This window comes from Marinomonas sp. NPDC078689 (assembly GCF_044542435.1).
Taxonomy (GTDB): domain Bacteria; phylum Pseudomonadota; class Gammaproteobacteria; order Pseudomonadales; family Marinomonadaceae; genus Marinomonas; species Marinomonas arenicola.
On the sequence record NZ_JBITUJ010000007.1, the window covers coordinates 1 to 57671 of the forward strand.

Here is a 57671-nt window from a genome sequence, read left to right on the forward strand (position 1 = left end):
CGATAAAGCGTCCCTTTGTTTCTTTTGTCATCATGGATATATTGATAAATCCATTCATGACTAACAGGAACGCCACAGTTTTTGAGTACGTTGGATATTTGCTCAGGACTCCAGTCGATTTCAACTAAAATACGAATAAAATCAATCGTCTTTGAAGGTATGTGATATTTGGTGGATGTCTTTCGCCTTATCAAACAAGCCTTTTGAGCTTTGTCAGGGCAATATGTTACTACTTTTTTATTCCGTTTCAACTCACGATAAATCGTCGCTCTATGACAATTCAGTGTTCGTGCAATATTTGCCACTGATATTTCTTGCCCTAAAAGAGCGGAAATCTGGTATCTTTTGCCTTCGGTCAACTGCTGATAATTCATGTTGGTACTGCTTGTTTTTGTGGTGAAAAGAATCATACCAACTTCAGCAGTTGGCTTCTTCTACACCTGATTAGCAGTGTCGCACTTATTATCTGAATTTAAGAGTAATGTACATCCCCATAAAAAACTATTAACAAAGAGCTCTATCTGATAGCTACACTTCAAGTTCAGGGGTTATTTGACGCTGATCTTTTATAATCCATTTAGAATCACACTCGACCATTTCAACTATGCATTTATCAGACGGATGATTATTTGGGTCATTTGGAGCGTAATTTAGCCCCATCAATGTCAGAACGCCTTCATTGTAACCCACTACTTTTTTGACACACCGCATACCTGTCCGAAATTGGTGATTTGACGTCCTCACGAATGGATACCCAAAATGACTTTCAGCCACTTCACACATAGCAGTTCCCCAGCTACCGGAACCATGATTAAAGCCTACATCAGCATCCCAAAGGACGATATATCTCTTTTCATAAAATTCATCTGCATCAATACTGACTATATGAAAATCCCATGCCGTCCCTATCGATAATGCATAAGAAGAAGCAACTTCAAGAACTTTTTTTCTAGCGGGATCATTCTCATTTGAAATCAAATTTTGATAATCTTCTAGAATATGTGTTTCAGTCTCGAGCCACTTAATTTTCCCTGTGTCTAACAGGCGATTGTACTCTTCAGTTTTGAGTAAATAATTAAGATAAATCCCAAGTGTCTCAATCTTAGTACTACCACGACTGAGGTGTTTTTTAACTCGCTCAACAAAGGCCTTGTATTCATCTTCACTAGCATCATATTGACTAGTATCTGTTAGATATTTCGTTGCAAATTTAGGCACACTCCAGCCAAGTTCTTTCAAAATATCTCGAATCAATTTTTGAACTTTTTTATTTTTCTCTACCATATAATCTAAATGTCCCTATTTGTCCCTATAAGCCTAGTTACTATGCAAATGCACCGAGTGCAAAATCATTTAACTAACTTAAGGATTTCATTATGTCTAAGAAAACATCACCTCAAAACAACAGTTCTAACCAACAGAATTCTAACAAAGGTTCTAATGGTACAAATACAGCTTACGATAAAGCTCAGGGCAATCGTGGAACCCAACTTAACCCTAATAAGAAAAATTAATTATTATTGATACAATGGCTATAGTGTCCATCCTCTATAGCCATTCAGGCTATAGTCAAAAAAGTCCAGCTTACTTAGAGGTTGACTAGATCATTTTTATAACTTAAAAATTATTAATCTTGAATAAACTTTTCTAATTTTTTCTTTATACGCTCCTTCCAATCATTTAAGTATTCAGATTCACTAAATTTATTACCTTCTTTATCTTTGGAGCGATGAGGCATACGCTCAAAATAGTTCGTATTTGAGGCAATTTTTGCTGTATTCCAGCTTGCACCACCATTCGAAAATGACTGGACTATTTTAAACAAACTCTTCTCTGGCTCTTCATCAAACCCCAAAATAAGCGTGCTTGCTTTTCTGTTCTTTGTTGAGCTGTCTGTATCTACTTCAATCAAGACAATGTTGGCTTTTTTAAAAGAGAACTTAGCAATGAAAAAACGAAGACGCAGGCCATCTTTGGTTTCATTAATTGCTTCACTTTTATTCGTAGGTGCCGGAAACAGACAACATCTCAATTCATCTAATGAATAGTGCTCTTCTCTAGACAACTCATTCATCAACTGGCGAAACACTAGGAATTTTTGGGTCTCAGGAACATCTTCAAGCTCATAGCTTTCATCTTGATTGATAATAGGATCAAACTCTTGGGCAGTTCCCTCAGATTCAGGCAAGCCTACACCAGACATCCCATTCTCTGGTGCTTCATCTTTACTAGGTTTTACTGATTTTTTAGGCTTCTTTTTAGTGTCTTTCTTGAGAATAGTCGTTCCAATATTATCAACATTAAAAGAAAAGCCTTTTTGACGCTTTTTGTCTATTCGCCCACCCATACTTGGAATTTCACCCATATCAAATTCCGGATCGATATCAACAGGAGGCATTTCACCATTCGCCTGTTTAATAGGCTTCTTGTCACTGGGGGCCTTTTCTTTAAATTTAGGGTGATCAAACTCAACATTTCCAACTCTATTTTTTAGATGTGTCCTCACACTATCAATTTCATAAACGTCAAAAACGCCATCATCACCAAGGCGCCCAAGGAGCTTCAAGTGCCAACCTGTTATGTCTGGCGCATCAAACATAAAACCAAGCTCTCTATTTTTATGAGCTTCAATAAAATAGGTATAAATACTAAAGAAACTTTTTCTTGCGGCTTGATCAATAAAAATCCAGGCTAAATGCTTACGCGACGCTAAAGAGCTCAGGTTGCTAACAGGGTATTTTGTGTTCAGAGGAAAAAGTAAAATATGCTGTTGATGGCTACCTTCTACATAAGCTATTTCACCAAGTCCATTAGCTCTAAAGGCTGCTCGAGTTAGATGTTGGTTATGAAAAAAGAAGGTACGCGCCAACTCAAAATCTTGAATTCTGATAAGACCATGATTGGTTGAAAAAATATGTCGACCAGCAGAGTGATTAGACTCATGCTTCATTAAGCTACCTACTGTGCAAGTCAGTTCTTCTAATGTATCGTCACTGAATGGATCTTTACCGTCATAGCGGCGACCTCGTGCGATTAAATTTGCAACCTCAATAGGAACAGATGACTGCTTTCCATTATCCCACTCAATCGCAATATGACCCTTTTTCCTCAACTTAACTCTATTAGATTTTGCGACCCCATGAATATTTAGGATCTTTGAGTTTTTCTCGAAAAATCGTTCTGGTGGAAAGAATTGAGACATAATCTCGGATAATGATACGCGCAGGTTCCCGTATGCGCGCTTTACTGAGTCCAGCAAGGCGTTCGATTTCATATGTTTTTGGTATAGGCTCATTACAGTTGATGACATCAACGATAATAGCGAGAACACGCCTAATTTGGTACTCCTCGATAGTTTCACTATATTTCGAAAAGAAACTATAACAAAGAGGTAATTTGCCTAAGTGTTTTTGGATTCCCCAAGATTCCCCAGTCTGATTTACGAACCAACCAGTCGATTTTCTCGGTAAATATAAATCACCTTCAACCCGATGCATTATTTCCAAAAGCAATTTGACAAGGCGACGATCTCGCTTAGGCCAGTCAACTAAACTACTAATACGGTTTTGAAATCGCTTTGGAAGATTTTTCGATAACCATGCGTTATCAAATCGATATAACCATGAGTAAACTCTAGCCCCCTCTTTGGTCGATCGAATTTCTTTAAGGGCAGTGAATTGAAGACATAACCCATTCCAAATTGATCGATACTCTTCTGCTCGCTTTTCAGAGTTCGAGGAAAAGTACTGCTTACGATTAAAGTTCACCCTAACATTTGATGCTTGGATTATAGCTTCTTTAAGTGAGTAGTTCGGAAACAGTGCTTGTAGACAAACCAGATGATGTAGGTAGGAAAAGTGTTTTCGCTGTTTCCTAAAAAAAGAATGCAACCAAGAGGTATCACCGACAATATTTAATCCAAATCTGCCTAGCTGTTCCTTACCCCAGAATTGTTCAATACGATATTTAATCTCACTGTGCTGAACGCCTCTAGACTCTTTAAGGCCTACCTCAACCAATAACCTTCCATAGAACATGCTCCATTGATTCGGCGTTATATAAGCCATATTACTATTAAGCAAACCCGTTATTGATTTTGAAAGCTGAATCAAAGGTTTACTTTCACTGACTACAACCACAGAGGAACTACCAAACAACACTGAATCTGAGGCGTTAATAAACATATGACGACGTGAAGGCTTTAGCTCAAAAGGAGACTCAATTAGCAAGCAACAGTGTTTAGGACAGACTAAGACACCTGGTAGCTGAAAATGACGCCTCCAATAAGAATAGGCATATTTCTGGAAGTCTTCTCGCAGACACACAGGACAATAACGATAGTATCTATTGAATACTAAGCTTGAGGCATTTATTCCAACTCGCAACATCGAATGGCTTTTCACGCTATCAGCAAGCTCTGCATGCACCTTCTGATATCGCTCAGGCTCAATAAACGACTGATATACGGGTAAGATGGTATGCTGTGAAATCACGTCTTCACTAGAAATGGACCATAAATGGCCGACTCGTTCTAATAATAGGTTGATGTGTCCCTGTAGAAGAGTTGATGGGACAATATTTCGAGAGCCAAAAAGAATGTCTAAGGCAACTTTATCATCACGTAAACCGTGCCTATCAACAAACCTAGCAAGCACACTACCTAGCAATTCGTTTTCATGAGCAACAGGGAAGTCCATTATCATGTAGCACCTCACTAGGAAGTGAAGATGAATTCACTGTGATTAATGGCGCTACCTTTTTAGCTTTTTCAATTCCAAAATTAGATACTGTTTGGATTCATCATCCAACTTGGACACAAGACACGCCAACTCAGCACTCAAATCATCTTCACAGAAAAAATAGTTCAACGGGACATTGAGCTCCTCTGCAATCTTGCGAAGCGTATCCACATCAGGTACATGTCTGCCTTTCTCATAGTGATTCATACGGCCACTAGCAGAACTCGCGTCCATACCTATTTTAATCCCAAGTTCTTTCTGGGAAATGCCGATCTTATTGCGAGCTTGTTTGAGCCGCAGGGGTATTGGGTTCTCTGACAAAGTGGTTTCATCTTTAAAGTCTCACATACTTAGATTGTCTAAGTTTTACTTATTTCTGTATACTTAGCAATCCTAAGTTTTTAGTTTTTTGAGACCTAAACATGACAACAAAGCAATTTTCTTTGAATAAAAGCTTCAAAGAACTCTTACAACTAGTGGAAGATTCCAGTATCAAGAGAAGGGACCTCATTCAGTTAGCAGTAGATACAACGGAATTAAATACTCTCCAATCAACTAGGTTTGTTGCCAGACATGTCAATGTACTTACATCTCATAACCTAATAACAGCTAGCGGGAAACGTAACGCTAGAATGTATCATTTCACTGACTCATTACTCACTTTGCTTAATCATGAAACTAAAGATTTGAAACTCACAAATAGCCATTTCGAGACTAGAACTCCTAACTACGAAACGCTACTGAAAAGAGAAGAAGCAAAAACAAGTGCCGAATTAAAAATGACGCTTGGGGAAATCGAGGCATATAGAGACTTAATGACTCAATATCCAACCAATCGTCAGGTAATTGAAGAACTATTATGTGAGGCGAAAGATCAGTCTACTCAACTTTATGGCCGTTTAAATGCTCTTAGAAAAGTAATAAAAGCAACGAATCAAGAGAGTAGACAGGCATGCTGAGAGAATGGCAAAAACGCTGTGTTTCAGAAGTGTTAAAAAAATATCAATCTATGCCAGACGCATTGGTGCTCGCAACACCAGGAGCAGGCAAAACAATCATGGCCAGTTATGTTGCCAAGTATCTGTTAGATAAAAGAAAGATTGATTACATTGTCTGCTTCTCACCCTCAAAGGTCGTAAGCCAAAGCATCAGAGTAACGTTTGAACAAATTCTTGAGCGCCCTTTCAATGGTCAGTTGGGTGCTCTAGGAACCTCGCGAACTTATCACTCTATGACCAACATAAATGAGCTAATCAATAACTTGAGCATGAGCCGAGTACTCGTTATTTTTGACGAAATCCATCATTGTGCCGGTGACGGAAGCTCTCTATCAAACACATGGGGCTTTCAGCTGCTCTCTACAATACAAAAACTAGCCACGTACACTTTGTCACTAACTGGAACACCATGGCGTACAGACACGCTCCCAATCCCTCTCGCTCGTTATTCTGACCCTGAAGGCAATATACAATGTGATTTCACTTATGATCTCATAGAAGCCATTAAAGACAAGGTATGCCGCGCTCCGCTTATTACCGCTGTAGATACAGATCAAGTGATGGTACGAAAAGGTAACGAAAGCAATACATATCGAAGCATTACAGAATTACTGGAAAGTGGATATGTCAGCTATCGTATGATTTTGAAACAACCGGAAATTATCATTCACATGCTTTCATTAAGCATTCAAAAGCTAGATGAACTTAGAAAAGCTGATGTTAATGCTGGCGGACTAATTGTCTCAGCATCTTACGAGCACGCATTGCAAATACAGGCGATTTTGACTGGTCATTTTAATACAAATGCAACCATCGTCTCCTATAGACTGGAAGACTCACCAGAACTAATCAATCGCTTTCGGGAAAACTCTAGCGAATGGATTATTAGTATCGCCATGATCAGTGAAGGAACGGATATTCCAAGACTTCAGGTTTGTTGCAACCTTACAGACATCACTACTGAACTTTATTTCCGGCAGATCCTTGGCCGTATCCTTCGAATGACAACGAGTCAAACTTCTATTGGGTATATGTTTGTCCTCGCAGAACCCGATTTGATTGAGTATGCAGAAAGGCTGAATCAAGCTATTCCTGGATCTTATCACTACGAAAAAGCAGAGGAACTGATTGATAGCGTTAATGTTGCGGATATCACAGAAGGCGACCAAGGCTCACAGAATGATCACCATTCTTACCTACCAGATAACAACATTGACGATATCTCGTTACTTGAAGATCAGGAGATCATAGACCATGTACCTTTGGCAAAATTCACCATGAGTTCATTTAAATCGAGGATTATTGCTTACTATTCATAAAGCCAACGTTTAGAGCTATTGTTTTGACTGATATCGCCACTTCGTAACCACATCACCAATTTGTTCGATTGTCATCGCCTGTTTCTGCCAACCTTTGTCAAAGTCGACATCATTTGAGCGAGGTAGTTGTTCATCTGATAAGTTGCGAATCATCACTCTGGTAGGAAGTGTTGCTGCTTGCCCAACAAAGATAGCCTCTTGACGCCTTAAGCCAGAAAGCATCTTGGTTAACCCTGACATAGAATCAGGTAATACACTACGAACATGCTCGCGGTCGGCATCATTGGTTATTCGAAGTACAATCCATGAATTGCATTGCGACAACACTGTTGCTTCAACTTCACTCGGTCTTTGCGAAACTAATAACAGACCAACGCCATATTTTCGGCCTTCCTTCGCAATTCGACGAATTGCAGATTGAGCTGCCTCATACTGTGCTTCACCACGATTCGGTACATATCGGTGTGCCTCTTCACACACCAAAAGCACAGGACTATTTTGCCGTTCCGCTTCGGTTTGCCAGACTTTAAGCTGAAATACGATTCTCGCGATGGCAGCACTGGCAACCCCAGCTACTTCATTAGGCACACCAGACAAGTCAACAATCTGCACTGTGGTTTGCTGCGTTAAGAACTGATTGACGATTGTAGGTAACGGATCTTTGTCACCATCCCAACTTTCCATCATGAATTTGAGTCGACCATCTTTTAGCAATGAATCTATCTTTCGAATAACTCGACTAAAATCCTCATGCTGCTTTTTATCTTTGTTTTCTGGTCGCTGCGCGTTGATGGCACCGATTAATCCTTCTTCGTAGCGTGTTCCATCTTTGAATCCAAAATGATCTAAGCCTTCTGCACTTCCAATAATGTAAGGGATCGGCGAGTCAACTGTTAATTGGTTCTTATTAAGCCCAAGCTGTCCAGCTGCTTCCTCACGAACCGCTATTAGGGCATTTTTAACAATATTTGATTGTGATGTTGCTGCAAACTCGGTCTTGCCGATAAACAAGCTCAGTGACTCTTCTAAATCGAGTAACCAATACGGTAGTTTTAGTAAACCTTCATCGGTCGATAAACGTTGGTGTGCAGGGAACGCTTTGCCGTATTCATTATGAGGGTCGAGGATAATAATTTGTGGGTGCCAGTGCTCATGATTAGCTATCTGTCCGCGCTCGAGAATACTGTGAATAACTGCCGCAACAGTGCCTGATTTACCGGCACCGGTAGAGCCTAGGATGGCAGTGTGCTTACCTAGTAATTCATTTAATTCAGCGTAACAAGGTGCACCGCCTGAGCCAACATGCTCACCAAGTTCAATAACCGCACCTTTGGCGTCACCGTAAATAAACCTAAGTTCTGATTTGGGTGTCAGATAAATAGTTTGTTGTGGTAGTGGATAAGTAGCAACACCGCGTTCAAACTCAAGGGCAAACTCATTTTCATCTTTCCTGCGCCACTCCCCTTCACCGAACAAATCAGCTTCAATTATTCGCTCATCTGCGGACGCGACAGGCAAGCCTTTTTCTAGCTGGTAGTCAGCCTTCATACGTAATCGACTGACTAACCCATAAATAGATCGGCGACCAAAATGAACTTTGATGATTGAGCCAAACTGTCCAATCGGATAGTTTTCACCAGCAAATACGCGGGACAAGTCTGAAATCGTAGGGTCAAGTTCGGCGATAATCCGCGAGCCATCGACCTCAATAATTTTACCGATAGAGAGATTCTCAATGGGTTTTATGTATTTGTTGTCCATATCAAATACCTCCTTCAAGGATCTGGGTTAGGTTTTCAAACTTCCACCATTCAATGCTATTTTCTGAGGTTGCCTTGTGATCGGCGTGATAAAAACCTTTATCGGCAAAAATAAGTACTTGTTCGTTGATTGAGCTGTCTTCATGCCAAGTTTGCAGCGCGCCACTAGGTACAGGGTCGCTCGTGAACGCAATCACGGTTAAATTGCCATTTGAAGCCCTTAAACCACGTTCGATTTCTAGGTTGATATGTGCATCGCCAAAACTATAACCTGCAATCAATAAAACTCGTTGGCTACCACCTAGCGGGTTTAAAACAGCTCTTGCTCTGTGCATTAAATTTGCGTAGGGGTCGAGCTGAGTTTCACGGTATTTAGTCGATGCAGGCCAAATCATAATCTTCGCAGCTTGATCTTGGCTGCGCTTCAAATGTGGAGCAATACGCAATGGTGTTGATGAAGAAGTATGTTCAGCCCAATTGATGGAGCCATGTAGCTTAAATACTCTGGCATCAAGATTGTTCTGTTCAAACGTCGAAGGGTTCCACCATCCTGATACACCGCCTTCTAAACCATCGGCATATCTCAATTGTGATAGTGCGAGTGAGTCTTCAATTAACGTATCGTAGTTCATCACTAGATAATCGATGGTGCTAGAAAGGTTGTCTTTGCCTGGTCGCATTGGTCGATGCAGAGCCTGAACAAAACGCTCATGCACAGCAGAATCTACTTCAACATTAATCACGTCAAAAATAGCGAGTTTTATCTCGTTTATCGCTTGCAATAGCTGCTCGTTACTATATTCAGTACCACCAATAGATACACTACTAGCCGTTACATTGCGATTTGTTCGGCGAGCAGTGATAGCAAGCCAATCTACGAGTTCGCTTAAGTAGTCTTCTATATGCGAAGCTGGATTTGCGCCAGCAAAAGAGTTTTGTATGGCAGTCAATATTTCCTTTGAATCAGCGGAGAGTTTGTCACTGTCTAGTGCTCTTGCTGTTAGCTGGTTTGTTAATGGAAGCCCAGCACAAAAACTCGCCCCAGCACCTAACAAAACCGCTTTTGAATGTGAGAGCAACTCTTCGAGTTTGTTAATTGCCTCTCTGAACTCTTTTTGTTCAAAAACTGTGGTATCGAATGCCATACTCCCTCCTTATAGCTCGCCTTTAAAAGCAGAATCGAGAATTGATGCTTTTAGTTGCTGCATCATTGTTATTTTTTCAGAAATTTCAGCTTTGCTCTTTCTTGCTTTGGATATCAAAGCATTGCAATCAGCAACCGCTTTAGCAATGGCCTTATCATTAGCCGGTAAAGGAAGCGCGAGGTTCTTAAGGTCTGTTATTGATAAATTCGGCTGATTCAGGGACTTAGATTTTTCCAGTACATAATTTTTAGTGCGGGATGACTGTAAGTAAAGATAAATGAAATCTAATACGTGTTTGTTTTTTGAAGTTATTGCAGCGACACGCTGATTCACTAGCGCGCCACTATAACTTTCTGGTACTCGGCAAACTTTAAGTCCACCATTAATTATCGGACGAGTTAATGCGATTACGATATCGTTCGTCTTTGCTGCAAATCTCTGATATTCACTTTCATAGCTAGCTGGCAGAAACTCTTCTGCATTTTCAGAAAACTCATTAACACCAACGTTGGTTATTTTAATCGGCTTAATTCCGGATTCCGATGTGAAGTCACCGCTTTTGAATGCATAACCAGATATAAAATCAGCTAACTTTGACAAGGTTAACTCGGGGTTTGTTTCTGTGAGTTCAGCAAAATATACATCAAGCCCATTCTGAGATAGCGCATCAGCCAATGCGACACTTTCCTGCAAATGCTCAATGGCGGTGTCGATGCGGTTGAGTAGTGCATCGAGTTTTTCGACGATACGTTTTTGTTCTTCGATTGGTGCAACAGCAATTTTTATAGAGTTAAGTTTTTTTTGGCTTAACTTCGGCTGGGCTGATCCCGTAATAAATGAAGACAAATCTAGAACAGCGAAGAAATATGATAAATACTTATTGGATGTTTTGTCTTTGTAGGCATCTACAACATGAGCATGGTTATTTACCCAATATTTTCCATCAGCAAGAAAAGCTATGGGGTACTTTCTAGCAACTAGGTTTGCGCCATCTTCGCTAATTAATAGCTTTTCTCCCTTATAAATATAGTCATCAACGTAATCAATGATTCCGGTTGCACCATAATAAGGATAGATCGCATTATCCTTAGAGCGCTCTGAAGTTTTTATGGGAATCCTTTTCCCATCCAAATTTTCAACAAGGCTATCAAAGCTGAGCCACTCCCAGCCATCCGGTAGCTTATACAAAACCTGCTCCATGCTTATTTCTCCGCCAATAGTTCTTCGATTTCATCCAAGAGGCCAGAAACTAACTTTTCTTTGGTACGGATCTGCTTAAGGATATCGCTAGGTGCTAAATGCTCGGCATCTTTCTGTTTGGCTGGGTTTTTGGCGGATAAGTCATAGACTTCTGCCAGCTTGCTGACTGATACCTTCCAAGAACGGTCAGTGGTTTCGCGGCTGCTATATAGCTCAACAAACTCTTTTAAATGGTCATCGGTGATCGGTTTGTTTTTGGTGAGTTTTTGCTCGGGCTCACATTCGTAGTACCACACATCGCTGGTGCCACCGCTACGCTCGAAAAACAGCACGTTGGTCTTAACGCCTGAGTACGGTAGAAACACACCAGCTGGCAGACTTAAAATGGTGTGTAAGTTAAAGTTTTCCAGCAATTCTTGTTTTACTTGTTTAAAAGCGCTGTTGGTTTGAAATAGCACGCCTTCAGGTATAACAATTGCAGCTTTACCGCCCGATTTAAGCGTTTTCATAAAGTGCTGCATAAACAGCAATTCGGTAGCATTCGCTTTAATTGGAAAGTTTAGTTGGATCTGATCTTTCTCTTTACCACCAAAAGGCGGGTTAGCAAGGATGATGTCATAACGGTCTTTCTCTTGGATGTCGCGGATATTTTGCGTCAAGGTATTACCACGGTACAGGTTAGGCGACTCTATACCGTGTAGGATCATGTTCATCATACCCATCACGTATGCCAACGAGGTTTTTTCAAAGCCGTAGAAGGTATCGCGCTGGATAAAGTCCCACTGTTCCGTAGAAAGTTCGTTCTTTTTAGTTTTCAGATGATCAAAAGCTTCAACTAAAAAACCACAGGAGCCAGCCGCAGCGTCATAAATGGTTTGGCCTGGCTGTGGATCAATGGCTTTAATCATAGCGCGAACGACCGGACGTGGAGTGTAGAACTCGCCAGCATATCCACCAGCATCACCCATATTCTGCAATAAGCCTTCGTAAACCAATGACAATTCAAACATCTCATCACTGGATTGGAAGTTGAGCGTATCCACAATATCCAACACTTCCCGCAAGGTATGACCGGAAGCCACCTTGTTATCCAAGTATTGGAATGTAGCACCAACTTTATAAGCAAATGACTTAGGATCTGCACCGCCAGTCACAATGCTATTTGCAAAGCTCTTCAGATAAGGAAAAAGTTCTTCATTGACGTATTTGATTAGGTCATCACCTGAATCGGCTTTCAGGTTTTTAGTTCCATCCGCGTTTTTCGGACAGGCCCAAGTCGACCAGCGGTGCTCGTCATCCAATACGGGTTGATAGTCTTTACCAGATAGTACCGCTTCGTCTTCTTTTTCAGACTCGTAATCATCCAAAAACTTTAAAAATAGCACCCACGAGGTTTGCTCTGTGTAGTGCATGGCACCGCTGATGCCATCGTCGCGGCGCAATATGTCGGTAATTCGGTCAATCTTTTGTTGTAATGACATGGCTTATAGTTTTCCGATAATAAAATTGTACATATTGGTGATATCTTCGCTGATTTCGTCTGGCGGGATCAGGTCGATATAGGCTTGGAGCTTGTCAGTATCCAGCCCTATACCCTCGGTATTGATCAGAGGGTCAATGACATTTTTGGCATTCAATCGCCGGATATCGTTGTTATCACCTGGGTTGTTTGGTTGTAAATGATTTCGCTGCGCAATATCAGGGTTGTTGATTGCAGCAAGTACGTTGTGATGCGACAGTGCTGTATGTGAAAGCAAGTAATTTTTGATTTCACGGCGTTTCCAAGCCAATAGATATGGCGAAACGTTGGTGCCACGCGGCCATTGAATGGCATTTAGCAACTCACGGTACACTTGCCCGTTCACTTGAACGCCATTGGCAGCATTCCAGTCCAATGCCGCCTCGTCTCGATCACAAATTAGGAAAATCTGTGTTGTGACAAGTGGTGATTCAATCTTGCTCAAGCCATGTAACCAATCTATTTTGCCCTTGCCAAAGGTTTCGTTAGCAGAAGCGTAGCTGGACGACTTTTTCATGGCATGCACAGTGGCTAATCGATTTACGTCTAACCCTGCACGTGAGGCGAGTTTGGTAAAGATAATCCAGTCGTTGTAGTCATCTAATAAGGCGATGTTAGGCAGTTTGCCACACACTTCAAATTCAACGGATTTGGCACGAGAAAGTACACTGAGTCGGCTGATTAGTTGCTTGATTTTGTTGTCTTCATTGATTCGGCCGTGTTCCACAACTTTCAAGTGTTCTATGCGGTTTTCTTTTGCAGAAATAGAGTCCAACAGGTGTGTCGTAGTAATCGCATGGCCTTGAATGCCGTGTAATAGAGACCATAGTTTCTCTACGTTTTTGTAGTGCAGGTGCGAATCTGCTTCATCAAACAGGAATAGCGTATTCGGCGCATCAAAAAGGTCTATCAACGCGTATAGAAAGAGCAGTTGGTATTCGCCATCACTGAGTTGGTCAAGCTCTAAACCATTATGAAAATAAAGCTTACATTTATTCTTATCGATGAAGTAGTCATTATCCGCCGCTTGAGTAAAAAAGCTTATTTCTGGCCTAAATGAATTTCGTGAAAAATTACTTCGTCCAAAATTGGCATGATTAGAACCAAACCCAAAAGCAGGAGCAGACTCAAAAGAAACATCAATAAGATCATTAGCGTTTATTTCAATATCTTTCTTTCTTAATGGTGTACTAAAATCAAAGTCATCGCTAACTATTTGACTCACAAAGCTGTCTAGTGTTCTAAAGTATGGCGTATTTCGAAGAGTATCTGTTTCTCCAATTTCTTCTTTTCTCAATGCTTCCTGAACTCGTTGAATATAACTTCTATCTATTTTAAACCCACATTTTAAGATAGTACTCAAATCATCTTGGTCACCAGACTCTTGAACATAATTTTGTTCTTTTAGGAAAGATCGAACCTTGCCAGTGCGTTTAGTTGCTGTTGCTAAAAATATTAATATCTTTGACCAAGACTTATCAAAGTATAGACACCCTAGACTTAGTCCCTTACCAGCTTGGCGTTCGCGCTTTAGGTAAATACTAAACTTCTCAGAGTAATTTTCATTTTGTCCTGAAGAAAAACACACAACATTTAGGTTTTGATGTGCGCGTTTGTTTAATCGATCTTCAAATACTGATTGCAAGATGCTGGATTTGCCACTGCCATTTTCACCAATTAAAGTAGCAACTTTATTGATATTTAAGATTTGTGGCTGGTCGTGCAACGGGTTAGGTGCGAGTGTTAATTCCATTTCAATTCACGTGATATAGATGTTGTTGTAATTGTTTAAAAGCCGCCAGCAAATAGGCAGGCTTCCCACCGAATGCTGTTGAGGCGTCTTTCACTGTACCCAAGCCTGATAGCTCGATAAGAGCAGGCAAACGCTCGCGTGATAGCTCGGTGCTGCCGGTTTGCTCATAACGGTTAAGTACAAAGTGCAAAAACTGCTGTGCCTTTTCTTGTTGGTACTGATTAAAGAAGGCGCTGTTAGTACGAACGTGATCTGCGCGAGCTTTACGGGTTGCCATGGGCTGTTCAAAGGCTAAAAAAGCCAGCAGATCGAAGATATCGCACTCTTCTGCTTCAAACATGCGCCGCAGTGTGGACAATTGTTCTTTATCAAAGCCTGCTTGTACAAGTTTACAGAGTAAGGTTTCGCGCTCGTCTGGGTCTGACCATATCTGCCGCAATTCCTCAACCGATCTAAACACCCCTGGTAATTGGGTGATTAAACGCTCAACAAATTCTTGCACCGTGAGAGGTTTGCCGTTTTCATCGATATAACGAGTTTCAACGTCAATAACTTTCAGTTCACGGTGTTTGCCTAACTTTACTTTCAACCTAGGTTTTGGCTCACCCGGTTCAGGCTCTGGGCCATCTGTTTCTCCTTCTGGTTCTGGAGTGTAAGGTGGTGTTGGCTCACCAGTGCTACCTGGCTCTGGCGCTTCAGGTTCGCCATCCCAATCTTTGTCATAAAATTTATTGGTTGCACCGCGAAAATCAACAATGGTGAAATAGTCTTTGCCATCAAACACACGGGTTCCGCGGCCGACAATTTGTTTAAACTCCACCATTGAGCCGACAGTTCTGTCCAGCACTACGTTACGCACATTACGGGCATCTACACCCGTGGTTAACATTTGCGATGAGGTAATGATGGCGGGGATGTCTTTGTCATTATCTTGGAATTTTTCCAGTAGCTCGCGGCCAACTTTACCTTCGTCACTGGTTACACGTACACAGTAATGGGGATCTTTCAGCTCTTTGTGTTTATTGATCATGTCACGCATGGTCAGTGCATGATTTTGGTTTTCGCAAAAGACGATGGTTTTTTCTAATGGATTGATATTGTCCAAAATGGCTTTTGCGACCAGTTCGGTACGTTCATCTACGACGATTTTTTTGTCGTAATCTTCTACCTGATAGACGTCTTGCCCTGATTCACCTTCAACCACTTGGTCATTTTTCGTTAGCACCAGTTCGTCTAAGTTAGTGCGCACCCGTTTGACACGATATGGTGTTAAGAAACCATCGTTGATGCCATCTTTTAATGAGTATTCAAAAGCAGGGGAACCAAAGTAGTCGTAGGTATCCACGTTAGCTTCACGTTTTGGTGTAGCTGTTAGGCCGACATGCACCGCACTGCCAAAATGATCGAGTATGGCTCGCCAAGAGCCTGTCTCATTAGCACTGCCACGGTGACACTCGTCAATCATTACAAGGTCAAAGAAATCTCTTGGGTACGCTTTGTAATGGCCTTCAATGTTTTCACGCTCAGCAATAGCTTGGTAGATAGCAAAAAAGATGTGTGCATTGGTTGGCACAACTCCCCCACGTTTGCGTACCTCTTCGCCGTTTATTTTGATGAGATCTTTTTCGTATGGATTGAAGGTGTTAATGGCTTGATCGGCCAATATATTGCGATCTGCTAAAAACAAAATTCTAGGCCTACGTGCCCCCGTCGACTCTTTGTTCCAACGGGACTGAAAGAGTTTATGGACGATTTGAAAGGCAATAAAGGTTTTACCTGTACCAGTCGCCAGCGTTAACAGCACTCGTGGCTTACCTTTGCCAATAGCATCTGTCGCCGCATGGACCGCTAATTCTTGGTAATAACGCGGCTGCATTGCGCCTTCTAAATGAAAGGGCACATTACGAAGCTGCTGGCCTAGATCTGAATTAACACCCGCGTAGCGGTTTTCAAGCTCTTGTGGTGTTGGGTAAAACTCGATGTAGTCGCCTTTACCAGTTTCTAAGTCGAACTCATAGGTTTGTTTGCCGTTACTTGAATAGACAAAGCGAACGAGTAGTTTCTTGGCATAGTCGATGGCTTGTTGAAGGCCTTTGGTTGGGTGCTCGGACTCTTTTTTTGCTTCAACAACTGCAAGGTAACGATTGTCTTTGTGGAGCAGGTAATCGACGAAACAACGGCGACCACGGACACCGCCAGCAAGCTTACGGCCATCGGTAAAGTAATGTTCCCGAATAATGTTGCCCGGTTGCCAATGCGCGGCTTTTAATGCTGGGTCTATGTAGTTTGCCCTGGTATCTGCTTCAGATGCCATATTTAAGTCCTTTTATAATCGCATAAACGCTTACAAATAATCAGTTAAATGCAGTATAACCCCTTCAGTCTTCATAGTCTTGTAGCTGCCACCTTTACTGTTAACCATTAACCGCAGGTCATTTTCCACATATTTTGGCGTTAACTTAACAACTTTTGATTTTTTCTTTTCTCGTATTAAAGGCTCTTTTTCTTCTAAATGTCGAATATGTGCAACCAAATCAAATAAAGTACCATTAGGAAGCTCTTCAACCGCTTGTTCTGCGACTGTTGGCGCAATATCAGAACCCACCCCCATTTGTTCTAGCATATTCACTAGTTGATCAAACTTAGAGCCTTCTCGACTTATTGTTGGTTGAGATTCAAGTTTTTCAACTGAAGAGCTTTTTACTATGGAGTTTTGAATAAGATTCGACCTAGGAATTTCTAAATCTGCATATTTTTGAATTTCTTCTTCTCGACCACTTTGAAGCGCTCTAATCATTGGCTTGATCATATGAAGCTCTTCGTTAAAAACGATATCCACTAATTTTTTGTCGATGATTTCGCGCCCAATTGTTACAGCTCTCGTCTGACAAAGATAAAAAAGAGTTACTGCTACATGCGCAATGCCCTGTGAATAGTCCCAAAAAAGACTGCGGATATTTCCTGTCATTGGCTGAGGTGACTTGAACCACTGAAGTGACCAGAGCTGGTCAAAAAAACGATCCCACTCGCTATTTTTTCCTGCTCTGGACGCGGTATTGAAACGACTCCAATTAATACTTCCAAACTGGGATGCACGCCTTGCTGAACGCATGCTTGGAGAGAATAACTCATACGCTTTTGGCGTACCCACAAAGAGTATTGGAAGTTTTATGGTATTTGTTAGTTGAACGAAAAATCGTAGAATTTTTTCAGACACTCCAGACTTAGAGCGATCTAAATGTTGAATTTCATCTATTACCAACAAACCTATAGAGTGCAGCGCAGCTACTCTTGCAAAGTCACCTAACAACATATCGACATTAGAACGCGACCTTACGTATTGTTTTTCGTATTCTCCATCATTATCTAAGGCAACATCCAACGCACGGAAGAAATTAATACAAAGACTTTTTACTGATGCATCATGAGGACTTTCAACTTTTAACCAAACAAGCTGAACATGTTGGTATTCGGGGTGAATAATAGTTTGCGGATAACCTGCCAAAATAGCTTCCACCGCGGTTGTTTTTCCTGCACCAGAGCAACCAATAACAGAACTGACAAGCGCCTCATTCCCTGCGTTTCTAGCGATTGTTTGCAAAGGCATATTGCGCGTTCGATTTAGTGTCTCTTGATAACCTTTATTAGCGATATTACGACTTAAATAACCTTGGCGTATCATGGAAGAGATTGTTTGTTCAAGTTGCAAGTGAGCTTTCGTAGGGTATAAAAAACCATCCATTATTCTCAGCATTGCATGTCGCCTAATATGTGCTGGCAGGGCTACTTCTTCCGCTCTAATCTCTGGCTTACGTCTTAAAAGCTTTGCTGTTTGTTCTGGTGAATTAATAGGTGGCAATGCATTAATGAGTGGATGACCTTCATAATCACTGAGCTCAGCGGGCAAATAAACGGCTTTTATGTGTTCCATTTAGTCACGCTCCATTAAAAGTCATCTAAATCAGGAAAGTCAAAATTGGGCTCAACTTCTATTTTCTCATGAATCGCAGTCACTGTGGCTTTTTCTGCAGAGTTTGATGCCTTTCTATTTCTTACTCTTTCTTTCTGGCGCTCTGCCTCTTTTTCTTTCTGTCGATTACCCCCAATCCCACTGAGCCTTTTACTTGTAATAGATAAATCGGTGTTCTTCTTACGCTTAGCAGCTTGAAAGGCAATTTCTTCAACTTCGTTCTGTTGATCAGGCGCTCTATAATCAGCTTCTTGCTGGCTTGCCGCTATAGTTGTTCTGCTTTCCCTCAGGATGCTTACCGCCTCAGTAAAGCTCATATCTTTATATCTTCGACTACGCGGTTCTAATGAGCACTTCCATACACTATCAAATTGGTTATTCGGTCTAACATAAATAGAATTGGTATCAAGTGGATCGTATGCTATCTCCACACTCTTTGGTCTAGGCGCTACTTTATTTTTATGTAACCAGCCTAAACTCACTGCTTCCGAGCATGTGTAATAGAGCCCTTTAAAACAGATACCACAAGCCGAAACAGTCGCCTTTTCATGTGGCAAAAAATTAATAAAAGTTAACGTTTTATCAACTTCACGCAGAACACCGGTGCGGTTGCGAACTCCCCAATTCCATAATTCTACAGGAACAGGAGCAAGATCTGTGGGCATATCTGACTCAAAATCATAACCGCTTAACACTCTTGTTGTATTTCGGTTAATCTCAGAGATGATCACCATTCTTGTAAAATCATAGAGAGTTAAATCCGCAGATAACTCATTACGTTTACCAGCTTTTTTTTTGCCATTAATTGGTTCTACTTTCCCTTGAACATAGGGCAATATATCTGCATGCATCGTCTTAAACGATCGCTCAACGACTCCCTTATCATTCCCACGATACGCTCTAGTATTGGACAGCGTTACTCCAAAACGATTAACCAAAATATCGCCATGCTTACCCAATAGTTCACCACGATCAGCAGTAACTGTTGCCGGCGTGCCTACGCTTGGCCAGTCAGCATAAGAAATTTCAATTCCAAAACGACGGCAATATTCAACTTTGTCGCCGAAAGCATTGGCTAAAGCGATTGATGCTGTAGCCCATGAAGGATTTTCTAACCCAACATACAACCCTACCGTCATTCGACTAAACACATCCTTTACTTTATAGATAATAGGACGACCAATAATTCGATCCGGATCTAAGGCAGAGATTAAATACACATCAGCAATAGTGGCATCAATCTCATATCTAGCTCCTGGGCCAAAGTTGTTTGTAACCGAGGTACCTTTTAAGGGTGCTATATCTTTTTCATATTCAATATTTGAAACTCTTGCCCTAACAACATCAGGTTTACTGTAGTGTCTTTCAAAAAAGTAACGAAACTGCATGTCTGTGGGCAAATCGCTTTTGTGTATTTTGGGATATTTTGACTTTATATAACCAATCGCCTTTGCTCGAGCCTTAGGAAGATCGACGTCCTCTCTTAAAAGATAAAAGGCTTCTATAGATAGACGAAAAAAACCAGCAATCTCTTCCGTGACAATCATCCCTTCTCCAGGTGTAACTGAACGTTTTCGGCCTAATTTGCTAGTAACTCCTCTTCGTACTTCACCTGGTGCTCCACATCTAGAGTAATCGAGAGCTAAGGCATCAGGAGTCATCCCTCGTTGCCAATACCGTCTTAGCTGACGCGTAATGTAGAGTCTTTTCTCATCCGTATTTTCAAGTAATGCTTTGATATGTTTATTGCGTAGTGTTTTATCAAATAATTCGACATTGTGCTCAAGTAAAGGAGCAATAGCGCTATATGCGCGATCCCTAGCTTTCTCAGATTTTGATCCTGGCTCAAGTACTGTTAACTTAATAGGATCAGGTATTAACTCCAACTCTAGTGAGTCAATTTCAGATGTTCCTATACGAAAAGGCCATGCTTTGTCATCATTGATATCGATTAACATCAAGAAATTGACTTGTTCAAGAACCACACGTAGTTGCGAAGCTGGAGTGGAATGAGGATCTGAATAGACTCGATTAAGATACATCTAAAGCATATCCTTCAATCAGAATGAGACTTTGTGTAAGAGAAAGGTCTGAACAAGACCACTGCCTGAATACCTTGTGTAGAGGTACATCAATTAGGTTGGCAGCAATTGCCTTTCGAGTTACTCCAATATGAAAACCTGGTTCACAAGAGTACTCATCATCCAACGTAGAACAAACCGTCGACAGTCTCTTTTTAGCACCTGAAAACCTCTGATAAACCAATTGGATATCAGTAACAGATAGTTCAGTATAAAGGTCGTTTGAATTTTGATTGGCGGCATGAAGCCATTCTAAGTTTTCTTTAATAGCTGCACTAATTTCTTGTTCAGTAAAAAGTTTCCATTCGTAACCTTGTTGCTCCCAAAATACCTTCTCAATCTGGAGTTTTTCAACCGTTCGCATGTCATTCAGGTCTTCTGCATACTTAACAGCAACAGCTAAACCTTTTTTGTTCTTTAGTTCTATTACTAAATCCGTTGTAACGACTTTTAACTTCCCTGATATTTGAGGGTGCTTAATACCCAATCGTTCACAAATACTGAGGGTATCTACTATAGGAAGTGGGTATTGCTCCTTAATATCGACGGTAAGGTTATAACGATCAAAAATAAGGAAGGCAGATAATTCTAAACGAGATAGGAGATGATGGGGGCGTGATGAGTTTCGGCCAAAGATTCGATAGCTTTCACCTTTACTACTAATTTCATGGACTTTGATGAAAGGTTCATACTTACGTCCAGATCCAATACCTCTGGTTTTTAGTCGTTTTTCATCTTTTGGATCTAGTGATCTTTCCGAATCATACATAAATTTCCCCCCTGTCTATCTGAGGATAGCAGGGGGGCAAAAAATATTAAACTATATTATAAAACATCAAACTATATTATAAATTATCAAACTTTATTATAGTCGTATATTAATAGTGATCGAGCTATACCAGAAAAAAGAAGAATAAGAAAAGTGCTTATTCGACCGTTACGGACTTCGCTAAATTGCGTGGTTGGTCCACGTCGGTGCCTTTTACAACTGCTACGTGGTACGACAAGAGTTGCAGCGGAATAGTGTGAACGATAGGTTCCAGTATTTCTTCCACTTTGGGTACTTCTGTGAAGATGATGTTCTCTTCGTTATGCAACGCCGTTGTACGGTCTGCAAACACATACAATTCACCGCCGCGCGCGGCCACTTCTTGCATGTTCGATTTCAATTTATCCAGCATGCCATTGTGCGGCACCATGGTAATGATAGGCATATTTTCATCCACGAGTGCCAATGGGCCGTGTTTCAATTCTCCGGCAGGGTAGGCTTCGGCGTGAATGTAAGAGATTTCTTTCAGTTTTAACGCACCTTCAAGGGCAATCGGATACATGGCACCACGACCTAAAAATAAAGCGTTTTGCTTGTTTGCAAAACGATCCGATACTTTTTTAATGTGCTCATCCTGCAACAAGGCAGCATTAACATAAGCCGGTAGTGAGCGCATGGCATTTACTAGGGCTTGTTCCTTTTCTGCTGACAGACCATTTTCGACCGCTATCGCGACACTGGTAATTAACAATGCCGTTAACTGTGTGGTAAAAGCTTTCGTCGATGCTACGCCAATTTCGACGCCTGCATTGGTCAATAGTGTCAGTGCAGATTCTCGAACTAGGGTACTCGATGGCACGTTACAAATGGCCAAAGTCGTAAGATAGCCTTGCTCTTTGGCTTTGCGTAATGCCGCTAGGGTATCCGCCGTTTCACCAGACTGAGACAGCGTCAGAAACAAGGTGTTTTTTGGCACGGCAACCTTACGGTAGCGATACTCACTGGCCACTTCCACAGAGCAAGGTAAGCCTGCCAAATCTTCTATCCAGTATTTGGCAACAAGGCCAGCATGGTAGCTGGTACCACAGGCAACAATATGAACATTCTCTACTTCTTTTAAAAAGCCTGAGTCAGCGCCAAAGCAGCTTGTTAGTACTTTGCTTTCGCTAATTCGACCCTCTAAACACGCAGCGATCACTTTAGGCTGCTCGTAGATTTCTTTCATCATATAGTGACGAAATTCACCTTTATCGGTGGCGTCTATGTTGTGATTAAAGACGCTCACAGGGCGCTCTTGTTGCTCCCCGTTTTGGTCATAGATGACAACCTCATCACGCGTCACTTCCACTAAGTCACCTTCTTCTAAAAAGATGAACTTATCAGTGACATGCAAGAGCGCGAGCTGATCTGAGGCCACAAAGTTTTCTTCTATGCCAACGCCCACAACCAATGGGCTGCCTTTACGAGCGGCGATAAAGCGCTCATTTTCAGTGTTATTTACCACGGCAATGGCAAATGCGCCTTCCAATTGAGCCAATGTGGCTTGCACAGCCTTTAATAAATCTGGTTGTGTTTTCAGTTCGTTATGAATCAGATGAACGATTACTTCGGTGTCTGTTTCTGATTTGAACTCATAGCCTTTTGCTTTTAGCTGACGGCGTAATACTTCATGGTTTTCAATAATGCCGTTATGCACAAGCGCAAGGTCGTCGCCAGAAAAATGCGGGTGAGCATTGGCTTCTGTTGGCTTACCATGTGTGGCCCAACGGGTATGTGCTATCCCCATGGTGCCGTCTAGCGGCTCTGCGGCGAACTTGTCTTTTAACGCCTGCACCTTGCCTACAGCACGATGAGAGAAAACCCCTTGTTCGTTATTGATTGCCACGCCTGACGAGTCATAGCCTCGATATTCAAGACGGCTTAATCCTTCAATCAGGATTTTTGATACATTACGGCGAGCAATGGCGCCTACGATTCCACACATGTGTTTTGTCCTTTCAATCTGTTTATTAAAAAGGGCTTATCGCCTTTTTAATGCTTGGTCTATGCCATTATTTTTTGGTTGGTTTCGGCCAATTGTCTTTGCTTGTCTGACGCGCTCGCCCAAGAGCTAACTGGTTTGACGCGACATTCTTAGTAATGGTTGAACCCGCTGCGACTGTGGCCCCGGCGGCAATGCTGACGGGTGCTACTAACGCAGAATTTGATCCGATAAATACATTATCGGCCACTTGCGTCAGATATTTATTCACCCCATCGTAGTTACAAGTAATGGTGCCGGCACCTACGTTCACGCCAGCGCCCATTTGCGTATCCCCAATGTAGCTAAGATGATTGACCTTGCTGCCTTCGCCTATGATGGCTTTTTTAGTTTCTACAAAATTGCCAATCTTAGCTTTATTGGCCAATGATGTTCCTGGACGAAGTCGCGCAAAGGGACCTATATCACAGGCTTCACCCACTTGGCTGTCATCAATCAAGGTGTTGCTTTTAATCACGGTGCCATTGCCAATGGTGCAATTTTTTAAGTGGCAATTTGGGCCTATTTCAACATCGTCACCGATTACTACCTTGCCTTCAAAAAGACAGTTAATGTCGATCACAACATCTTGACCTGTGATCAGTTCACCACGCACATCAATACGTGAAGGATCGAGTAAGGTCGCGCCGTTTCTCATCAGTTCATCGGCTTGTTGGCGTTGTAGCACTCTTTCTAAGGTGGCCAATTGCAAGCGATCGTTCACGCCAGACACTTCTGCTTCAGTCGCAGGTTGCACGGTAACAATCTCCACACCATCGTGTGCTGCCATTGCAATAATATCGGTCAGATAGTATTCCTGCTGGGCGTTGTTGTTAGTAAGCGCTGCCAGCCATGTTTGTAAATGCGCATTGGGAGCCAGCAAAATTCCCGTGTTCACTTCTTGGATCTTAAGCTCATCCGCGTTGGCGTCTTTTTGCTCGACAATGGCTGTCACCTTGTTGGCGGCATCACGCACAATACGCCCGTACCCTGTTGGGTTATCAAGCGTTACGGTTAACAGCACCAAGGTGTTTGGTGTCGACAAGGCCGTCATTTTTTCTAACGTACTCGCCTGGATAAGCGGAACATCGCCATACAGAGTTAACGTTGAGCCATTCTCTTGTAAATGCGGAGCAACACGTTTTAGCGCATCGCCGGTTCCTTGAGGGTCATTTTGCCAAACAATATTGGCCGAAAAATCCTGACATTTTTCTGCGACTTGTTCGCCTTGGTGTCCAACAATAAGGTGTAAGGCGGCATTAGGCAGGCTACTGGCTACGGTTAATACTCTACGCACCATAGACACACCGCCAATTGCGTGCAGTACCTTAGGAAGCTTAGATTTCATGCGGCTGCCTTTACCGGCAGCGAGGATAACAATATCCTGAGTCATTAGATCGTCCTTGTGTGTTGGCGTCTATAAAATGGAATATAAGTGATACTAACTATTAGACCTTGAGTACCGTTTCAGCTCAACCACAATTGTCAAAAATAAAATGACAATTAAAAATAAAAGTTGGGATTGGAATCGACACTACAGCTTATTATGGGTGGCCTTTCGTCTAATAACTGGAGATTCGATGTCTCAACCGAGGGTTAAAGTCGAAATGATAGTAATGGTTTGTGATTGTTGCATCACTTTAGTCGCAGGTGTCAGGCACTTTGTCTCAGGTCTTGTAGGTTAGTCTTTAGGCTAATAACTGGAGATTCGATGTTTCAAACGAGGGTTAAAGTCGAAATAGCCGATGATGTTGTGTTAGTTAAAAACAGTCATGTTAATCACAGGTGTCTCGTCTGTTTGGCTTTATTGGTACAGTGGTCATCAGCCGCTCTTTTTTCAAGGTAAGCAGACCTACAAGTGACAGTTCAAGTGCAAGTGCGAGTGCAAGTTGGTTGAGTCATGTTAATCGCAAGTGTCTCGTCTGTTTGGCTTTATTGGCACTGCGGTCATCAGCCGCTCTTTTTCAAGGTAAGCAGATCTACAAATGACAGTTCAAGTGCAAGTGCTAGTTGGTTGAGTCACGTTAATTCTAAGTCTCTTTTACTTGGGCAGCGGTTGCATTCTTTTTGCAGTAGTTCAACCAGTAGTCTGGCGGCGGGGCCGGTGCGTTCGCCTTTGCCGAAAATGGCGTACATGTAGAAGGTTCGCTCGCCGCCAGAAACAAGGTTTAGCGCTTTTAATTTTCCGCTTTCTAATGCCTCGTGTAAGTCGGCTTTTGGCAGCCAAGCGAAGCCTATGCCGCTGGTGACAATTTCTAGCGAGGATTGAACACTGGATACAGTCCAGCGGCGATCCGCTCCCAGCCAACCAGAATCCATGGATGTTTCTACCGCAGAGTCACGGATCACCAATTGGAGCTCTCGGCTCAAGCGTTCATTATTAATCGGTAACGTTTCTTGCTGCAATGGATGGTCTGCCGCGGCAACAGCGATCATTTCCACTTCAACAATAGGGTCGGCTAAATAGCCTTTTGGCACTATGCTGCTGAGCACTAGGTCTGGCCGTCCTTGCTTCAATGCTTCTACGCCACCACTCAGAACCACTTCTTTTAGTTGCACTTGAGTGCCTTGGCTTTGGGGCTCAAAGCCTTTTAATGCACGCAATAACGCCGGTGTCGGAAAGGCTTGATCGACCACGACTTCAAGTTCAGGCTCCCAACCTTGCCCTAAGGTGCTGGCAAGCTCTTCAAGATCCACCGCTTCTTTAATTAAATGGCGAGAACGTCGCAGCAAAACCTCACCACGCTCGGTTAATTTCGCTTTGCGCCCTTCAATAATCAACAGCGGATAGCCTAGTTGCTCCTGCAACTTAGCCACCGTGTAGCTCACAGAAGATTGGCTTTTATGCAAGGCTTCGGCGGCTTGGGCAAAGCCACCTTTATCAACAACGGCTTGTAACACGCGCCATTGCTCTAATGTTACTCGGGGTGCTTTCACTAGCGATGTCCATTCTGAAGTTTTGATTCATTGAATTTATCGTATTTTTAGATATATATCTGCTAAATAATGCGCTTTTTTATCGAATAATCTGGTTCTATTATCACTCCATTCCGTCACACCGCTGATCAATTCAGCTTAAAAACAATTTTGGAGAATGATACATGACGACTTTATTACGCATTGATTCTAGTGCCTCTGGCGAAAACTCTAAATCTCGCCAACTGGCCGATGAATTCGTTGAGCAATGGTTAGCGAAAAACCCAAACGGCACTGTGGTGGTTCGTGATGTTAATGCAAACCCGCTACCGCACTTTACGAGCGAGACATTGGGCGCACTGTTTACCCCTGCTGAAGATCGCAGCCCAGCACAACAAGCTATTGTTGCGCTTGGTGACGAGCTCATCGAAGAGCTAGAAGCCGCTGATGTTCTTGCCATCTCAGCCCCTATCTATAATTTCAGCATTCCTTCTACCTTAAAGTCTTACTTTGATTATATTTCTCGTGCTGGTCGTACCTTTAAATACACGGAGACAGGTCCTGTTGGTCTGCTTAGCAAAGACGCGTATTTATTCTCTGCCAGCGGCAGCTTCCTAACGGATTCTCCAATGGATCACCAACTGCCTTACTTAAAAACCTTCTTGTCCTTCCTTGGTTTAACGGTGAAAGACAGTTTTGTTGCTGGCGGCCAATCGATGGGTGAGCCTGGTGTTGAAGCCTTTAATAAAGCAAAAGCAGAGATTGCTGCGGCGCTATAAAACGAGCTCATAGGGTTTTCCCTTATAAATCCTATAAGCACAAAAAAACCGATTGTGGCGCCTCAAACGCCCAATCGGTTTTTTGTTTTCTGTTTTTAGGTATCTGTTTTTTGTTTTCTGCTTTTGGCTATCTGCTTTTGGCTATCTGCTTTTGGCTATCTGTTTTTAGGTATCTGTTTTAAGTTATCTGCCAATTACTCTCTGTCGCTGTGCTAGCTATTTAAAGCCCTGTGGCTTTCAAGCTGATTCTCTTCCGCTTTTCATCCACTTCTAACACAGTGACCTTGATCACTTGGCCCACTCGAACAAGATCCCTTGGGTCTTTGACGAAACGATCTGCCAATTGAGAAATGTGGATCAAACCATCCTGATGCACACCGATATCCACAAAGGCACCAAAGGCGGCCACATTGGTCACCACGCCTTCCAGCGACATGCCTTCCACTAAGTCGGACATAGACTGTACGCTTTGATCAAACTCGGCATAACGAAACTCAGGTCGAGGATCACGACCAGGCTTAGCCAACTCTTTCAGGGTGTCATCAAAGGTATAACGGTCGACCCCCGAAAAATCGGCAAACTTAAGCTGCAACTGATTAATAGCAGCCCCATTGTCTAACAACTTATCTACCTGAGTACTCATCGCTTGAGCCATCGAGCGTACCAAAGAATACGATTCAGGGTGCACACCAGAACTGTCTAATACCTCACGCCCATTCAACACTCTTAAAAAGCCCGCGCACTGCTCAAACGCCTTCGCACCAATGCCTTTTACTTTTAACAGCTCTTCTCGACTCTCTATTCGCCCTTTCTGACGACGATACTCCACGATATTTTGCGCCATGCGTTTCGTTAACCCTGCCACATAAGACAACAAGGAAGCCGACGCCAAGTTCACATCCACGCCCACTTTATTCACACAGTCCTCTACCACATTCGTGAGCGAACTCGCTAATTGCGCAGGCTTCACATCATGCTGATACTGACCTACCCCTATCGCTTGAGGGTCGATTTTTACCAGCTCTGCCAATGGATCTTGAAAACGACGAGCAATAGAAATGGCGCCGCGAATAGTGACGTCTAAATCAGGAAATTCGTTTATCGCCACGTCCGACGCCGAATACACAGACGCCCCAGCCTCACTGATGACCACGGTACGGCAAGATAAGTTTTCCTGCTGAATCAATTGATTGATCAATTGTTCGGATTCTCGTGAAGCCGTGCCATTGCCAATCGCAAGCCATGCCACCTTATGCTGCTTGATGAGATCCAGTAACCTGGCCATCGCTTTGTCTTTCTGTGACTCAGAAGTAAATGGGTAAATAACCCCATGATCAATCACGTCACCCAACTCATTAATAACCGCCAGTTTCACCCCATTACGAAACCCAGGGTCAACACCAATCACCCGATGGGCTCCCGCCGGAGCAGACATTAATAAATCGTTTAAATTATTCGCGAAGACATTAATCGCCCCCTCTTCCGCTTGCTCTTTTAAAATAGAAAAAATATCGCTTTCTAATTTAGAATGGATCTTTTTATCCCAAGCGAGTAGTAAATACTCTTTCCGCTTTACATTTAACTTACAAAAAGCGACATTTTTCTCATTTTTTTGAGCGTCAAAAAGGCCTAGCAAATGAGAAAGGTTCAATCTGGACAGCTCACTTTCTTCATTCAAAAGCAGTATGCTAAGCTTTAAAATGCTTTCTTTCTTTCCTCGAAATAATGCCAATACTCGATGTGAAGGCATCTTTCTAACGGCTTCGCTATATTCAAAATAGTCTCGATATTTTTCACCGATCTCTTTCTTACCACGTACCAATTTACTCTGCATTTGCCCTTTCGATAACAAGAGTTCTCGACCTTGTTTCAAAAGATCTGCATCGAGAGACAGGGTTTCTATAATGATTTCTCGCGCCCCCTCTAAAGCCTCTTTGGCCCCTAACGACACATTAGACGACGCCAACCACTCAGAGATGTCTTTCGACCGCTCTGACAGCACACCAGCCCACAGGGCTTCTGCTAAAGGCGTTAGCCCTAACTCCGCCGCTTCAGTCGCTTTGCTCTTACGCGTACTCTTGAATGGGGCGAAGAGATCTTCTAGCTCTGATTTTGTCGTGGCTCGTTTTATCTTAAGCATGACGCTTTCTGGGCAACTGGGGTGCTTTTCGAGTGTGGCTAGAATTGAATCTCGACGTTTTTCTAGCTCCACTAGATATTGCCAGCGCTCATGAAAACGCCTTAAATCCACATCCAGCATTCCGCCACTACTTTCTTTTCGGTAGCGAGCGATAAAGGGCACAGTCGCACCATCTTCAAACAAAGCTAATATATTCTTGGCGTATTTTTCCGCTATAGAAAACTCTCTACTTAAACTATTCGCAAGACATCTCATTATTTGCCCTATTTTTTACACTTTACAGAAGTCATAACAGATTATTATGTTCGCATGTTTTGTTTTTTTTCATTAGAATTCACGGGTAAAACTTGAATTAGTATGAATATTGTCCAAACTGTATTGATAATATCTCACACACGGATGATCGATTATCTTTCTTATGATTAAGATAACAATACAACATTTACTTTCATCCTAATATGCGAAAAAAGAAGAAAGCTAAACCGCTTTTTAATACTAGAGAAAGAACGAGGTGATTTTCCACTATCCGCTTGCGACAGAAAAGCAGATACAGATAACTCACTCCCACCGCCTCTGGTCGTTCAAACAAGTAGTACCGTTTCGACACTTATTGAGTGTAAGGATGAATCTCTTTTTCGGTGTAGTACACACAACAACCCGTTTTTAACAGATACATTAGAGGATACTTATGAGTTTATTACTTGAACTAGCAAGCAATAAAGCAAAAGCACGCGCAGCAGCAAAAGAGCTAACCGTTGCTCAACTAGAAAACCTAATTGCTGGTTTTACTAACGCACTAGACAAAGTAAAAGAAGAAGAAAGCGCTCGACTAGCCGAAGAAGCTGAAAAAGCGGCTCGTGCAGAAGAGATCGCACTTCTAATCGCAAAAAGCGGCTTAACAATGGAAGAAGTTGCCCTACTAAGCACGCCAAAAAACAGTGCCAACAAAGGCAAAACTGTTGAGCCTAAATACCGTTTAGAAGTAAATGGTGACGTTCACGAGTGGACTGGCCGTGGCCGCACACCAAAAGTATTCCAAGAATACTTTGATGCGGGTAACAGCCGTGAGAGTGTTGAGATCAAATAATCTCACTTTCTCATATTGCATAAAAAAGCGGCCTAGGCCGCTTTTTTATTGTTCTCTACCTACTACTGTTTTACCAGATTCTGGTAAGCACTGAACTCATAGTGATTTTTTATAAATCAAATCCCAGACACCGTGACCAAGACGCTCACCGCGTTGTTCGAATTTGGTTAGCGGACGCCATTCTGGGCGAGGGTGATAGTTCCCTTTGCCTGCGGCATTGCTGTAATTTTCCTGGGCTTCCATTACTTCTAGCATGTGCTCTGCATAAGGTTCCCAATCGGTCGCCATATGAAAGTAGCCATCTTCTTTCAGTACATTGGCTACTTGCTGAGCAAACAAAGGCTGCACAATGCGACGTTTGTTGTGCTTTTTCTTGTGCCAAGGATCAGGAAAGAACAACTGAAAGGCACTCGCGGCTTGCTCAGGCAAACAAGAAGCCATGACTTCAATGGCGTCGTCACAATATACTCGCAGGTTTTTAAGCCCTTCTTCTTGTGCCAGCATCATCAGTTTTGCAACCCCAGGCGGGTGAACTTCGATACCAATAAAGTCTTTTTCTGGCGCTTTTTTGGCCATTTCAACCAAAGATGCGCCCATACCAAAGCCCACTTCAATGACAACGTCTGACTGACGTCCAAAGGTAGTTTGGTAATCAATTCGTCCATCGGTTAGCTCAAGACCATAAAACGCCCAGTTAGCGTCGTAGTTCTTCTGTTGGCCTTCGGTCATACGACCGCCACGCACCACAAAACTGCGAATCGTGCGCTTTTTGATAGGCTCTGGATTCTCTTGTGCTTGCGCTTCTGGAGTTTGGTTTTCTTGCTCTTGGCTTTCTAGCTCTTGGTTTTCTAACATAGGATTGTCAGTCATTGGATCTTGCATGATTTTGATTCGTGCCACTTTAGCGGAAACAGACTATCGAACATTTTTTGATCGACCGTGAATTTTGGCGGCTATCCTACCGGAATTTAATCTTGATGTCCTGCTTTGCGCTTTACTTAGTCTCAGGCTCTTGTTTATTAGTTTGCCATTGCCACAGGGATTTTGTCAGGAAAAACCAGCCTAGCAAATAACATGTGCCGCCAATCGGCGTAATGGCACCTAACCACAAGACACCTGTCAGCGCCATAATATAGAGACTACCAGAAAAGATGGTATTGCCTACCACAAACAGAATAATGATTTTTTTCGCGGCAGGAAGATAACTTGCCAGCGCAGCCGCCAATAAGCCTGCTAACGCATGGTACATCAAATATTGACTCGCGGTATGCCACCAGCTTAATGCGTTTGCGTCGAGAAGATGACTTAAAGCGTGGGCACCAAACGCACCAGCAGCGACCGAAAGAAGGCCTTGCAAGGCCGCCAACGATGCCCATTTTGCGGGGAAAGAAAACATGAGCTATTTGTTCCAGTAGATTCGTGATTTAAAAAAATCGTTATTCCAATACATTAAGGTAGCCATTACTGCCAATCGCGTAATAACGTCCGTCTTTACCATAGGATAACGCCAACACACTTGACCCTGTTGGGCGTAACGCCTCTTTAAGATACAAGTCCCATTCTTGCAGCACTTCGCCACTGCTGATGTCTCGTAAGGATACACGACGGTTAATGCCACCGAGTAACAGTTTTCTATCATCCGCTGAAAAGACCGCTTGGCTAATGGTGTTTTGGCGCTTATCTAGACTGCCTGTGTCTATTAAGGCGACTTCTCTGCCGGTAAGCGTCGACCAGACTTTGGCATTACCCAGTTGTGCGGCGCCAAATGCGTATTTTCCATCTGCTGATAAAGCCACTGTCGAGATACGATTGCTCAACAACCAACTGAATTTTTTCTCACCCGTCTGGGTATCCCATAGGATGACTTGGCGATTATCGTCTCCGGTTAGCCCCAATCGTCCATCAGGGGAAACGTCCACAGATCGCACAATCGCGCCGGTTCGAAAGGTTTGTTTAATGCCGCCATTTTTCACATCAAAATAACGTGCAGTTTGATCATCTAACCCTAACAAGGCGTAATCACCATTATTGGTTAGCTTTAGAGATTTGATGTCACCTGGGGTATTCCAGAAACCAGCCGACTGGCCGCTGCTGGTATTCCATAACACTAGGGTGCGAGCTGATCCGGTCGCGGCGAACGCATTGGTCGGATCAATATCGACACTAATTAAAGAGGTGTATTCGCCTTTCGCATGATTCCAATTGAAACGACGGTCGTTTAACGCCGTGGTCCAATAACTACCCCCATGCTGTATAGAGCCAACGAGGGCCGCGCTGCCATCATTACTAAGTGCAGCAGAGTAAAGGCCTTGAACCGCATACTCAGCGGTTCGTTCCGGCGATTTAGCAGAACACGACAGCAGCATTGCGGCCGTGCCGATAACAGCACCTAGCTTAAGTGCTTTGTTCGCTATGAGCTTCATGGAGTTCCTTGATCAGTCTATCTTCGTATTCAAAACGTTCTGCCATAATGACACTTAACGCCTGCAACGAAAATAAAAGCGCTTCTAATTGTCCATTACAATGCTCTTTCGTGTCGTATTTATCATTGAACTCAAGCGCCAGCTGAGTAGTACCATCAATTTCAGGTAACAACTCTTTTAGCAGCGTTAAAGCATGATCATCACGAAAGTCTTTTGCTTCCAGTGCAAGTTGTTCGTATACATTAAAATGCCCCACCGATACATAATCCACAAGCAGCTCACAAAAGGCTTGGATTTTAGGGGTGTCTGTTGGTGTGTACTCGCCACGCTCACGCAGCTGCATACCCGCTTCAATTAGTTGACGACGCTGTGCTAGCCAACGGTCAATGATCTCATGAACTCCACCCCATCGTTCTTGTGCTGTCTTACATCGCTCTAACATAATAATGGCTCCATTCTTGCGATAACGAGTTTTCAATACACTTCTCGCTAATGGTCAGTAACATAATGCCCTAATAAAGCTTTGTCTCAAGCATATTCCGAACGTTTACCCCCTGCAAGCAACTCAATTAAAGGATTTGTAACGTTTCGAAGCCCTGTTATTCGCCCTTATTAATGCGGCGAAAGACGATAAATAGATTCACAATCGCCATGCCAATAAACGCGATTAATGTCCAACCAGGAATGCTCAAACCTAAGAAGGTCCATACCACCTCGCCACAATCTCCGGTTCCCATGATCATTGCTTTGGCAATATCTTGCCAAGGAAAAGCATCGACCATGTAACTTAATCCGGGCAAGCACGCCGGCAGTTCATCAATGGGTAAATTTTGCAGATACAAATGGCGAATGGCCAGCGCCGCACCCAACACAGACAATACGACAACGGTCCCAGCGAGCCACTTTCGCACTCGTTCGCTCGATACCGCCGCAGAAACCAATGAAAAAACACCAATACATAAGAAAGCAATACGCTGGAGCATGCATAACGGGCACGGTTCCAAGTCCATTTGATATTCCATGTAAAACGCTGCGCCTAGCAAAGCAAAAGCCGCCACCCCAATAACACCATGAAAACGACGTGCTGAAAAAATAGAAAACATATAAATCCCAGACATTCCAGTATATTGAATTTGAAAAAAAGCATGGACAATGACAATGTGGAAAAGTTCGTCTTGCTACTGTCGCAATGCGTTAATGCCAGTTAGTATACTGACAATCAAAACGAGTACGAGACCAGATAATGTCACTGATAACGCCTTTAAAACAATTTTTCGCACTGAGCTTAATTATGACCTCTCTGCTCAGCACCTTTGCTCTGGCCGCCGACGAGGAAAACACCGCTCAACCTGCTTACGTAGAGCTTACCCCAGACTTTATTGTCAATTACACAACCGCCAGTAACCGACTAAAATACATTAAGAGCAGCATAACGTTGCAAACAGATGTCTCCCATGAAGCCATTATTCAAGACAATATGCCACTAATACGCGATGCTTTAGTGATGTTTTTAAGCTCGCGCACAGACGAGCAAGTCTCTGGCGCCCAAGCAAGAGAAAAAACCCGCGAAGAAGCCGCGGTCGCCGTTAATGCTGCGATGAAAGCCGAAACCAACCAAGAACCGGTGAAAAGCGTACTGTTTGCCAGTTTTTTAACCCAATAAACCTTCTTTCTCGCTCTTTCAGCCGTAAAAAAGCCGATTCAGATTTCTCCGAATCGGCTTTTTATTCGCTGTCATACACGCTGCAGTTTACAGCTCGACAATATCATCTGGGCTAACGTAGCCTGTCACCTTGTCGGTCGGCTCATTGTTTAAGAATTTCTCCATCTGCTCCATCACGTACTTACGCGATTCAGGCAACATCAGATTCAACTGCTTTTCATTAATCATCATGGTTTGCAGCAACTGCCACTCTTGCCATGCTTGCTTAGAAACCGTTTGTAAAATCTCTTGCCCTTTGGCGCCAGGTAATGGTGCGCGATCTAACGCCTCCATGTCTTTTTGGAACTTTTTGCAAAAAACAGTATTCGACATAAGGATAACTCGCCATAAAAAAAGGATAGTTTCAATAATGGCGCTTAAGCATCAGAAATCAAGGCATAACCCAGAAGTTATGCCTTGAAGCGATAGCCAAACCGCCCTATTTGATCAACAGGATGTATTCTCTAGGCCTGTTAAAATAGTCCGCACTGGTGCGGGTAAGCCTAGATCAAACGCTTCGTGCAACGAAAACCACTGATATTTCCCTGCTTCAAAAACCGCATCAATAGAACCAATACGTACCTGACTCGGTTCTATATCCAAATGGTAATGGCTAAAGGTATGACGAAATGCGCTTAAAGGGGCGATGTTGTGAATATGGGTTTGAAAACGCTGCTCCACATGCAAGACCACACTTTCTTCGCTCGCCAGCTCAGGCAAACTCCAGAGCCCTCCCCAGATACCAGATTGAGGACGTTTTTCCATAAACACTTGGTTGTCTTCGTTTACTAAAACCAACAACTGTATACTTCTTTCTGGCTTCGCTGCTTTCTTAGGTTTACGGATGGGGTATTGAGTTGGGTCTTCTGTGCGGCGCCCTAAACAATCTTTTTCGAGTGGGCAAATAAGGCATTGAGGCTTAGAGCGTGTGCATAACGTCGCCCCAAGATCCATCATAGCTTGAGTGTAATCGCCGCAGCGCTGCGCTGGCATATACTGTTCAGCCAACGCCCACATCGCATTTTCCGTTTTCTTCTCGCCAGGCCAAGTAGGCACCGCATGGAAACGCGCCAGCACTCGCTTTACATTGCCATCCAAAATGGCCGCTTGAACCCCACGAGAAATAGACAAGATAGCCGATGCCGTTGAGCGACCAATACCGGGAAGCTCACAGACGCCTTCGACACTTTGTGGAAACTCGCTATCCAGCTCATCGACCAACATTTTGGCCGCTTTGTGCATATTACGAGCGCGGGCGTAATAGCCTAACCCACTCCAATGGGCGAGCACTTCGTCCTGCTCGGCGGCCGCCAGTGCTTCAACCGTTGGAAAGGAGGCCATAAATTTATGGTAATACGGGATCACAGTCGTCACCTGGGTCTGCTGTAACATGATCTCTGAGATCCAGACCCGATACGGTGTTTTCTCTTGCTGCCACGGTAGGTTTTTACGCCCAAACTCATCGAACCACGCGAGTACGCGTGGTGCGAAGTTTTCTACTGCTTGCATTCATTTCTCACACTATTATCTTGCGTTCTAAGCTTAAAAGACCAGCGTCGCGGTTAGAATAAGTTCTTCAATTTATCTTTTAGCTTTTCTTGCAATTTTTCTTTTGCTTCGTCGATTTTAGCGTCTTTTTTCTCTTTCAATCGTGCTTTTTCGGCATCAAGTTTGTCTTTTAATTCCGCCTTCGCCAGCTCCGCAAAAATATTCCCAAACCCTTTTATGTCTGGACGACACAAGCTTGCAGGGTCATCACTGAACTGCCCCTTACAAACGACAGGAAAAGCCAGTTTCGTCAGTTTCTCATTCACTCGACAAGCATGGTCTAGCTCACTGCCAGCCACAGCGACATTTACTTGATAATCGAGCGATTTATTTGGCAAAGAAACAATCCCATCACCGGTGACGGATAAGCCAACAGACGTCATGGTTAAGCCAGGAGTCGACACCTTACCGTTGACGATATGAATCGGAAAATCCATGGTTTCAAACGGCGTATTGGCACTGAAATCACTGCTCTTCAATGACTCTTTTCGTACCGCAGCAACCCCCTGACAAACACTCTTAGTCAAATTCACACCCACTAAGGCGCCATTGTTAATCTCGGCTAAGAAGTCTCCGTTTAGATTCGCCATCAAGGTATCCACTTGATTGCCTTTGCTGCTTAATTCTCCCGTTAACGAGGTGGTGCCTGACAACTTATCAAGGTCCATAAAGTCTTTTAGAAGAGGCTGAATTTCAATGCCTTTGACGCGCGACGATACCGACAATTTGGGCGTGTTCGTGCGCGCATCATAGGTCGCTTTTAACGTTGCACTGCCTTGATACAGGCTCACCGCGGCAGGGGACACATGAACCATGCCATTGGCCATAGTGGCATCAAGGTCAACATTATCGAGCTGCAGTTTTTTCACGGTTAGATTGGTAAATGCCAAACCAACATGACCGTATAAGGAACGCACAAGATCCAACGGCACCAGTTCTTCATTCGCACCACTGGTTGTGCTTCCTGCTTTGCTGGCCGTGGTGTCCTTCGTGGCCTGTTTCTCACCTTGCTTACTTTCTGAGTCCGTCGCTTCGGGTGGTAAATAGCGGTCCAAATTCAGGTTGTTGCCTTTGACGTTCACATCCCAGCGCAATGGAGACAGTTCAGTCACAACATGAACTTGCAGATTGGTATCGTCTAAAGCAAGAGTCATAGGCTGAACCACCAGTTCATTACGACTGCCTTCTATTTTCACATCACCACTGGCTTTGGTCAGTGCGCTATCGTCGGCCATGTCAGGCAGAGTAATGTTCAGTTGCTGCAGCACTTTGCGTGGGTTGAATTCACCGATAGAAAGAGACGCTGTGTATTGCGGGTTACTCAACACTTGATACAGCTGAACTTTGGCGCTTGCGCTCACTCCCAACGCATCCACCGAGACACCATCCATAAAGAGGTTCTCTTGGGGCACGTCCATATCCAATTGTTTGATCGCCAAGGTGGCTTTTAATGGGCTAGCCGGCAAGGCATCGCCTTGTAACTCTGTCGACAAGGACGCATTCGCTAACGAGAAAACTTCTCGGTTTGGGAACACCGTCAGGTCACCGGTCAACTTGCTGGATACCGTCAGGGTGTTTTTTCCCGCTAGGTCGCTTTGCTTGACCACGGCGTCCATCACCATTGGCCACGCTTTATCCCACTGCACATTGCTTAAATTGACATTAAAGGTCGCATCGATTTTTTGCTGTGTTTTTTCATCGATGTAAGTCACTTGCGCATTATCGATTTCCAAGCTGTCTAGCTGGATATTAGGAATGCTGGATGCATCGCCCCCTGATGAGGCGGCCTGATAACTGCTGGACGCCGATGCATTGTTGCTTGCCGCCGGGGCTGCGTCAGGCGTACTCGTCGCGTCAGCTTCTGGGAAACGTTGCCAGTTGCCACGTCCAGATTTATCGACATTTAAGCTGGCTTTTAGGTTAACCAAACGCACACGATCGACTTGAATCGTATGTTTTAACAAAGGCAAGATGGCGAGACCGAACTCGGCACGATCAAATTGCAGAATTTCTGGGTCTTTCCCTATAGCGACGCCAATATCGTCTAACTCTAGGCCAAGCCAAGGGAAGAAAGACCACTGAATATCACCATCAATGCGAAGATGTATGTCTGCTTTTTCGAGGGCCACTTCCTGTAATTCTGTTTTGAATGAATCAGAATTAACAAAAAACATGACGTAAGCCAGTATTGCCATTAGCAACACCAACAGAACACCCATTGCCACACCGAGCCTTTTTAGCCATTTCATAGACTTGAATCCTTAGACTTAGTTTGCTGAATTAGTAACATAATAGCACTCGATCCCTTGGTTTATCGATCCAATAGCAACAACTCATCAAAAACGATGCGTAAAGCATAGAAGCCAGAGACCCCTCGTTCTATAATGACGGCAACTGTGATTTTCAATGACAATCTATAACGGCTTTCTGAATTGACGGCCTAAACCGTGATGCCAGTGCGTCACGACTCAACGTGGAGAACCCAATCAATGTCCGACCGCATTGCTAGTGTCGAGCGAAATACGCTTGAAACTCAAATCAAGGTATCGATCAACCTAGATGGTACAGGTAAATTCAATTGCTTCACCGGCGTCCCTTTTCTCGACCATATGCTTGAGCAAGTCGCACGCCATGGCTTGATCGACTTAGATATCCATGCGGTTGGTGACCTTCATATTGACGCTCATCACACGGTTGAAGATTTAGGCATCACCCTAGGCCAAGCCTTTGATATTGCCGTGGGCGACAAAAAAGGCATCAAACGTTACGGCCATGCCTACGTACCATTAGACGAAGCATTGTCACGCGTGGTTATCGATTTCTCTGGTCGTCCAGGCTTAGAGATGCACGTGCCTTTCACTCGCGGTTCTGTGGGCGGTTTTGACGTGGATTTGTTCTCCGAGTTCTTCCACGGCTTTATCAACCACGCCAAAGTCACACTGCATTTGGACAATCTTCGTGGTAAGAACACCCACCACCAAGCAGAAACCATTTTTAAAGCATTTGGTCGAGCCTTGCGCATGGCGCTAGAAGTGGACGAACGTATGGCAGGTCAAATGCCATCGACAAAAGGCTGTTTGTAGGATTTTCGCATGAACGAAGTTAAAAAATCGGTTGTTGCTGTCATTGATTATGGCATGGGCAACCTGCACTCGGTGGCCAAAGCATTAGAATTCGTCGCTGATGAAAACACCCAAGTGGTCGTCACCAGTGATCCGGCGGTTATCGATGCAGCCGATCGCGTGCTATTACCTGGCGTTGGCGCGATTCGAGATTGCATCGGCGAGATGTACAACACAGGTTTAGTACCTAGTATTCGCAAAGCCATGGCTGAAAAGCCCTTTTTGGCGATTTGTGTTGGCATTCAGTCTTTGATGTCCCACAGCGAAGAAAACGGCGGCATGGATTGTTTAGATCATTTCAAAGGCAACGCCCTTTTCTTTGGTGAGCAACACACAGATCATGACGGCAGCAAACTAAAAGTGCCGCACATGGGCTGGAACCAAGTAAAACAGACCATTAATCACCCCTTGTGGGAAGGCATTCCAGACAACGCGCGTTTTTATTTTGTACACAGCTTTTATGTTGTGCCAGAAAACAAAAACGAAGTGGCTGGCACCTGTGATTACGGCTTAGAGTTTTGCGTCGCCTTGTCCCGCAACAATGTCTTTGCGGTGCAATTCCACCCGGAAAAAAGCCACGAAGACGGCCTTCAACTGTACAAAAACTTTATTCACTGGGATGGCAAACCATCCTTGGCCAACAAAGATTAGGAGCCTGTTATGGGATTAGCAAAACGTATTATTCCTTGTCTTGATGTGGACAATGGCCGAGTGGTAAAGGGCGTTCAGTTCGTCGACATTCGCGATGCTGGCGACCCAGTTGAAGTGGCGAAACGCTACAACGAGCAAGGCGCTGACGAAATCACCTTTTTGGACATTACCGCCAGCTCCGACGATCGAGCAACCACAGTCCATATGGTCGAAGCCATTGCGAGCCAGGTGTTTATTCCGCTGACCGTTGGCGGCGGCATTCGTACCTGTGAAGACATTCGTCGTATGCTAAACGCAGGCGCAGACAAGGTGGGCATTAATACCGCAGCGGTATTTAACCCTGAGTTTGTACGTGAAGCCGCAGAACGCTTTGGCTCACAATGTATTGTGGTCGCCATTGATGCGAAGAAAGTCAGCCAAGAAGGCGAAGCGGACAAGTGGGAAATTTTTACCCACGGTGGTCGCAAGCCAACAGGCTTAGACGCGGTTGAATGGGCGAAAAAAATGGTCGAATACGGCGCTGGGGAAATCCTCTTAACCAGTATGGACCGCGACGGCACGAAAAACGGCTTTGATTTGGGCGTAACCCGTGCCATCAGCGAAGCGGTTCACGTGCCGGTTATTGCGTCTGGTGGTGTGGGTAACCTAGATCACCTTGTTGATGGCGTCATCGAAGGCAAAGCCGACGCTGTGTTGGCCGCGAGTATTTTCCACTTTGGCGAATACAGTATCCAACAAGCCAAAGAACGCATGAGCGACGCTGGCATAGAGATGCGTTTGTAACGCACGCTTTATACGGCTCCCATTAAAAAGGCGACCTTCACACTGAAGGTCGCCTTTTTTATAGTTCAAATTTGAGTGCTGTCTAGCAAGCCAGTGGTGTATCTCTGTGCCTTATGGCTTTGCAGAATCCACATCGAATTCAAACCAAATGTCTTTTTCGTTGCCACTGCCTTCGATCAATGTTGCCTTCACTTGCCAGGTCACTTTTTCTTTGTCCGCTCTTGGCAAACGAATATTGCCCTGCCAAACATTCGGCCCAGGCTTTTGCGTTAAGCGTATTGAGCTCACACCCATATAGGTTTCTTTACAGCTCAAGGTCAAACGAATTGAGTTGGTTTTGTTGGCCAAGTCTTGCGGCAAAGAAAGAGACACAGGAATCGAGGTGTCTACATGAATGCCTTCGTCAAAAGACAGGGTCGCTGGCATCTGTTCGCCAGGTAATGAAACAATACACTCATGCTCTGTTTGATCGCACTGACCAATATCAGATGACCGCTGCTGAGGTAGGATCTGATCCACTCCCCAGGTTAACGCAACAATGATAATAACAGCCAATGACGACCAAAAACCGATCTGCTTTAATCTAACTGTGTTCATGCAGCTCTCAACATTTTTCAGTCTTATACTATGAATGAGTTGTCATTTTACCGATCAGACAAGAGAATAACTACAATGGACTAAGGATCGATCTTGCAATCTTTCGTCAGATGAAAATGTCAGCTTGCTGCCAATAAGGCCAGCCGAGTACAATCAGTGATATTTATCTTTGCCTTATTTTTATAGAAGGATGGCTTCTTGACTACCTTAACTGATGCTTTACATGCGCTGGCGAATCACTGCCAACAGACCGATTCTTCAGCAGCACTAACGTTTCATCGCGGAGTAGAACGGGAAGCACTTCGTGTGGACCGATCGCAAGGTCGCATTTCCCATAACCCTCACCCAAAAGCGTTGGGCGCGGCTTTAACACACACTTCCATTACCACAGATTATTCTGAATCTTTAATGGAATTCATCACTAAGGTACATCCTAGTGTTGAAGGTGTGATTGACGAACTGACCAGCATTCACCATGTGGTCAACCATGAACTGGCGAAGCAAAACGAATGTTTGTGGCCAGCGAGTATGCCTTGTTATTTAGAAAACAACGACGATGTGCCCATTGCTTACTTTGGCGAATCAAATACCGGCAAACTCAAACGCGTCTATCGCGAAGGCTTATCCAACCGCTATGGCCGCATCATGCAGTGCATCGCCGGTATGCATTATAACTTTTCTTTTGACGCTTCTTTTTGGCAGTTCCTGGCCGCGTATAAAGGAAAAACCGCCCTTACTGACGCACAACGACAAGCCTTTCAGTCTGACAGCTACTTCGCTCTTATCCGCAACTTTCGTCGCAACTCTTGGATGTTGTCGTTATTATTTGGCGCTTCTCCAGCCATCGATGAAAGCTTCTTAGAGAAAAAACCAGACAGCTTGTCTGAATTAGCAAAGCGCACTTGGGTCGGCCATAAAGCCACCTCTTTGCGCATGAGCGATTTAGGCTATCAAAACAAAGCACAAGCCAACTTGTTTGTCTGTTACAACGAAGTCGATACCTACATCCGTACCATAAAAACGGCGCTGAAAACCCCTTACCCTCGCTACCAAGAAATTGGCGTCAAGGTCGAAGGTCAATACCGCCAGCTAAACAGCAACTTGCTGCAAATTGAAAACGAATATTACAGCGACATCCGCCCAAAACGCGTGACCCAACCTGGCGAGCACCCAAGTACGGCACTGCAAGACCGCGGTGTGGAGTACATTGAAGTGCGCATTATGGACATTGACCCAGCGTCTTCGATTGGTATGAAAGCCTCGACTCTGTATTTTATTGATGTCTTTCTACTGTATTGCATGCTCAGCGATGATGCCCTGTTAGACAGCGATGAATGCCATCAACTGCGTGTCGCTCAACAAGAAATTGCTTCTCATGGCAGAGAGTTGGACGCTAAGTTCGATTTCGGCCACGGCCCAGTTCGACTACAAGACAAAGCCTCAGACCTGCTAACCAAGCTAAAAGAAGTGGCCCAGTTCTTGGTCGCTCAAACGGGGAATCAGGCGTATTTAGAGGCCATTATTGAGCAAGAAAACAAACTCGCGGATAACACCCTCTTGCCTTCGGCGCAGCTCTTAGCCCGTTGCCAAGAAGCACAAGGCTTTCAAAACGCGATGCTGTCATTGGCCACCGAGCAGCAAAAAGCATGGCTGGCTGCGCCACTGTCTGGCGACATTGTGGACACCTTTGCCACCTTGGCTGCCACCTCGATTTCTGAACAGCAACAAATCGAAGCCAATGATGATGTCGACTTCGATACTTTCTTAGCGGCCTATCAAGCGTCATAACGGATACCGCCTGATAAAGGCGGTCATTCTCTGAGCTTGGATGCACAACGAAAAAAGCCTCTATTTCTGCAAATAGAGGCTTTTTTATACGCGATATATCAGGTTAATCGTGCCTGATTAAGCGTGTGGAGAAATCGGAATCTCGTCCAAATTATCAAACACTAACCAAGAGGCCAGTTGAGTTCGCAACTCATCAAGACCATCGTTGTTCAATGCAGAGAAAGTTTGTACTGTGCCGTCTACGCCTTGTTCTTTAATGGCTTTTTGCACGGTAAACATGGCCGTTTTCGCAGGTCCACGTTTCAACTTGTCTGATTTCGTGAGCAAAACGTGTACTTTCATGCCGTTAGATTTTGCCCATTCCAACATCATTTCATCAAACTCTTTAAGAGGATGGCGAATGTCCATTACCAAGACAACCCCCGCTAACGAGCGACGATTCATCAAGTAATCTTGCATGTGGGCTTGCCATACTTTTTTCATGGCAATGGGCACTTTCGCGAAACCGTAACCTGGTAAATCGATTAGACGTCGATCACTCACACTCAAACCAAAACAGTTGATCAGTTGAGTACGGCCAGGCGTCTTCGATGTACGAGCCAGTTTCTTTTGGTTGGTCAGTGTATTTAATGCAGTGGATTTACCTGCATTAGATCGACCAGCAAAAGCAACCTCAAGACCTTGATCAAGTGGACATTGTGAAAGCTTTTCGGCACTTTTAATAAAGTGGGCGGATCGGAATATAGCGTCAAAAGGAGTCATAAGTTGGTATTCGTCTGTGGAATCAGGATTAGCGTTCACGTTTATTCATCGGTTGTATATAATGCCTGTGAATCGCTTTTTTTGCCATGTTTTCACCGGTAAATCTGCGTTAAATTCCATTTAATGGGCTAAAACGTCATTTTCAAGAAAATCGCTATTCATTCTATCCTCTTCTCTCAACACGCTAAGGTCTGCCATGCGACACCTGTGTCTTGGTTTTTTGTTTTTACTCAGTGCGGCTTGCCACGGCCAGACAAACGACGCCATTGCTCATGGTAAAGCGCTCACTTCAAGCTGTGTCGCCTGCCATGGTGCAGACGGCAATGGCCAAATCAGTGTGTTTCCCAAACTCGCCGGTCAACCACACCGCTATCTTTTAAAGCAGCTAGACGATATTCAATCCGGTAAACGCCCTGTCCCGCAAATGGCAACGCTATTAGATAAGTATTCAGCGCAAGACTTATCAGACATTGCCGCTTACTTTGCCAACCAACGCACCCGCATCGGCCAGGCATCGGCTGATACGCTGGAGCAAGGCGAGGCGTTATATCGTTTCGGCAACCCAGATACCGCGGTGCCGGCTTGCGCCTCTTGTCACGGCCCTGCAGGAAAAGGCTTAAATTCGGCGGCTTTCCCAGCGTTAAGCGGCCAATTTAAGGCGTATACTAAAACCCAACTTAATGACTTTAAAAGCGGCAAGCGCAACAATGACGCCGCCAGCATGATGCAAACCATTGCGCGTAAACTCAGCGCAGAAGAGATTGATGCCGTCTCAGATTACCTACAAGGGCTTCATTAAAGGATTCATCTGCCTCTCATGGATGAATAAATCAATCAATACGTCAAGCACTTAGAGAACCTTGTAAGTTTTACGTAAACTTGGTCAAATGGAAGAACTTTATAACAGACAAAACATCGAATAAAGTCGAAAATCTGGCAATATAATTGCGAGTCTCGATAAACATTGATCATCAGGAGCCATCAATGAAAAAGCTATTTTCAGCGTTAATCCTTACTTTACTTATCCCTCTGACATCCTACGCAAAAGATTACAGCGATGGAAACGGCTACACCACAATCCCGACCCCTGTTCGTACCGCAGACCCAAGCAAAGTAGAAGTGGTTGAAGTCTTTTGGTTTGGCTGCCCACATTGTTTCCACCTTGAGCCATCCACTCAAGCTTGGAAAAAAACCATTTCCAATGACGTCGATTTCAAATACTTACCCGCGGTCTTTGGCCGTAACTGGTTGGCTCACGCAAAAGCCTTTTATGTCGCCGATCTATTGGGCATTGAAGACAAGGTTCATGAAGATATCTACAACGCAATCAATGTAAAACGTGAACGTCTAAATACAGAAGATTCATTAGCGGCATTCTTCGCGAAACACGGTGTAAGCGAAGACGTATTCCGCAAGCAATACAATTCATTTGCGGTAGAAAGTCGCCTTAGCCAAGCGGACGCTAAAATCCGTGCGTATGGCGTTCGTGGCACACCAACATTAGTGGTTAACGGTAAATATTTAGTCGATGCTTCTACTGCTGGCGGCAGTGAAAATATCTATAATGTGGTTAATTACCTGATCAAGAAAGAAGAACAAAACAAGTAAACCTTAAAATGTGAGGCTCCATGACGGATATATCTCAAGACAAGCTAGTCAACGCTTTACGTAAAGCAGTCTCAAGGACGAGTCTACTAGCCGAAGGAAATGATCCTGAGTTAGACTCCGCCATTCGCCAAATTCGTGTACAGATTAGCAAAGGAGCAGACGCTGCGGCTATTCAAACGATTTTGGACAATGTGGAGCCTCTTCTACTCAAAGTAGACGAGGCAAGATTAACCCGAGCCAAGCACTTTAGGCATACTCTGCACGATCTGATTGATGTATTGGATCAACACGGACAAAACGTCCCCCAGAGTGAAAAAAAGGCCTTTGAGACCTCCATTCGCTCCCATTGGCAGTCTTTGCCCCATTGGCCTCAACTGCTCAAAGAATACCTTGCTCTCGTTGAGAGCACCCTGTCTTACTCCACGCCAGTAGACAATGAAAAACGCACCCTGATCTCTCGCATTTTCAGACGCTCCTCCTCTCCGCAGAATAAATTGAATAGCCAAGAAGCATTGCAACAAGTCAGTCACACATTGTCTGGATTGCTTAATAACCTTGCCTTGCCGAGCCATTACGACAACCAAATTTCTGAGCTTAAAAAGGCGTTAGCGAACAACCACACGTTTCACAGTTTCCCTAAGTTACTGGATGATGTTATTGCCCTCATCATGGTGGCCATTGGCAACACTCAAGAAGGGTTAACCAGCTATCTAAATGAGCTAAACAAGCAACTGGCCAGCATTAATGACTCCATTGTAAAAAGCTACCGCAGCCAAAAGAACCTCTCCGAGAGTCGAGAAGGCTTCAATGCGACCATGCAACAACAAGTACAAGAAGCCGCCAGCGCGGTGCAACAGGCCGACGATCTAGACACCCTAAAACTGCTGATTAATGAGCGCATGGCAAGCATTTCCACCACCATGTCGCGATATCGCAAACAAATGATCAGCCAAGAGAAAATGTCCAATCAATCGATTTCCTTGTTGAAAAGCAAGGTCACTCGAATGGAAAAAGACACCTCTTCTTTGCGGACTAGCCTACAAGAAAAGCTAGCGCAAGCCATGACCGACGCCCTAACCGACTTACCCAATCGCGCGGCCTATCAAGACGCCATTTTGCCCTTGTGTGCCAGCTCGCAGAAAAACGCAAAGCCACTGAGCTTGGCGATCTGCGACATCGACTTTTTTAAACAGGTCAACGACACCTGGGGCCACTTAGCCGGTGACAAAGTACTGCGCCTAGTGCCCAGACAAATTCGCAACGCCCTGAATAAGCCAGATTTATTGTACCGTTATGGCGGCGAAGAATTTGTTATTGTGTTTCCAAATACGACGCTAGAAGACGCCCATCAGCGCGCCGAAGCGATTCGTAAAGAAGTAGAAAAAGCCCCGTTTAATGTCAATGGAGAACCCGTATCCATTACTATCTCCATTGGTTTGGCTGAGTTAATAGATGAAGAATACGAAGCCTTTTTCTCGCGGGCTGACAAACAACTCTATTGCGCCAAAGAAGCTGGTCGCAATAAGGTAATGGTGGATAACGCAACACCAGAGCGCGAGCACTAAACAGAAGCGAACGGATTTTAAAGAAGCCTTTCGGGTTGAGGCTAAGAAGGCTTATTCATACCTTCCCTAGCCCACTGATGGCAGTTACAATGCTTTACTAATGTGTACGCACCGCAGTTATAGAATTTGGCGCGTCTTGGCGCCCTTAGGATGAAGTAATTTATGCAAGACGATCAGAACAAAACCACCCACTTTGGCTTTAAAGAAATCCCTACTGATGAAAAAGTACAGGCCGTTGCCAATGTGTTTCACTCGGTAGCCGCAAAATACGACATTATGAATGACCTAATGTCAGGTGGTGTACATCGTCTGTGGAAGCGCCACACCATCAGTCAATCGGGTGTCCGAGCAGGCAACAAAGTCCTTGATATTGCTGGTGGCACCGGTGATTTAACATTGAAATTTTCTCGTTTAGTCGGCAGCGAAGGACAAGTCATTCTCGCTGATATCAATGACTCCATGTTAAAAGTGGGTCGCGATAAGCTGGCCAATCACGGCGTTGTTGGCAATGTGAAATTCGTGCAAGCCAATGCCGAAGCGCTGCCTTTCCCCGATGACACCTTCGACTGCATCACCATTGCTTTTGGACTACGTAACGTCACAGACAAATCCAAAGCCTTGGCATCCATGTACCGAGTGCTTAAACCGGGTGGCCGCTTATTAGTGTTGGAATTCTCCAAACCAGAATCTGAGGCCCTGTCCCAGATCTACGATCATTATTCATTCCGTCTTTTGCCTTTCATGGGCAAGGTGATTGCCAATGATGCAGAAAGCTATCGCTACTTGGCTGAATCGATCCGCATGCACCCTGATCAAGAAACCCTAAAAGGCATGATGGATGACGTTGGTTTTGAACGCACCAGCTACCAAAACATGACTGGCAGCATTGTAGCCCTACATAAAGGATTTAAATTCTAATATGTTAAGAAGCGTCTTTCGTTTAACGCGTATCATTTTTACCGTGCTACGCTTCCGCCTTGATGCACTCATTCCCTTTGATAAGCTGCCTTGGTACTTGCGTTACACCGTCGGTATGCTGTGTCAAATAGGCAGACAAAGAGTGATCAAGAATCGAGGCGAACGCCTTCGCTTAGCCCTTGAATCCCTCGGCCCCATCTTCGTTAAGTTCGGACAGATTCTATCGACTCGCCGCGACCTCCTTGACGATGACATAGCCGATGAGCTGGCCAAGCTGCAAGACAAGGTACCTGCCTTCTCCGGTAGCACTGCGCAAGCGATTATCGAACGCGATCTTAAAGCCCCGGTTAGCGAACTCTTTGCCGAGTTTTCTGCCACGCCATTGGCGTCAGCCTCCATTGCCCAAGTCCATACCGCGACCCTGCATTCAGGGGAAGAGGTGGTGGTAAAGGTTATTCGCCCCAACATCGAGAAAACCATCCGCCAAGACATTGGCTTGCTGTATACCTTGGCTCACTTTGTTGCCAAAAGCAGCTCAGACGGTCGCCGCTTAAGACCCGTCGAAGTGGTGACCGATTACGAATACACCATTTTAGACGAGCTAGACCTTGCCAAAGAAGCCGCTAATACTGGGCTATTGCAACGTAACTTTACCGATTCTGAATTGCTTTACGTACCGCAAGTGTATTGGGACTACTGCCAAAAAAATGTCATGGTGATGGAACGCATTTCAGGCATTCCTGTCGCTGACATTAAGGCGTTAAACGCCGCTGGCACAGACATGAAGTGCCTTGCAGAACGCGGTGTAGAGATCTTCTTCACCCAGGTTTTCTCGCACAGTTTCTTTCACGCAGACATGCACCCAGGAAATATTTTTGTGGATGTATCAAACCCACAAAAACCCAAGTACATTGCGATTGATTGCGCCATCATGGGCAGCCTAGATGACGCAGACAAAAACTATTTGGCGCGTAATTTGTTGGCATTTTTCCAACGCGATTATCGCCTTGTTGCCGAGTTGCACGTAGAAAGCGGCTGGGTACCAAAAGAAACCCCAGTTCATGCTTTTGAATCCGCCATTCGCAGCGTTTGCGAACCCATGTTTGCCAAACCACTCAAAGACATTTCTTTCGGTCAGGTACTCATAGGCTTATTCCAAACCGCGCGCCGCTTTAATATGGAAGTACAACCGCAACTGGTACTGCTTGAAAAAACACTGCTTAATATCGAAGGGTTGGGGCGTCAATTGTACCCAGACTTGGATTTATGGGTCACAGCAAAACCTTTCCTAGAACGCTGGATGCACCAACAAATGGGGCCAAAACGCTTACTAGAAGAGGTGCGAAAACAAGCACCGGAATGGGCAGGACAAATGCCTAAAATTCCTAATTTGATTTTCTCGGCACTAACGCAAATATCCCACCAAGAAGAGCGCATGCAAACACAAACCGCGGCCATTCTTGAACTAAGCAAAGAGGTGAAAAAGACTCGCCGTGGCCTGCCGTTCAGGCTTTTAGGCCTTGTCAGTCTTGGCGCTGCTTGGCTAACAATCAGTCCAGATTCGTTAAAACACCTTCAAAGTGCCGACATTTTGAGCATTTCGCTCTTTTTGATTGGTTTATACTTATTGATATTAAAACCGTAACATTCGTGAGATTATAATGAAAATTGATGTATTAGCTGAACTTGCTGCCACTTTAGAAGAACGTAAAACAGCGGCGGCAGATTCCTCTTATGTTGCCAGCTTGCACGCTAAAGGGTTAAATAAAATACTCGAAAAAGTAGGCGAAGAAAGCACCGAAACCATTATCGCAGCAAAAGACGCCCTGATCTCTCAAGACAAATCTGAGGTAATTAGCGAAACGGCGGATTTATGGTTTCATACATTGGTCATGCTATCCCACCTTGATTTAGGTCCGGATGACGTTTTAAATGAATTAGCACGCCGTTTCGACTTATCTGGTTTAGAAGAGAAAGCGAATCGCACCAAATAGGAGTATGTAAACATGTTAGGTGGTATCAGTATTTGGCAATTACTTATTGTGTTGGCCATTTTAATTCTTATCTTTGGCACCAAAAAACTCAAAAACCTCGGCGGTGATTTAGGTGGTGCGGTTAAAGGTTTTAAAGAAGCCGTTAACAAAGAAGATGACGCCGAAGGCGAATCAAAGACAGCACAAAACAAAGTCATTGATTCAGAAACTAAAAAAGACGACAAGAGCGCTTAACCTGTGTTCGATATTGGCTTCTCAGAACTATTAGTTGTTTTCGTGGTGGCCTTGATTATTCTTGGCCCAGAACGCCTTCCTACCGCAGCCAAAACGGCGGGTCTCTGGATTCGTAAAATTCGGCGCTCCATTAGCTCAGTACAGCGCGAAATTAACGCCCAGCTGGACCAAGAAGAACTGCAACAAAACATCGCTCAAACGAATCAGCGCATCATGAAAGAAGGCAACGACATTCAAAATAGAATCACGCCTTTGCCAGAATCTGCGCCGGTCGACAAGCCAGACGAACCCATTCAAGAAGCCGATCTAGTCACACCCAATGAAACGGTTTTAGAGGTTAGCGACAAAAACGACGCCGCCATCCAGCCTGTGACTCCTACCGGAGACAGCACTGAAAAAACCACCAAGTCAGACACCAATACTACTGAAACATCTCGTTCTTAATTTACTGGCAGATTGTTAACTATGAGTACTGATTCTTCTTCCCAAGCGCCACTTGTTGCCCATTTAATAGAACTCAGAAATCGATTATTAAAATCTGTGGTCGTGGTTTTAGTGATTTTTATTGGTCTCTATTTTTACGCTAACGACCTGTATATGATCGTCTCTGAGCCTTTAAGATTGCTACTGCCCAAAGGCAGCTCCTTGATAGCAACCGAAGTCGCCTCACCCTTTTTAGCGCCGTTGAAGTTGACCTTTGCCATCTCCGTATTGCTGTCGATTCCTTATACCCTGTATCAAGCTTGGTCTTTTATTGCCCCTGCTTTGTATAAAAACGAAAAGCAAATTGCCATCCCGCTGCTCATTTCCAGCATAGTGTTATTTTATGGCGGCGTACTGTTTGCTTACTATGTTGTGCTGCCACTGATTTTTGGCTTTTTCACCACAGTAGGACCAGGTGACGTTACCGTCATGACGGACATCAACAACTACCTAAACTTTGTTCTTAAGCTATTTTTCGCCTTCGGTGTGACTTTTGAAATTCCAGTGGCCACCTATTTATTGGTCAAAGCTGGCGTGACGACTGTGGCAACACTTTCTAAAAAACGCCCTTATGTGTTTCTCGGTTGCTTTGTCGTGGGCATGTTAATTACGCCTCCTGATATTTTCTCACAGACGCTGCTCGCCATCCCTATGTGGATGCTTTTTGAGTTGGGTCTGCTGGCAGGGAGAACGGTAAAAAGAGAAGAAGAGGACGCTGAAGAGGTCTCAGAGGCAAGTTAATACCGACTGAGAAGAGAATACTATTGTTAATAAAGCGGCGAGTTTTCCACAGCCGCTTTTTTTATGCTTCGCTGCTTGCCACATACAGGGCCTAATCCAGCATAAAGGTAACAGGGCCATCGTTTGTGAAGGACACCTTCATGTCAGCACCGAAGCGGCCTGTCTCAACGCGATCGTACTGTGATCGCACTTTATCCACAAAATCATTAAATAAGCGCTCACCCTCAGCGGGAACCGCCGCTGTGGAAAAGCCAGGACGAAGACCTTTCTTGGTGTCAGCCGCCAGAGTAAATTGCGACACCAATAAAATACCGCCTCCCGCTTGCTGCACATTCAAATTCATCTTTCCATCTTGATCAGAAAACATACGGTATTTTAGCAATTTATCCGCTAGACGCTGCACATCCTGCTCTGTGTCGCCTTTTTCGATCCCCACCAAAACAAGCTGCCCATGATCAATCGCACCAATCACCTCACCGCTCACCATGACGCTAGCATTCAACGCTCGCTGCACTAAAACTTTCACTCTGCACTCCTTTTCATCGGCTATGTTCGCTTTGCTTAAGTATCACCAAACCCCAGATAAAACAAAAGCGCCCGAAGGCGCTTATGTCGCTCATAGAGCCACTTGCGTGACCCCATTTGCTGCTGCTCTTTTTAAACGACTCGAGTGAGTCGCTCATTAAAGAATGGCGATGTCTTACTTACGAGCGTTACGTTTACGTTCGTTTTCAGTTAGGAATTTCTTACGAACACGAATGCTTTCTGGTGTTACTTCTACCAATTCGTCGTCTTCGATGAACTCAAGCGCTTGTTCTAGCGTTTGGCGAATCGGTGGCGTAAGAGTCAAAGCTTCATCCGTACCAGAAGCACGTACGTTAGTCAGCTGCTTACCTTTAACAGGGTTAACAGACAAATCGTTATCACGTGAGTGAATACCGATAACTTGACCTTCGTAAACTTCAACCGCATGGCCTAGGAACATACGACCACGGCTTTGCAAGTTAAACAAAGAGTAAGCGGCTGTTTTACCAGTCAACATACTGATCAATACACCGTTTTTACGGCTTTGAACTTCGCCGTCTTTCACTGGACCGTAGTGATCAAACACACTCGTCAAGATACCAGAACCAGACGTCAATGTTAGGAACAAGCCACGGAAACCGATCAAACCACGTGATGGCATCATGAACTCAAGGCGTGTACGGCCCTTGCCATCTGGTTCCATGTTTGTTAGTTCGCCTTTACGTAGGCCAACTTCTTCCATGATAGCGCCCTGATGTTGGTCTTCAACATCGATTACTACCATTTCAAATGGTTCAGATTTAACACCGTCAATTTCTTTGATAACAACTTCAGGACGGGATACACCCATTTCGAAGCCTTCACGACGCATTGTTTCGATCAATACAGACAAGTGAAGCTCACCACGACCAGATACAATGAATTTATCCGGCGTGTCGCCTTGCTTAACACGCAATGCAACGTTGTGGATCAACTCTTGGTCTAGACGATCTTTGATGTTACGAGTGGTGATGTATTTACCTTCTTTACCAGCAAACGGAGAGTCGTTTACCATGAAAGTCATGCTTACTGTTGGCTCATCTACAGACAATGCTGGAAGCGCTTCAACACAAGTAGGATCACACAAAGTATCAGAAATACTTAGACCATCGATACCATTGATACATACGATATCACCAGCAGAGGCTTTGTCTGTATCAACACGAGATAGACCATGGTAGCCCTTCACGTTTAGTACTTTACCTTTACGCTCTTTACCATCCGCTGATTTTACAACCACTTGTTGGTTAGGAGACAAGCTACCGCGTGTGATACGGCCTACACCGATAACACCAACATAGCTGTCGTAATCCAATGCAGAAACCTGCATTTGGAAAGTACCTTCTGGATCAACATCAGGAACAGGAACGCTTTCTACGATCATTTCGTACAGTGGCGTCATGTCGTCTGCCAAGTTATCTGGATCAGTACCAGCTTGACCGTTGATTGCAGAAGCGTAGATAACAGGGAAGTCTAATTGTTCTTCCGTTGCACCAAGGTTATCAAACAGATCAAAAACTTGATCCATAACCCAATCAGGACGAGCGCCAGGACGGTCAACTTTGTTGATAACAACAATAGGACGCAAACCTTGCTCAAATGCTTTAGAGGTTACGAAACGTGTTTGCGGCATTGGGCCGTCAACAGCATCAACCAATAGACATACGCAATCGACCATAGATAGTACACGTTCCACTTCACCACCGAAGTCGGCGTGTCCAGGTGTGTCTACGATGTTGATGCGGTAATCATTCCACTTGATAGACGTGTTTTTCGCCAAAATGGTGATACCACGTTCTTTTTCTTGATCGTTGGAATCCATGATGCGTTCGGAACCTTCATCTTTACGATCAAGAGTACCTGATTGGCTCAAAAGTTTATCAACTAGGGTAGTTTTACCATGGTCAACGTGCGCAATGATGGCAATATTGCGTAACTTACTAATATCATTAGACATTTTAATTCTCTGCATTAAGCGTAGGCAAAAAGATATATCGCTGCTTGGCTCGAGCAGCTATGCTCTACAAGCGCGTTGGATCTCAGTACGGGGTAAAATTCGCGCAATTGTACCCTTATATTCGTTAAGATCCCATTAAACTAACTAAAAAAGTCAACAAATAATCTTCGAAGGGTATTTGACCAGCGCAAAAACATGGCCAAATTCTATTTACGCCCAGAATTCACTAGGCAATAAACAGACCACTTTGTTCGTCATTTTCTACGGCAAGTAAATCCCAACGTTGGAATGTCCTTTGCCTAATAAGTAGGAAGCATGGATTCGGCTCATTACGCCCTTACCACAATACAACAGATGCATGACATCAGGTTCTAGGTCGTTCCACTGAGAATCCAGTGCGAAAAACGGAATGACTCTAACCGGTCGACCACTGACTTTCAAAGGACGCTTCATCGCTTCATCTGGGTGACGAATATCGATGATGACTTCATCACCAACAGGCATGCGCACTTCTGGCACTTCCCCTTGATATTGCTTATCCACGTCGTCCATTACATTCTGGATCGACATCACGCGCATTTCCTCTACCGCTTTTTCTAGCACAGCAAAGTCAAATTTCGCTTCTTCACGCTCTATACGATGCATTTTTGCTCGCGTTGTCGGTTTTACCGAAATCACCCCACAAAACTCTGGCATGCTGGCCGCAAAAGGCGCGGTACCAATGTCGATGGCTTTATCAATGATTTCTTGCTTGTTGGTGGTGATTAAAGGGCGCAACACCAATTCGTCGGTGACTTGATCAATCACTTTTAAGTTAATCAAGGTTTGGCTGGAAACCTGCGCAACACTTTCCCCTGTTACCAAGGCTTTGGCGTTTACGCCTTCCATGACTTGTGTTGCGGCACGCAGCATCATACGTTTGAGGATAACGCCCATTTCAGCGTTATCGACCTTAGTGAGGATTTCACCCACTACCTCTTCAAACGGTACAGTGACAAATTTTACGTTCAAGCCAGAGCCGTATTTTTCCCAAAGGAAACTCGACACCTGCTTAACGCCAATTTCGTGGGCATCGCCCCCTAGATTGAAGAAACAAAAATGCGTTTTTAAGCCGCGACTCATGGTCAGATAAGAACTGACCGTGGAATCGTAACCGCCAGACATTAATGACAGCACAGAATCTTGAGAGCCAATCGGGTAACCGCCCAAGCCTTCTACGCGTTTCTCAATCATCCATACACGGTTGTCACGAATATCGATGGGCACTAATACATCAGGGTCTTTTAGACGCACGCTGTGAGCACCGGATTTTGCTTTTAGGCAACCACCAATATAACGCTCTGCTTCAACAGAACTAAAATCATGCTGCTTACCAACACGTTTAACGCGCACCGCAAACACCGCATCCTTTAGAACATCGCCATAGGAGACCAAGGCTTCATCGATAATACCGTCAAGATCCACCAGAGGAAATTCACGCACAAACTGAAAATGCGCAATACCGGCTATATTAGAGAGCGCGTCAATAAAGTCGTCACGAAGATCATCACGCTCAGACAACACCTCGATGAAATCCCAATTGCCTGCAACCACCACATCAGCATCGTGCTTTTTTAGCACTAGCTTTATGTTCTGACGAAGTTGTTTGATGAATGACTTTCGTACAGGACGACTTTTGATGGTGATTTCAGCGAAAAACTTAACAATAAATTTCATAGAGAATGCGTTGCATGCCAGGTAATTAAAAACGGGGCACATTATAAAGAAAAGCCAAAGCGGACGAAAACAATATATTCGCACCAATATGACGCAAAAAAGATTAAATCGCACCAAATAGGCACAAAACTTTTTATATTGACCTCTATTGGGGCTATGTAGGTGCGCGCTCATAGGGCGATATTTTTCTATCTTGCTGTTATATAAGGATTTAATTGAACGCCCAAACTTCTGGCACAGCTTGTGCTTAGTAATCTAGCAATAGCGCTTCACCTTGAAGCAATTTTAAATACTATGTCGGAAGAAATTTCGTTTTAATTATTTGGAGAACCAACTATGTCAAACAAGACCCTTGCTTTGATTGCAGAGCACGACGCGAAGTGGGTTGACCTTCGTTTTACCGATTTCAAAGGTAAAGAGCAGCATGTGTCTATTCCAGCTTCAACTGTAGACGAAGAGTTTTTTGAAAATGGTCAAATGTTTGACGGTTCTTCCATTGCTGGCTGGAAAGGCATCAATGAATCCGACATGATCATGATGCCTCAAGATGACACAGTAATTGTTGACCCTTTCACTGAAGAGCCTACTTTGATTGTTCGTTGTAACATCATCGAGCCTTCTACTATGCAAGGTTACGATCGCGACCCTCGCTCTGTTGCACTTCGCGCTGAAGAGTTCCTAAAAGCAACAGGCCTTGGCGACACAGCATTCTTCGGTCCTGAGCCTGAATTCTTCATCTTTGATGATGTTCGCTGGAAAACAGACATGTCTGGTTCAACAGTAGAAATCAACTCTGAAGAAGCAGCTTGGTCTTCTAACAAGAAGATTGAAGGCGGCAACATGGGTCACCGTCCTTTCGTAAAAGGCGGCTACTTCCCAGTACCACCAGTTGACTCTCACCATGACCTACGTGGCGCAATGTGTGGCGCAATGGAATCCATGGGACTAGAAATCGAAGTTCATCACCACGAAGTAGCGACGGCTGGTCAAAACGAAATCGGTGTGAAATTCAACACTCTCGTTAAGAAAGCCGATGAAGTTCAAATCCTTAAGTACTGTGTCCATAACGTGGCACACGCTTACGGCAAAACAGCGACTTTCATGCCGAAACCAATCGTTGGTGACAACGGTTCTGGTATGCATGTTCACCAATCTTTCTGGAAAGACGGCGAAAACCAATTCGCTGGTGATCAGTACGCTGGTCTATCTGATATGGCGCTTTACTACATTGGCGGTATCATCAAGCACGCTAAAGCATTGAATGCGTTCACTAACGCTTCAACTAACTCTTACAAGCGTCTTGTTCCAGGCTTCGAAGCACCAGTTATGCTAGCTTACTCAGCACGTAACCGTTCTGCTTCTATCCGTATCCCATACGTTGCAAGTCCTAAAGGCAAGCGTATTGAAGCGCGTTTCCCTGATCCAACCGCTAACCCATACCTAGCATTCTCAGCAATGTTGATGGCGGGTATCGACGGTATCAAAAACAAGATTCACCCTGGCGATGCAGCAGACAAAGATTTGTACGACCTACCAGCTGAAGAAGCGCTAGCCATCCCTCAAGTAGCTAGCAGCCTAGAAGAAGCGCTTTCTTGCCTAAACGAAGATCGCGAATTCTTGACTCAAGGCGGCGTATTCTCTGATGAGATGATCGATGCTTACATTGAACTTAAATCTGGTGATGCACAACGTGTTGCAATGACAACTACACCACTTGAGTTCGAACTTTACTACAGCTTGTAATAGTAAAAGTCACACATGACTAACGAAAAGCCCCGATTCTATTTGGGGCTTTTTTTTGCCCTCTAAAAAAACACACGTTTATAGTTGCACCAATATGAAGCACAATATCTTTCCAAACCCTGAAAATACTCAATTAAATCAATCTTATTAAGAACTCATTGTTGGTTCGTATTTTGCAGTCAATAAGAGTCACTAAAGAGGCACGACTGTGTATAGCTTATTAATAGATCGTTTATCAACGGCTGTGGTGCAAGTAAACCGCGAGCTAATTATTGAATACTTAAATCCTGCTGCCGAAATGCTGCTCGAAGTGAGCCGTAAACGCATTTACGGCCAAGACTTGGGCGCGGTATTCCGAGAGGATGAAGACAGCGTCACGTCTTTGTATTCTGCCATTGAATCTGGGCACCCCTTTACCAAGCGGGAAGCGGAAGTAGAAATGGCGAATGAGAAAAAGCTATTTTGCGATTACACAGTAACGCCTGTCATGGGCGCCATTAATACCACAGACAGCTTGCTTATCGAGCTTTACCCTAGAGATCGTATGAAACGAATTTCTCTAGAAGACGAACTCATT

The 57671-nt window shown here is 44.1% G+C and carries 52 protein-coding genes (1 of these 52 running past the window's edge); 21 read left to right on the plus strand and 31 right to left on the minus strand.

The window, feature by feature from the left end:
* Together ACIGBN_RS11950 and ACIGBN_RS11955 are read right to left on the minus strand one after the other, a co-directional pair.
* Positions 1-374 (minus strand): transposase (locus ACIGBN_RS11950; protein ID WP_396665661.1); only part of this gene is annotated, 374 nt, incomplete at its 3' end.
* A gap of 154 nt (positions 375-528) precedes the next feature.
* A complete protein-coding gene (locus tag ACIGBN_RS11955; RefSeq protein ID WP_396665663.1) occupies positions 529-1284 on the minus strand; it encodes a hypothetical protein in 756 nt (251 codons plus the stop codon).
* A gap of 92 nt (positions 1285-1376) precedes the next feature.
* On the opposite strand from ACIGBN_RS11955, the gene ACIGBN_RS11960 reads away from it, so the two are divergent.
* On the plus strand, positions 1377-1514 hold the full coding sequence (locus ACIGBN_RS11960) for an alpha-amylase (protein WP_396665665.1): 138 nt from the start codon (positions 1377-1379) through the stop codon (positions 1512-1514).
* A 113-nt stretch (positions 1515-1627) separates the two neighbouring features.
* On the opposite strand, the gene ACIGBN_RS11965 is transcribed toward ACIGBN_RS11960, so the two are convergent.
* Genes ACIGBN_RS11965 through ACIGBN_RS11975 form a run of 3 tightly spaced genes read right to left on the minus strand, consistent with a single transcriptional unit; the run spans position 1628 to position 5060 of the window.
* On the minus strand, positions 1628-3202 hold the full coding sequence (locus tag ACIGBN_RS11965) for a Tn7-like element transposition protein TnsE (RefSeq protein ID WP_396665667.1): 1575 nt from the start codon (positions 3200-3202) through the stop codon (positions 1628-1630).
* Complete coding sequence (locus tag ACIGBN_RS11970; RefSeq protein ID WP_396665669.1) at positions 3123-4697, minus strand: TnsD family Tn7-like transposition protein; 1575 nt, start codon at positions 4695-4697, stop codon at positions 3123-3125. The genes ACIGBN_RS11965 and ACIGBN_RS11970 overlap by 80 nt, the downstream gene beginning before the upstream one ends.
* Before the next feature lie 54 nt (positions 4698-4751).
* Positions 4752-5060 carry a helix-turn-helix domain-containing protein gene (locus tag ACIGBN_RS11975; RefSeq protein WP_396665671.1) on the minus strand — a complete coding sequence of 103 codons (309 nt, stop codon included), beginning with the start codon at positions 5058-5060 and terminating at the stop codon, positions 4752-4754.
* Between the two features lie 101 nt (positions 5061-5161).
* On the opposite strand from ACIGBN_RS11975, the gene ACIGBN_RS11980 reads away from it, so the two are divergent.
* Both ACIGBN_RS11980 and ACIGBN_RS11985 read left to right on the plus strand, forming a co-directional pair.
* On the plus strand, positions 5162-5698 hold the full coding sequence (locus ACIGBN_RS11980) for a hypothetical protein (RefSeq protein WP_396665673.1): 537 nt from the start codon (positions 5162-5164) through the stop codon (positions 5696-5698).
* The gene (locus ACIGBN_RS11985) at positions 5692-7056 is read left to right on the plus strand and encodes a DEAD/DEAH box helicase (RefSeq protein WP_396665675.1); all 1365 of its coding nucleotides are present in this window, start codon (positions 5692-5694) and stop codon (positions 7054-7056) included. The genes ACIGBN_RS11980 and ACIGBN_RS11985 overlap by 7 nt, the downstream gene beginning before the upstream one ends.
* Positions 7057-7071: 15 nt before the next feature.
* On the opposite strand, the gene ACIGBN_RS11990 is transcribed toward ACIGBN_RS11985, so the two are convergent.
* From ACIGBN_RS11990 to ACIGBN_RS12045, 12 genes are all read right to left on the minus strand, one after another.
* Positions 7072-8817 carry an ATP-binding protein gene (locus ACIGBN_RS11990; RefSeq protein WP_396665677.1) on the minus strand — a complete coding sequence of 582 codons (1746 nt, stop codon included), beginning with the start codon at positions 8815-8817 and terminating at the stop codon, positions 7072-7074.
* Between the two features lies 1 nt (position 8818).
* Positions 8819-9961, minus strand: a complete 1143-nt coding sequence (locus ACIGBN_RS11995) for an SIR2 family protein (protein ID WP_396665678.1) — start codon at positions 9959-9961, stop codon at positions 8819-8821.
* Positions 9962-9970: 9 nt separating this feature from the next.
* Positions 9971-11161 (minus strand): restriction endonuclease subunit S, encoded by a 1191-nt coding sequence (locus ACIGBN_RS12000; RefSeq protein WP_396665680.1) that lies wholly within the window; start codon positions 11159-11161, stop codon positions 9971-9973.
* Positions 11162-11163: 2 nt separating this feature from the next.
* The gene (locus ACIGBN_RS12005; protein ID WP_396665682.1) at positions 11164-12642 is read right to left on the minus strand and encodes an N-6 DNA methylase; all 1479 of its coding nucleotides are present in this window, start codon (positions 12640-12642) and stop codon (positions 11164-11166) included.
* A gap of 3 nt (positions 12643-12645) precedes the next feature.
* Positions 12646-14433 carry an ATP-binding protein gene (locus ACIGBN_RS12010; RefSeq protein WP_396665684.1) on the minus strand — a complete coding sequence of 596 codons (1788 nt, stop codon included), beginning with the start codon at positions 14431-14433 and terminating at the stop codon, positions 12646-12648.
* Position 14434: 1 nt separating this feature from the next.
* Positions 14435-16747, minus strand: coding sequence for an EcoAI/FtnUII family type I restriction enzme subunit R (hsdR, locus tag ACIGBN_RS12015; protein ID WP_396665686.1), 2313 nt, complete (start codon positions 16745-16747; stop codon positions 14435-14437).
* Between the two features lie 30 nt (positions 16748-16777).
* Positions 16778-18364 carry an ATP-binding protein gene (locus ACIGBN_RS12020; RefSeq protein ID WP_396665688.1) on the minus strand — a complete coding sequence of 529 codons (1587 nt, stop codon included), beginning with the start codon at positions 18362-18364 and terminating at the stop codon, positions 16778-16780.
* Positions 18365-18378: 14 nt separating this feature from the next.
* Positions 18379-20445: a Mu transposase C-terminal domain-containing protein gene (locus ACIGBN_RS12025; protein ID WP_396665690.1), complete on the minus strand. Its 2067-nt coding sequence runs from the start codon at positions 20443-20445 to the stop codon at positions 18379-18381.
* Positions 20435-21253: a TnsA endonuclease N-terminal domain-containing protein gene (locus tag ACIGBN_RS12030; RefSeq protein WP_396665692.1), complete on the minus strand. Its 819-nt coding sequence runs from the start codon at positions 21251-21253 to the stop codon at positions 20435-20437. Before ACIGBN_RS12030 ends, ACIGBN_RS12025 begins: the two co-directional genes overlap by 11 nt.
* Before the next feature lie 157 nt (positions 21254-21410).
* On the minus strand, positions 21411-23237 hold the full coding sequence (gene glmS / locus ACIGBN_RS12035) for a glutamine--fructose-6-phosphate transaminase (isomerizing) (RefSeq protein WP_396665694.1): 1827 nt from the start codon (positions 23235-23237) through the stop codon (positions 21411-21413).
* A 67-nt stretch (positions 23238-23304) separates the two neighbouring features.
* Positions 23305-24666, minus strand: coding sequence for a bifunctional UDP-N-acetylglucosamine diphosphorylase/glucosamine-1-phosphate N-acetyltransferase GlmU (gene glmU, locus ACIGBN_RS12040; protein WP_396665696.1), 1362 nt, complete (start codon positions 24664-24666; stop codon positions 23305-23307).
* A 626-nt stretch (positions 24667-25292) separates the two neighbouring features.
* Positions 25293-26210 (minus strand): LysR family transcriptional regulator, encoded by a 918-nt coding sequence (locus ACIGBN_RS12045; RefSeq protein WP_396665698.1) that lies wholly within the window; start codon positions 26208-26210, stop codon positions 25293-25295.
* A 164-nt stretch (positions 26211-26374) separates the two neighbouring features.
* Between ACIGBN_RS12045 and ACIGBN_RS12050 the strand changes: the two genes are divergently transcribed.
* On the plus strand, positions 26375-26968 hold the full coding sequence (locus tag ACIGBN_RS12050) for an FMN-dependent NADH-azoreductase (protein WP_396665700.1): 594 nt from the start codon (positions 26375-26377) through the stop codon (positions 26966-26968).
* A gap of 220 nt (positions 26969-27188) precedes the next feature.
* Here the strand turns inward: ACIGBN_RS12050 and ACIGBN_RS12055 are convergent, their stop codons facing one another.
* A complete protein-coding gene (locus ACIGBN_RS12055) occupies positions 27189-29363 on the minus strand; it encodes a helix-hairpin-helix domain-containing protein (RefSeq protein WP_396665702.1) in 2175 nt (724 codons plus the stop codon).
* Positions 29364-29796: 433 nt separating this feature from the next.
* Here ACIGBN_RS12055 and ACIGBN_RS12060 point away from each other — a divergent pair, with 433 nt between their 5' ends.
* The gene (locus ACIGBN_RS12060; RefSeq protein ID WP_133002583.1) at positions 29797-30195 is read left to right on the plus strand and encodes an H-NS family nucleoid-associated regulatory protein; all 399 of its coding nucleotides are present in this window, start codon (positions 29797-29799) and stop codon (positions 30193-30195) included.
* Between the two features lie 96 nt (positions 30196-30291).
* Here the strand turns inward: ACIGBN_RS12060 and trmB are convergent, their stop codons facing one another.
* The 5 genes from trmB to ACIGBN_RS12085 form a co-directional block, all read right to left on the minus strand.
* Entirely contained in the window at positions 30292-31077 is a 786-nt protein-coding gene (gene trmB, locus ACIGBN_RS12065) for a tRNA (guanosine(46)-N7)-methyltransferase TrmB (RefSeq protein ID WP_396665704.1), read from the minus strand.
* Positions 31078-31189: 112 nt separating this feature from the next.
* The gene (locus ACIGBN_RS12070; protein ID WP_341567673.1) at positions 31190-31591 is read right to left on the minus strand and encodes a DUF423 domain-containing protein; all 402 of its coding nucleotides are present in this window, start codon (positions 31589-31591) and stop codon (positions 31190-31192) included.
* 40 nt (positions 31592-31631) lie between these two features.
* Positions 31632-32618, minus strand: coding sequence for a WD40 repeat domain-containing protein (locus ACIGBN_RS12075; protein WP_396665707.1), 987 nt, complete (start codon positions 32616-32618; stop codon positions 31632-31634).
* On the minus strand, positions 32590-33060 hold the full coding sequence (gene rsd, locus ACIGBN_RS12080) for a sigma D regulator (protein WP_133002579.1): 471 nt from the start codon (positions 33058-33060) through the stop codon (positions 32590-32592). Before rsd ends, ACIGBN_RS12075 begins: the two co-directional genes overlap by 29 nt.
* 157 nt (positions 33061-33217) lie before the next feature.
* The gene (locus ACIGBN_RS12085; protein ID WP_133002578.1) at positions 33218-33721 is read right to left on the minus strand and encodes a disulfide bond formation protein B; all 504 of its coding nucleotides are present in this window, start codon (positions 33719-33721) and stop codon (positions 33218-33220) included.
* A 188-nt stretch (positions 33722-33909) separates the two neighbouring features.
* Here ACIGBN_RS12085 and ACIGBN_RS12090 point away from each other — a divergent pair, with 188 nt between their 5' ends.
* The gene (locus tag ACIGBN_RS12090) at positions 33910-34281 is read left to right on the plus strand and encodes a flagellar basal body-associated FliL family protein (protein ID WP_396665710.1); all 372 of its coding nucleotides are present in this window, start codon (positions 33910-33912) and stop codon (positions 34279-34281) included.
* 87 nt (positions 34282-34368) lie between these two features.
* Here the strand turns inward: ACIGBN_RS12090 and ACIGBN_RS12095 are convergent, their stop codons facing one another.
* The 3 genes from ACIGBN_RS12095 to ACIGBN_RS12105 form a co-directional block, all read right to left on the minus strand.
* On the minus strand, positions 34369-34653 hold the full coding sequence (locus tag ACIGBN_RS12095; protein WP_133002576.1) for an oxidative damage protection protein: 285 nt from the start codon (positions 34651-34653) through the stop codon (positions 34369-34371).
* A gap of 114 nt (positions 34654-34767) precedes the next feature.
* Positions 34768-35829, minus strand: coding sequence for an A/G-specific adenine glycosylase (mutY, locus tag ACIGBN_RS12100; RefSeq protein ID WP_396665712.1), 1062 nt, complete (start codon positions 35827-35829; stop codon positions 34768-34770).
* A 53-nt stretch (positions 35830-35882) separates the two neighbouring features.
* Positions 35883-38117, minus strand: a complete 2235-nt coding sequence (locus ACIGBN_RS12105) for an AsmA family protein (RefSeq protein ID WP_396665714.1) — start codon at positions 38115-38117, stop codon at positions 35883-35885.
* A gap of 240 nt (positions 38118-38357) precedes the next feature.
* Here ACIGBN_RS12105 and hisB point away from each other — a divergent pair, with 240 nt between their 5' ends.
* The 3 genes from hisB to hisF are packed head-to-tail and all read left to right on the plus strand — an operon-like array spanning position 38358 to position 40424.
* On the plus strand, positions 38358-38951 hold the full coding sequence (hisB, locus tag ACIGBN_RS12110; protein ID WP_111637746.1) for an imidazoleglycerol-phosphate dehydratase HisB: 594 nt from the start codon (positions 38358-38360) through the stop codon (positions 38949-38951).
* A 9-nt stretch (positions 38952-38960) separates the two neighbouring features.
* Positions 38961-39641 (plus strand): imidazole glycerol phosphate synthase subunit HisH, encoded by a 681-nt coding sequence (gene hisH, locus ACIGBN_RS12115; protein WP_396665717.1) that lies wholly within the window; start codon positions 38961-38963, stop codon positions 39639-39641.
* 9 nt (positions 39642-39650) lie between these two features.
* Entirely contained in the window at positions 39651-40424 is a 774-nt protein-coding gene (gene hisF, locus ACIGBN_RS12120) for an imidazole glycerol phosphate synthase subunit HisF (RefSeq protein ID WP_133002572.1), read from the plus strand.
* A gap of 111 nt (positions 40425-40535) precedes the next feature.
* Here hisF and ACIGBN_RS12125 read toward each other — a convergent pair whose 3' ends face one another.
* Positions 40536-41021 carry a hypothetical protein gene (locus tag ACIGBN_RS12125; protein WP_396665719.1) on the minus strand — a complete coding sequence of 162 codons (486 nt, stop codon included), beginning with the start codon at positions 41019-41021 and terminating at the stop codon, positions 40536-40538.
* A 198-nt stretch (positions 41022-41219) separates the two neighbouring features.
* Between ACIGBN_RS12125 and gshA the strand changes: the two genes are divergently transcribed.
* The gene (gshA, locus tag ACIGBN_RS12130; protein ID WP_133002570.1) at positions 41220-42809 is read left to right on the plus strand and encodes a glutamate--cysteine ligase; all 1590 of its coding nucleotides are present in this window, start codon (positions 41220-41222) and stop codon (positions 42807-42809) included.
* A 117-nt stretch (positions 42810-42926) separates the two neighbouring features.
* Here the strand turns inward: gshA and yihA are convergent, their stop codons facing one another.
* On the minus strand, positions 42927-43571 hold the full coding sequence (gene yihA / locus ACIGBN_RS12135) for a ribosome biogenesis GTP-binding protein YihA/YsxC (protein ID WP_133002771.1): 645 nt from the start codon (positions 43569-43571) through the stop codon (positions 42927-42929).
* A 196-nt stretch (positions 43572-43767) separates the two neighbouring features.
* Here yihA and ACIGBN_RS12140 point away from each other — a divergent pair, with 196 nt between their 5' ends.
* The 9 genes from ACIGBN_RS12140 (at position 43768) to tatC (ending at position 51114) form a co-directional block, all read left to right on the plus strand.
* Positions 43768-44370, plus strand: a complete 603-nt coding sequence (locus ACIGBN_RS12140) for a cytochrome c (protein ID WP_133002569.1) — start codon at positions 43768-43770, stop codon at positions 44368-44370.
* 185 nt (positions 44371-44555) lie between these two features.
* Positions 44556-45179, plus strand: a complete 624-nt coding sequence (locus ACIGBN_RS12145) for a thiol:disulfide interchange protein DsbA/DsbL (RefSeq protein WP_133002568.1) — start codon at positions 44556-44558, stop codon at positions 45177-45179.
* A gap of 20 nt (positions 45180-45199) precedes the next feature.
* Positions 45200-46744 (plus strand): GGDEF domain-containing protein, encoded by a 1545-nt coding sequence (locus ACIGBN_RS12150; RefSeq protein ID WP_133002567.1) that lies wholly within the window; start codon positions 45200-45202, stop codon positions 46742-46744.
* Positions 46745-46906: 162 nt separating this feature from the next.
* Positions 46907-47662 (plus strand): bifunctional demethylmenaquinone methyltransferase/2-methoxy-6-polyprenyl-1,4-benzoquinol methylase UbiE, encoded by a 756-nt coding sequence (gene ubiE, locus ACIGBN_RS12155; RefSeq protein WP_396665723.1) that lies wholly within the window; start codon positions 46907-46909, stop codon positions 47660-47662.
* A gap of 1 nt (position 47663) precedes the next feature.
* Entirely contained in the window at positions 47664-49307 is a 1644-nt protein-coding gene (ubiB, locus tag ACIGBN_RS12160; RefSeq protein ID WP_133002565.1) for a ubiquinone biosynthesis regulatory protein kinase UbiB, read from the plus strand.
* Positions 49308-49323: 16 nt separating this feature from the next.
* Complete coding sequence (locus ACIGBN_RS12165; RefSeq protein ID WP_133002564.1) at positions 49324-49656, plus strand: phosphoribosyl-ATP diphosphatase; 333 nt, start codon at positions 49324-49326, stop codon at positions 49654-49656.
* A 12-nt stretch (positions 49657-49668) separates the two neighbouring features.
* Positions 49669-49890, plus strand: coding sequence for a Sec-independent protein translocase subunit TatA (tatA, locus tag ACIGBN_RS12170; protein ID WP_133002563.1), 222 nt, complete (start codon positions 49669-49671; stop codon positions 49888-49890).
* Between the two features lie 3 nt (positions 49891-49893).
* Positions 49894-50334 (plus strand): Sec-independent protein translocase protein TatB, encoded by a 441-nt coding sequence (gene tatB / locus ACIGBN_RS12175; protein WP_133002562.1) that lies wholly within the window; start codon positions 49894-49896, stop codon positions 50332-50334.
* A gap of 21 nt (positions 50335-50355) precedes the next feature.
* Positions 50356-51114, plus strand: a complete 759-nt coding sequence (gene tatC / locus ACIGBN_RS12180; protein ID WP_133002561.1) for a twin-arginine translocase subunit TatC — start codon at positions 50356-50358, stop codon at positions 51112-51114.
* 91 nt (positions 51115-51205) lie between these two features.
* Here tatC and dtd read toward each other — a convergent pair whose 3' ends face one another.
* From dtd to thiI, 3 genes are all read right to left on the minus strand, one after another.
* Positions 51206-51640 carry a D-aminoacyl-tRNA deacylase gene (dtd, locus tag ACIGBN_RS12185; protein WP_133002560.1) on the minus strand — a complete coding sequence of 145 codons (435 nt, stop codon included), beginning with the start codon at positions 51638-51640 and terminating at the stop codon, positions 51206-51208.
* 174 nt (positions 51641-51814) lie between these two features.
* A complete protein-coding gene (gene typA, locus ACIGBN_RS12190) occupies positions 51815-53635 on the minus strand; it encodes a translational GTPase TypA (RefSeq protein WP_133002559.1) in 1821 nt (606 codons plus the stop codon).
* Positions 53636-53896: 261 nt separating this feature from the next.
* Positions 53897-55351, minus strand: coding sequence for a tRNA uracil 4-sulfurtransferase ThiI (gene thiI, locus ACIGBN_RS12195; RefSeq protein ID WP_133002558.1), 1455 nt, complete (start codon positions 55349-55351; stop codon positions 53897-53899).
* Positions 55352-55687: 336 nt separating this feature from the next.
* On the opposite strand from thiI, the gene glnA reads away from it, so the two are divergent.
* On the plus strand, positions 55688-57094 hold the full coding sequence (gene glnA, locus ACIGBN_RS12200; RefSeq protein ID WP_133002557.1) for a glutamate--ammonia ligase: 1407 nt from the start codon (positions 55688-55690) through the stop codon (positions 57092-57094).
* Between the two features lie 208 nt (positions 57095-57302).
* Positions 57303-57671, plus strand: the beginning of a protein-coding gene (gene glnL, locus ACIGBN_RS12205) for a nitrogen regulation protein NR(II) (protein ID WP_396665729.1). Its footprint extends 717 nt past the window's final position; the window shows 369 of its 1086 coding nt (coding positions 1-369); it begins with the start codon at positions 57303-57305; its stop codon lies beyond the right edge, outside the window.

What these genes read in the sequence shown, in the direction of transcription:
- ACIGBN_RS12005 (WP_396665682.1), bottom strand. Translation starts at nt 12,642, where the DNA reads ATGTCATTACAACAAAAGATTGACCGAATTACCGACATATTGCGCCGC.
- ACIGBN_RS12025 (WP_396665690.1), bottom strand. Translation starts at nt 20,445, where the DNA reads ATGTATCTTAATCGAGTCTATTCAGATCCTCATTCCACTCCAGCTTCG.
- tatA (WP_133002563.1), top strand. Translation starts at nt 49,669, where the DNA reads ATGTTAGGTGGTATCAGTATTTGGCAATTACTTATTGTGTTGGCCATT.
- ACIGBN_RS12105 (WP_396665714.1), bottom strand. Translation starts at nt 38,117, where the DNA reads ATGAAATGGCTAAAAAGGCTCGGTGTGGCAATGGGTGTTCTGTTGGTG.
- ACIGBN_RS11965 (WP_396665667.1), bottom strand. Translation starts at nt 3,202, where the DNA reads ATGTCTCAATTCTTTCCACCAGAACGATTTTTCGAGAAAAACTCAAAG.
- hisF (WP_133002572.1), top strand. Translation starts at nt 39,651, where the DNA reads ATGGGATTAGCAAAACGTATTATTCCTTGTCTTGATGTGGACAATGGC.
- ACIGBN_RS11960 (WP_396665665.1), top strand. Translation starts at nt 1,377, where the DNA reads ATGTCTAAGAAAACATCACCTCAAAACAACAGTTCTAACCAACAGAAT.
- ubiE (WP_396665723.1), top strand. Translation starts at nt 46,907, where the DNA reads ATGCAAGACGATCAGAACAAAACCACCCACTTTGGCTTTAAAGAAATC.
- ACIGBN_RS12020 (WP_396665688.1), bottom strand. Translation starts at nt 18,364, where the DNA reads ATGGAACACATAAAAGCCGTTTATTTGCCCGCTGAGCTCAGTGATTAT.
- ACIGBN_RS12150 (WP_133002567.1), top strand. Translation starts at nt 45,200, where the DNA reads ATGACGGATATATCTCAAGACAAGCTAGTCAACGCTTTACGTAAAGCA.
- hsdR (WP_396665686.1), bottom strand. Translation starts at nt 16,747, where the DNA reads ATGGCATCTGAAGCAGATACCAGGGCAAACTACATAGACCCAGCATTA.
- ACIGBN_RS12010 (WP_396665684.1), bottom strand. Translation starts at nt 14,433, where the DNA reads ATGGAATTAACACTCGCACCTAACCCGTTGCACGACCAGCCACAAATC.
- glmS (WP_396665694.1), bottom strand. Translation starts at nt 23,237, where the DNA reads ATGTGTGGAATCGTAGGCGCCATTGCTCGCCGTAATGTATCAAAAATC.
- hisH (WP_396665717.1), top strand. Translation starts at nt 38,961, where the DNA reads ATGAACGAAGTTAAAAAATCGGTTGTTGCTGTCATTGATTATGGCATG.
- mutY (WP_396665712.1), bottom strand. Translation starts at nt 35,829, where the DNA reads ATGCAAGCAGTAGAAAACTTCGCACCACGCGTACTCGCGTGGTTCGAT.
- ACIGBN_RS12050 (WP_396665700.1), top strand. Translation starts at nt 26,375, where the DNA reads ATGACGACTTTATTACGCATTGATTCTAGTGCCTCTGGCGAAAACTCT.
- thiI (WP_133002558.1), bottom strand. Translation starts at nt 55,351, where the DNA reads ATGAAATTTATTGTTAAGTTTTTCGCTGAAATCACCATCAAAAGTCGT.
- rsd (WP_133002579.1), bottom strand. Translation starts at nt 33,060, where the DNA reads ATGTTAGAGCGATGTAAGACAGCACAAGAACGATGGGGTGGAGTTCAT.
- typA (WP_133002559.1), bottom strand. Translation starts at nt 53,635, where the DNA reads ATGTCTAATGATATTAGTAAGTTACGCAATATTGCCATCATTGCGCAC.
- ACIGBN_RS12090 (WP_396665710.1), top strand. Translation starts at nt 33,910, where the DNA reads ATGACCTCTCTGCTCAGCACCTTTGCTCTGGCCGCCGACGAGGAAAAC.
- ACIGBN_RS11985 (WP_396665675.1), top strand. Translation starts at nt 5,692, where the DNA reads ATGCTGAGAGAATGGCAAAAACGCTGTGTTTCAGAAGTGTTAAAAAAA.
- ubiB (WP_133002565.1), top strand. Translation starts at nt 47,664, where the DNA reads ATGTTAAGAAGCGTCTTTCGTTTAACGCGTATCATTTTTACCGTGCTA.
- ACIGBN_RS12060 (WP_133002583.1), top strand. Translation starts at nt 29,797, where the DNA reads ATGAGTTTATTACTTGAACTAGCAAGCAATAAAGCAAAAGCACGCGCA.
- ACIGBN_RS11990 (WP_396665677.1), bottom strand. Translation starts at nt 8,817, where the DNA reads ATGGACAACAAATACATAAAACCCATTGAGAATCTCTCTATCGGTAAA.
- ACIGBN_RS12030 (WP_396665692.1), bottom strand. Translation starts at nt 21,253, where the DNA reads ATGTATGATTCGGAAAGATCACTAGATCCAAAAGATGAAAAACGACTA.
- hisB (WP_111637746.1), top strand. Translation starts at nt 38,358, where the DNA reads ATGTCCGACCGCATTGCTAGTGTCGAGCGAAATACGCTTGAAACTCAA.
- ACIGBN_RS11995 (WP_396665678.1), bottom strand. Translation starts at nt 9,961, where the DNA reads ATGGCATTCGATACCACAGTTTTTGAACAAAAAGAGTTCAGAGAGGCA.
- ACIGBN_RS12000 (WP_396665680.1), bottom strand. Translation starts at nt 11,161, where the DNA reads ATGGAGCAGGTTTTGTATAAGCTACCGGATGGCTGGGAGTGGCTCAGC.
- ACIGBN_RS12140 (WP_133002569.1), top strand. Translation starts at nt 43,768, where the DNA reads ATGCGACACCTGTGTCTTGGTTTTTTGTTTTTACTCAGTGCGGCTTGC.
- trmB (WP_396665704.1), bottom strand. Translation starts at nt 31,077, where the DNA reads ATGCAAGATCCAATGACTGACAATCCTATGTTAGAAAACCAAGAGCTA.
- ACIGBN_RS12095 (WP_133002576.1), bottom strand. Translation starts at nt 34,653, where the DNA reads ATGTCGAATACTGTTTTTTGCAAAAAGTTCCAAAAAGACATGGAGGCG.
- ACIGBN_RS12085 (WP_133002578.1), bottom strand. Translation starts at nt 33,721, where the DNA reads ATGTTTTCTATTTTTTCAGCACGTCGTTTTCATGGTGTTATTGGGGTG.
- ACIGBN_RS11980 (WP_396665673.1), top strand. Translation starts at nt 5,162, where the DNA reads ATGACAACAAAGCAATTTTCTTTGAATAAAAGCTTCAAAGAACTCTTA.
- glmU (WP_396665696.1), bottom strand. Translation starts at nt 24,666, where the DNA reads ATGACTCAGGATATTGTTATCCTCGCTGCCGGTAAAGGCAGCCGCATG.
- ACIGBN_RS12070 (WP_341567673.1), bottom strand. Translation starts at nt 31,591, where the DNA reads ATGTTTTCTTTCCCCGCAAAATGGGCATCGTTGGCGGCCTTGCAAGGC.
- tatC (WP_133002561.1), top strand. Translation starts at nt 50,356, where the DNA reads ATGAGTACTGATTCTTCTTCCCAAGCGCCACTTGTTGCCCATTTAATA.
- ACIGBN_RS12165 (WP_133002564.1), top strand. Translation starts at nt 49,324, where the DNA reads ATGAAAATTGATGTATTAGCTGAACTTGCTGCCACTTTAGAAGAACGT.
- ACIGBN_RS12145 (WP_133002568.1), top strand. Translation starts at nt 44,556, where the DNA reads ATGAAAAAGCTATTTTCAGCGTTAATCCTTACTTTACTTATCCCTCTG.
- ACIGBN_RS12075 (WP_396665707.1), bottom strand. Translation starts at nt 32,618, where the DNA reads ATGAAGCTCATAGCGAACAAAGCACTTAAGCTAGGTGCTGTTATCGGC.
- ACIGBN_RS11955 (WP_396665663.1), bottom strand. Translation starts at nt 1,284, where the DNA reads ATGGTAGAGAAAAATAAAAAAGTTCAAAAATTGATTCGAGATATTTTG.
- ACIGBN_RS12125 (WP_396665719.1), bottom strand. Translation starts at nt 41,021, where the DNA reads ATGAACACAGTTAGATTAAAGCAGATCGGTTTTTGGTCGTCATTGGCT.
- glnA (WP_133002557.1), top strand. Translation starts at nt 55,688, where the DNA reads ATGTCAAACAAGACCCTTGCTTTGATTGCAGAGCACGACGCGAAGTGG.
- ACIGBN_RS11970 (WP_396665669.1), bottom strand. Translation starts at nt 4,697, where the DNA reads ATGGACTTCCCTGTTGCTCATGAAAACGAATTGCTAGGTAGTGTGCTT.
- ACIGBN_RS12055 (WP_396665702.1), bottom strand. Translation starts at nt 29,363, where the DNA reads ATGAGATGTCTTGCGAATAGTTTAAGTAGAGAGTTTTCTATAGCGGAA.
- yihA (WP_133002771.1), bottom strand. Translation starts at nt 43,571, where the DNA reads ATGACTCCTTTTGACGCTATATTCCGATCCGCCCACTTTATTAAAAGT.